We start from the raw sequence: 57,671 nt of genomic DNA on the forward strand, positions 1-57,671 counted from the left end.
ATACCGCCTAAGCCCATCAATGTATTAGTGATAGGTGCATTTAGCGATTCAACTAAGCGAGTTAATTGCTCTGAGGTGTTAGATAAAATAATACCGCCGCCTGAGTATATAACCAGTTTTTTAGCTTCTAAAATAGCACTAACCGCTTTGCGAATTTGTTTAGAGTGGCCTTTTGTATTTGGGCTGTAGGTTCTAAGCTCTGTTGTTTTAGGAAAGTTGTACTCAAACTTAATTGCTGGGTTAAGCATATCTTTTGGTAGCTCAACAACAACGGGGCCTGGGCGGCCAGTACTGGCAATGTAAAACGCTTTTGCCAAAATAGCCGGAATTTCTTCAGCGCTTCTGCAGTTAAAGCTATGCTTTACAACCGGGCGAGAACAACCAACAATGTCAGTTTCTTGGAATGCATCATCACCAATTAAGCTAGTAGGTACTTGCCCCGATAATACTACCATTGGAATTGAGTCCATATAAGCGGTAGCAATACCTGTAATACAGTTAGTTGCGCCAGGGCCTGAGGTAGCAAGTACAACACCAACTTCGCCAGTGGCACGGGCATAACCGTCAGCCATATGGGTTGCGGCTTGTTCGTGACGTACTAAAATATGTTCAATGTCTTCTTGTTGAAAAAGTGCATCGTATAAATCTAAAACCGAGCCACCAGGGTAGCCAAAAATATACTTAACCTTTAACTCTTTTAATGCCCGAACAACTAGTTCAGAACCATTATACTCTTGTTTGCTCATCCTCATTCCTCTGTGCGCTGTTTATGCATAAAAAAACCCCCGCGTAGTGCGAGGGTTTTTAAAAAGCAATTTCACTTTTTAATACATCCCCGCTGGGCTTATCACTAAGACCACTACGAGTACGATTAAAAGGTGAAGTTGTTTTTTCATAATTGTCACTTTATAAAAAGCAAAATGCTGCTTTAGATTAAAAATTCTATATGGGGTTATTTTTAAGGGTTTTACGTGCTTATGTCAACCTTGAAAGAGCTGTTTTGGATTAAAATTTCAAATTAATTTATTTTAATACTAAAAAATTGCACGCTATTTGTAGTTATATAAAAAATATGAAGAAATTATGCTAATTTTACCGAGTAATCATAATGGGTAAATAGGTGATTTGAGCACTGTGCTCCATGCATATATTAGGTATGATAGAGCAATAATTTATCTGGGGAAGATACAGTGAAAAAAATAATAGGGCTTGGCTTATTCCTTTGCAGCCTAAATCTTAACGCAGCAAATACCAGTGCGCATGACCCAGGTATTATTAACAAACAAAGAATAGAGTACTGGTTAAATAAACGCGCTGATACTCAACAGACCACTAACAAGCCAACGGTTGAAAGCTACTTAGCGAATACTGCGCGGCTTAGCCCTTTACTGCTAAAACCTGTTTCGGCCATGAAAGATCGCTTCACAGCTAAGCAAGCCAATAAGCAGCTGCAATATGCCAGTACGGCTAGCCCTAGCAACGCGCTGAATGAGGTTAAAGTACTGGCTATTTTAATTGATTTTCCTGATTTAAAACACGACGACAATCATCTAGTTGATGATGATACCGACATGTATTACGAAAATTATACAAAGGAGCATTACCAACAGTTACTTTTTAATAAGGGTGGGTTTGTTGGCCCAAATAATGAAACGCTTAGCAGCGTACACGATTATTACTACGACGCATCGGGTGCTAGCCTAACTTTTAATGGGCAAGTTTACGGGTGGGTTAGGGCAGATAATAATGCAAAAACCTATGGTGAACGCGTAGGCAACACACGCGATATAAATGCCCCCGCACTGATAAAAGAAGCGGTAGAAAAAGCCACAGCGCAATTTGATATTGATTTAACGCAATATGATTTAACAGATTTAGATGATATTGACGGCGATGGCATAATCAACGAGCCAAATGGCATTATCGATCATGTTATGGTTTTTCATTCAAGTATTGGTGAAGAATCTGGTGGAGGCTATTTAGGCGTTGATGCAATATGGTCTCACCGCTACTACGTATTTGATGAAAACAGTGAACCTGTCAGTATTGCCGGTAGTAGCGTTAAGTTATCGGGTTATACAATAAATCCAATCGATGCCAGCATAGGTGTGGTTGCGCATGAATTTGGTCATGACTTAGGACTAGCAGATGAATACGACTTACAATCAAATACGGTGGGTGAGCCTGTATCGTCTTGGTCAATAATGTCTACGGGTAGCTGGGCTGGTGGGCCTAGGGGCTCACAGCCGGTTATGTTTAGTGCGCAGGCGCTTGAGTATTTACAAAACAGATACCAAGGCAATTGGGTGAACCAGCTTAATTTAACCATGGAGGAAGTGAACAGCCAGCCTCTGCAGTCGCTTGTTTATACTAGCTCACTTTCTCAGCAGCAAAGCCAAATTAAAGTGAGCCTTGCGCAGCAGCTCGAAAAATTTAAAACCCCGGTAGAAGGTGATTTTCAATTTTACTCTGGTACGGGTAATAATCTAACACAGACACTTTCTCAAACTGTGACTTTACCTGAGGCGGCTACATCACTGACTCTTAGCTTTTTAGCTTACTACAGTATTGAGCGTGATTATGACCTTGTGCAAGTAAAGGTAAATCAAACCCCTTTAGTTGGTAATTATACAACCGAGATCAACCCCTATTATGGCGATATAGGCCCGTATATAAGTGGTGATTCGTTTTTACATGCAGATGCGCAGCAACCTAATGGCTTTTTAAAGCATGAGTTTGATTTAACACAATATGCAGGACAAACCATTACATTAAGTATTGAGTATGTTACCGATACAAACACACATTATTATGGCTTTGTAGCCGATGATTTAAAAATAACACACAACAATACTGTGGTTTGGCAAAATAACGCAGAGCAGCCAAGTACTACCTTAGCGTTAAATGGTTTTAGCCGCGTGAGTAGTTATATTTATGCTAAAGCAGCCCACTACTATCTGCAGCTACGCGCATACAGAGGGATGGATGCTGGCTTACAAACAGAGCAATATTCACCAGGTGTTTTATTGTGGTATAGCAATAGTGCTTATGATAACAACAACACGACTGATCACCCTGGGAGCGGTTTTAATTTAGTGGTTGATGCAGATCAAAAGCCAATTTATCGCGGTACAAGTGGCAGCACATTGGCAGATACACCTATACAAGTGCGCGACGCTGCATTTAGTTTATATCAGCAAAGTGCCGGTTTAGGCGATCAAGACTTAGCGGCAATTAGTAAGTTTAATGACCATTTTGATTACAGCTTCATGCAGCAGGCTGAATCAGGTGTGGTGTTAACACCCCAAGGATTTAACTTTGAGATAGTTAGCCAACATCCTGAAAGTGAAACTGCAGAGCTTTTACTCAGCTATGATGCGCTACAGCAAATAATCACTACAATAAACGAGGCAACTATTAGCTTTAATGTAGCAGGTTTAAAGTTAACCCCAACAGACACTTTTTTATGGGACTTTGGCGATGGGCAATCGAGCACTGAGCTAAGCCCTACTCATACCTATGCCGATTACGGCACCTATAGCGTTACATTTTCGGCAACGGGTGAGACGGCTACGCAAACACAATCTAAACAAATTACCATTACAAAGCCGCTAGAAATTGAAAATTTAGCGTATCAGTTAAACGGTGCAACGTTATCTGCTCAAGCAATCGTAAGTGGCGGGGAACCACCTTACACTATGAGTTGGCTTATAGATGGTGAGCTTGTATCGCAAACTGAAAACCTAGATTACCAATTTAGCTACTCTGGCGATTACACCCTGGCATTGATGGTAACCGATACGCAAGAGGTAAGTGTTAGCCAACAACAAGCTTTGAGTGTTAACGCACCGCTGCAATTAAGTACGCGCTATACGGCAAATAATTTAGCGGTACAATTTAATAGTTCACCATTGGGTGGATCTGGTAGTTATACGTATAGCTGGGATTATGGTGATAGTAGCCCACTAGGTACAACGCAAAACCCAAGTCATCATTATCAAGGTGCAGGGAGTTATACAGTAAAACTTACACTCACAGACAGTCAAACTAATGACGTTATAAATAGTGATCTAACAGTCTTGGTACAAGCAGCGCAAAGTGAATCTTCATCAAGTGGTGGGGCAATAGGTTATTTAATCGCGCTATTAGTGATAGGTGGTTTTTATAGGCGTATTAGCAAAAATGTTTAATTATTTTTGCAGTAAAACGATTCGATTTAAATGTCTAATAACTTAACACCAGTGGTATAAAAGGTGATGCTTGCGCAATTAAAAAATCATTTATAATTAAAAATTTAGTTATGCCAAGTGATGTAATTAGCAAAGGTAAAAATACAAAAAAGCCAGCAAGATGCTGGCTTTTTAGGCTTAAAACAAGATTAACCTTGTTAAATTATAAACGGTCGATTACTGATTGAGTGAAATCAGTTGTACCGTGGCTGCCGCCTAAGTCACGTGTTGTGCGATCGCCAGATTTAATTACATCAGCTACTGCGCTGCGAATGCGCTCAGCCGTGTCGCCCATATTTAGGTGCTCAAGCATTTGGATAGACGCTAAAATTACAGAAGTCGGGTTTGCTAGGTTTTTGCCAGCAATATCTGGTGCACTACCGTGTACTGCTTCAAAAATAGCTGCATCTTCACCAATGTTTGCACCTGGTGCCATACCTAAACCGCCAACTAAGCCAGCACAAAGGTCAGATAAAATGTCGCCAAATAAGTTAGTTGTTACTACAACGTCAAACTCTTCTGGTGTCATTACTAGCTTCATACATGTTGCGTCAACAATCATTTCAGTAGATTCAATTTGCGGGTAACGCTCAGCAACTTCACGTGCAACTTTTAAAAATAAGCCAGAAGTTGATTTTAAGATATTTGCTTTATGTACTGCGGTTACTTTTTTACGGCCTTCACGCACTGCTAACTCGTAAGCAAACGTGATGATTTTCTCAGCGCCTTCGCGAGTAATTACAGATTTAGCTTCTGCTTCGTTACCGTCTTCGCTTACTACTTGGCCTAAACCAGAGTACATACCTTGGGTATTTTCACGAATAGTAATGATATCGATATCATCGTAACGTGCTTTAGTACCAACAAATGATTTAACAGGGCGTACGTTTGCGTATAAACCAAACTGCTTACGTAATGTTACGTTAATAGACGTAAAACCTTCACCTACTGGAGTCGTTAATGGACCTTTAAGCGTGATTTTGTTTTTAGCGATGGTATCAATTGTTTCTTGAGGAAGTAGCTCGCCAGTTTTTTCTAGTGCAGCAAGGCCTGCATCAACAAATTCATAATCAAAATCGCAACCTGCGGCTTTTAATATTTCAAGTGCTGAGTCGATAATGCTCGGACCGATGCCGTCGCCTTTGATCACTGTGATGGTTTGTTTGGCCATTGACTTTTCCTTTAAAAGAATAAAAAACGCACATAAATTATTACTGATAATAGTAACTGCTTGTTAGGTCATTTATGTGACGTATGTGGATAAATTTTGAGGGCGCATTTATACCAACTTATCGCCCATTTTGCCAGTTTATACTATAAATACAGGGTATAACCTGTGTTTATAGTCAGCATAAGTGACTTAAATGCTGTTATATAGCGATAAGCCTTGCAGTTGCGCAAAAAAATCATCCTCAGATTTAAAGCCTTGTGCTTTTAGCTGCGCATTTAAAGTGTGTTGTTGCCAAGGCGTTAAAGGTAAAGCGGGTTTAAAAATAGTTTGCGCCACGACCTTTAAACTAATCCATAATGTGTGCTGCTCGTTAAGCTCTTTTTTGGGTTGTTGTTCAGCATCGAGCAGTGGTTTGGTCCATGGATTATCACTTAGTAATTGAGTTAATTCTGTATTTAAATGCTCATTATCAAGCGTTTCAACCCCAAAAAAGGCGGCTAATGGGGCACTGTAGGTTTGGTTAGGCGCGCTATTAATACTTACTTTTGCACAGATCTGTGCACTGCAATGGGTTAATAAGTAATGCACATAGCCATAGATGGGCAAGGCTATATGTTCAAATTGCTGAGTTGGGTTATTACTTACCATTAAAGCTAAAATACGAATAAAGCTATTAAGTTTATTGAGTACTATATGTTTGTGCGGATGATGTGATGTATCCACTAATTGCTCAAATATTACTCGCTGAATAATTGCCGGTGCATTGTCGTAGCCAACCATTGATAAGCTATGGCGTAAATCTTTGGCGGCTTGATGCTGATTGTTATAAGGCCTGACTGCTTGGCAAAGCTTATGTGTTATTTCGCTAAACGGAGCCAGTAACTTATTTAAACCTTTAAAACTATATTCATGCGCTACTTTTATATGGCTCACTAATGCGATTAATTCGGCCTTTGAACTTATCTGCTCCGAGGCTTTACGGACTAGGTGCTCATTGTTCCAGGCTAAAAATAATACCCGTTTATCAGTACATAGCCATTGCAGTGGTTGATCTTTAAGTGAGGTTTTAACCTTGTACCACGCCAGTTTTTTCTCATTATTGGCATTAATAAGTATATGCTTGTTAGCTTCATCACTTGCGAGATAAACCATTGCTTGGTCGCTATAAACAATTTTACTGCCTGGCAGGTGCGGACCTATGTGCGCTATTAAATCCTTAATTAACCTTTGCGCAAATGGGTTAGCTGTTTTGACATACAATTCACCCAAAGCTTTGTAAAAATTCAATGGGTTCTTTTTTGATGTATAGGTAATGTTCATCGCTATAATATTACTTAATGCACACAAGGTTATGGCATTGTCGTATAGCATTATGTCGCTAGTGCTTAGTAAGGCTTGCTTATACTTATTTAATTTAGCCAACATACGCACGCTATTTTGAGTAGGGTGCTGTGCACTGAGCAACACTTTTGCTGCTAGCTGGTGGCGAAAACGCCATATTTTTTTATCACTGAGTGTTAGCATTTGCTGCTGCGCAATTTTATTATGCTGCGCTACAACGCAGCAATGCTCTACTAATGCAACTCCAATATAAAGCTCGGTTAGTTCGTCATCATACTGCTGGCTAGCACACAGTGCGGTGCTAATAACACATTGGTTAATAACTAGGTTTGTAGCAAAGTCGTAGTGGCTTGTGTACAAGCTTAAACGCGCTTGTAAAGCGTGCGGGTGTTGCTGATACAAAACGCGATAGTGCTGGGCTGTTTGTACAACAAGCGGATAAAGATGTTGCCACTGCGTTTTGTCATTATAAATTGTCAGTATTTGCTGTGTATTATGCAGTAACCGCACTAACTGTTTTGAAATAGGCTCATCCATTGGCTATCACCTGATCTTTTCCTGATAAGTTGTATAGGCGCTGGGGCCCCATAAAAATAACTCACCATTTTTAAATAATAACCCGGTGCATTCATCCATCGTGGTTATGCCATCTGAAGTTTGGTGCTGAGTACGGTAAAAAACAATCTGCCATACTTGGTCTTTATTACGTTTGGCATAGGTTAAATCGGGGCTTCCTAAATAATCGAGTACACTGTTTAATGTAACTGCCTCATCAATTGACAGCTTTTTGATGTAACGTTCGTTAAAGGCCTCACGGTCTTGCCATATCATTGCTTGTGGGTCATCTTTATAAAAGGTGATCACTAAAGTCGCAATGAGTGCATACAAGCCTAACCCTAATATTAAGTATCTTATAAACTTTTTAATCATGTTTAACTCACGCTCGCAACAATAAAGTGAGTATATGTGGTGCGCTTAAACAGTGCTATCAACATGCGACTAATGCAACCTCAGCTGCTTTAAACTAAAACCTAGCTGTATATCTGTACGTAAAGTGACTAATTGTTTAGAAATAACATACATGTCTTTTTGCTCAACTAGCTTTTTTTGAATACTGCTTGATAGGGCATCATCTTCTATGGCGCTATCAATGCTTTGGTAGGTATTTACAATAAGCTGAGCCGATTTAGTCCCTATTCCTTTAACGCCGGGCACATCATTAGTTTTATCGCCCGCTAAGGCCCAAAAATCAATAAGTTTACTTTGCTCAATACCAAAACGCTGCTCAATGCTGTCGCTATCTAGATAGCATTTTTTAAAATAATCGTACACACAAATATAGTCGTTCAAAAAAGGTAAAAAACCCTTATCGGTAGAAACAATGGTATTGTTTATCTTATTTTTCGCAGCTTTGTCGGCTAGGGTGGCTATAATATCGTCGGCTTCATCGTTGAGCGGTTCAAATACAACAATACCGGTTTGCTCTATTGCTTCTTTAAAGTTATGAAGTGCGCTTTTAAGCGTGTTGGGCATAGGTGCCCTTGAGTGTTTATATTGCTTATAAAAGTGGTAGCGCCAGCTTTTGTCACCATCAAAAACAGCTATAGCGTGAGTGGCATTTGTTGACTGCAATAGTTTGTTGCAAGCATGTGCTACGCGCGCGCAACTGGCCTTTAGCATCTGCTCTTCACTATGGTGTGTTTGGTTAGCGTCAACTGCGTAAATGCGCCTAATTAAATTAAGCGCATCAATTAAAAGTAAATGGGGTTTCAAATAGTCAAACTCATGCTTTTATTTCATAACAAGGGATATACTTACTACCGGGCAACTTCATCCGACCTTGGTCTACAAATGCTTGTAATAGTTTATCCATATCTTTCATTAAATCAGGCTCACCACTTAACACATAGGGTCCATGCGCTTTTATAGCGCGTAGGCCTTCATCTTTAACATTGCCTGCAACAATACCCGAAAATGCTCTACGTAGGTTAGCCGCTAATTGCTGCTTAGGCTGCTCTAGGTGCAAATCTAAACTTGCCATGTTTTCGTGCGTAGGTGCAAAAGGTTGCTGAAAGTCGTTATCGATTTTAAGCGTCCAGTTAAAGTAGTAGGCATCTCCTTGGCTTTTACGGTAATTACGTACATTTGCCATAGCTGATTTTAATTTTTGCCCTACTAAGGCAGGATCATCAATGATTACTTCAAATTTATCAAGGGCTTCTTTGCCTAATGTCAGCTCTACAAACTTACATAACTCGCTAAAGTACGCTGCGCTTTCTTTAGGGCCGGTTAAAATAACAGGCAAACACTGTTTTTCATTATCTGGGTGCAGCAAAATACCTAATAAATAAAGTAATTCTTCTGCGGTACCGGCACCACCTGGAAATATAATAATTGCATGCGCCGTCCTAATAAATGCTTCAAGGCGCTTTTCAATGTCGGGCAAAATTACCAGCTCATTTACAATAGGGTTTGGCGGCTCTGCAGCAATGATACTAGGCTCGGTTAAACCCAAATAACGGTTTTCGCTAATACGTTGTTTAGCATGGCCAATAGTGGCACCTTTCATCGGGCCTTTCATTGCCCCTGGGCCGCAGCCAGTACATATATTTAAACCACGTAAACCAAGCTCGTAACCAACTTGTTTTGTATATTTGTATTCTATTTCGTTAATTGAGTGTCCACCCCAGCACACAATCATGTTTGGTTCGCTGTTAACGCGCAATGCACCTGCGTTTCTAAGCATATCAAACACCATGTGGGTAATGGCTTTTTGTTCTTTAAGATCTTTTTCGTATTTTTGGCAAATAAATAAAATATCACGAATAACAGAGAAGATATGCTCGTGAATACCGGTAATTATTTCGCCATCAACAAAGGCGGTTTCGGGAGGGTTTTCTAACTCAATTTTAATGCCGCGCTCGCGACTGACTAACCGAATATCAAAGTCTTGGTATTTGTCGTAAATTTCATTACTTGCGTCTGTGTGGCTGCCTACGTTAAGGACGGCTAAGGCACAGTTTCTAAAAAGTCGATAACGTTCACTGGCTGAAGATTGCTCTAATAAATCAACTTCCAATTGTGACAGTAAATCTAAAACCCCAGTCGGGTTTAACTGTATTAACATCGGCATTCTCCTTGCTGCTTAAAATGTAAAAACTACATGTCATCTACTTTAGCACTCAAACTAATTGAGAATTATGACATTATTTACTCATACAAAGGCGATCCCGACCTGTTTTCTTTGCTTCATAGAGGGCGTCATCTGCTCTGTCGAATGCTTTGAGCGGTGTATCGCCTTTTTTAAATTGTGTAGCGCCCAACGAAATGGTGATTTCTATTTCTTTTTCTCTAAATTTAAAAGGAATATTTTTAATCACTTTTCTCAGCTTTTCAAGCGGTTGCGCAGCATGCGACAACGAAAGCCCAGGCATAAGTAAAACAAATTCTTCTCCACCGTAGCGGGCTATAAAGTCAGACTGCCGCACAGATTTTTGTAGTGCTTTTGCAATAACTTGTAAAGTTATATCGCCTGCAGTATGACCAAATCTATCATTAATTGACTTAAAGTGATCAACATCAATAACCACTAGGGTAACATCCGAGGCTTGTACATTAAATAAGTGTAGCTCGTGATTGTAACGCTCATCAAAGGCGGCTCTGTTAGGCAATTTTGTAAGGCTGTCGAGTAAACTTTTAAAGCGTTGCTCATTTAGGCGTTTTTTATATTTGGTTAGTTTGCCTTCTAAACTGCCAATGCGATCATTGATTTCATCAAAGCTTGTAATTAACGTTTCACGATCTTTTCTTTCTAGCTGCTCTTTAGCTATAAAATCTTTACTTAAAGATTTGAGCTCATTATCAACTAACTCTTTTAAAGATGAAATAGACGTAGCAGATTGAGTTTGTTCATTTAAAAGCTTAATTTTTCCTTTAATTCGCTTGTTTAATGAGTCAAATTCATTACCCATTGATTTTGAATGTTGGCTAGTAGATACAATTGATGAGTGCAACTCTTCTAATGTTTGGTTAAGCGATACTAAAAAACTTTGTGCCGATTGGCGCTCTTTACTGATATTTTTGACCACCACGCTTATTATATTTAATGCAGCTTGCAGCAGGGCTTCTAAATTATCGTTTTCGGTAATTGCATTTTTTATTTGTTTAATTTGTTCAGTCGATTCATCCTCTAATACTAGCTCATTAGCAAGTTCTAACAACTTTTTAGCCATACGAGGAGAGGCATTGGAGCTTGCTTTAACGGTACTTGAAAGCTTGCTATGCAAAGCATGATGATAAAAGTTAATAAGCTGATTTAATATCGGAATGTAGTCGTGTGTAGACTGTACATTATTAATTTCGTGGTCAAGTAAATGCCTTAAGGTGCGGCGGGTATCGTCTGGTAAGCCTTTGGTTTTTTGTAAAAGCTTACCGGCTGTTTGTACGCTCGAAAACAGTTCTCGCTGATGGGCTGTTTGTAATGCCTCTTGGTTTTGTAGTAACAATAAAATATCGTCAATTAAAGGTGATAATATTTCAAACCCGACCCCTTTATTTAGCGAACTTCTAAATTTGGCGAGTTTATTATCAAGCTCAATATCAAGCCCTTTAGAGCTTAAAGACAATTTTGCAGTTAGATTTGATAAAGTATCAACTTGGAGCTTACGCGCATTTTCAATGGCTATCCTGGCTTCAATTGCTTGCTTTAACTTTTTATCTACAGCGTTAGAGTTTTCAGACACCTAAGCATACCGCCATCGTGTTAATTACATTACCTTCAGTTTACAACAAAATCATATTAAGTGTAGTTATCTAATTAAAAAACTAAGCATTTTTACTCAGAGTCTGCACGTAAACTGGGCTATTAGGTTGTTTATCGTTTTTAATTCACTTTTAATTTATGCCTTGTTAGGCTTATTTCAACTAATAAGTAACCTAGAGCCATTATGAAAAAGCGTTTTGTCTTGTCAATTTTAGCTGCCTTTTGCGCAGCCCCTGCATTAGCCGATGTAAATTATTCTTTAAGTATTACTGAGCCACAACATCATTTAGGTAATGTGAGTGTGGAGTTTCCAAAGTCTGCACAATCGCATATCGATGTTAAATTGCCTGCATGGCGCACTGGGCGCTACGAAATATTAAATTTAGCCAATGGGGTACGTTACTTTGCGGCCAGAGACGATAATGGCAAAGCATTAAAATGGGAAAAAATTAACCACAGTACATGGCGAGTGCACTTAGCAGAGCCAACACAAGTGAATATTGATTACCAAGTATATGCAAACGAGTTAGGTAAACGAGCACGCCACATAGACGATAGCCATGCCTTTATTGATGCATCTGGCTTTTTTATGTTTAGTGAGTCATTTCGCCAAGAACCGGTTACCGTAGATTTAAAGGTGCCTAAAGCGTGGCGCTCTGTATCTGGCATGGAAAATGCGAGCAATAAACACAGTTTTAAAGCCGCAGATTACGATGTATTGGTAGACTCACCAATAGAAACAGGAATTAATAAACTTCATAAATTTGAAGTAGATGGCCGCCAATACGAGTTAGTTATATGGGGCGAAGGCAACTACGATGAGCAGCTAATGCTGACTGATTTAAAAAAATTAGTGACCACAGGTAATGTTATTTGGGATAGTTACCCGTATGAGCGTTATGTATTTATGGTGCATGCAACGTCGGGTGCCGGCGGGGCAACTGAGCATTTAAATTCAACCATTATTCAGCGCCCACGCGATCGTTTTGGTAGCCGCGAAGACTACTTAGGCTTTATAAGTACTGCCGCGCATGAGTTTATTCATACGTGGAATGTAAAAGCGTATCGTCCTCAAGGTTTAGTCCCTTACGACTACACAGATATGAACTACTCAAAATTACTGTGGATTGCCGAAGGTTCTACAAGTTATTTTGAAGATCATTTATTAGTGCGCTCAGGCATAGAAACCACCGATGAGTTTTTTAAAGTGATGAGCAAAACAATTAATCGCCACTTACAAACACCAGGTCGAGAAGTACAAAGTGCCAGTGAAACAAGCTTTGATAAATGGATCAATCAAGGCGGCGACCACGCGCGTAATTACAGCACCAATATATATTTAGAAGGCTCGTTGCTTTCTATGTTGCTAGATATTCATTTATTAGAAACAACCCAAGCAAAAGTTAACTACCGCCAAGTACACAATGCGTTATATAACAAACATGCGCTACCACAAGGTTTTACTGAGCAAGATGTACTTACAATATTAAAAGAGCTAACAGGCGAAGACTACACAACATGGTGGCACAATAACGTAAGCACCCCAGCAAATATAGATTTTGATGCTTTATTAGCTAAAGTAGGCTTAAAGCTTACCCGCCCCGAGAGCGCTAAGCCATTAGCAAGTATTGATGCCAGTGCAAAAAATAGCGGTGAGTTATTAACACTCACCCACGTTCGCAGAGGTGGAGCAGCATGGCAGGCGGGTCTAACAACAGACGATAAAATTGTGGCAGTTAACAAGCAGCATGTTGGAAAAGATTTAAAATCGAGCTTAGAAGTATTTAAAGCGGGTGAAAAAGTCACTATCGATTTTATTCGTCGGGATGAGCTTCAATCAACTAGCCTCGTTTTATCGCAAGATTATGATAAACCTAAAAAGGTGGTTGCTGATAAACATGCAACTTTATCTCAACGCGCCTTATTTAAAGCATGGATGGGGGTAGAGCACCCTATTAATGTTCAAGCTGATTAACCCTATTAGCGTTTAATTAAAGGGGCTTTGGCTCCTTTTTTTATATCTTATGCAAAGGTATATCACTTAAAAACCAATCTAAAAGTGCTAATTTTAAGAGTACGTCCTATTATTGTGTTAATAACGACTCTAGGTTGCGTATAAATGAAGTCATTAAAAACCATTCAAACGCTTTCACACCAATTTGTGCTTAACGATCCGCTTCATCAATTATTTGATGCGATACATAGTATTTCAGTGCAAGGATATGATGAGCAACGCCGCGTTATTTATTGGAATAAAGGCAGTGAGCTGCTTTATGGGTATACAAAAGAGCACGCAACAGGAAAAAAACTAGAAGACTTAATTATTCCACCCCCAATGCGAGATGCGGTTATAAATGCTCATAGTGAGTGGCTCATAAACGATACCGAAATTCCAGCGGCTGAGCTTACATTACAGCATCAAAATGGCAGCAATGTTACTGTGTTTTCAAGCCATGTGATGTTTACAAATCAGCATGGGGTAAAACAAATGTACTGCATTGACATAGACCTGAGTGATGTAAAACAAGCACAAGCGCAAGCTATGGATAAACAACAAATGCTAGAAAAGGTATTTGAAGCCATTCCCGATCTGTACTTTTTACTCAAACCGGATGGCACCATAGTTGATTACCATGCTAATGATTTAAGCAATTTACATTTACAGCCTGAGCAATTTTTAAATAAATCAATGTTTAGTGTATTGCCCTATGCTGTAGCAAAAATCTTTAAAGATAATATTCAAGCGCTGTTAATTCACAAAGCTAATGTATGCTTTGAATACGAACTGTTAGTACCCAAAGGTGTGTTGTATTTCGAAGCGCGAGTGAGTTATTTACATCATTCAGACCAAGTAATGGTAATAATTCGCGATATAACAGAGCAGCATGAGACAAATAAACTAATACGCAAACAAGCCTATTACGACAGCTTAACGCTACTTCCTAATCGTTTTAATTCTTTAAAACGCCTCACTCAGTTGATTAACACTGCGACCGAAAAAAATACCTTAGCCGCTGTTATTTTTATCGACTTAGATGACTTTAAAAAAGTAAACGACACACTAGGGCATGAAATTGGCGACTCATTACTTATCAGCGCTGCGGATAAACTTAGCCAAATAGTTAATGAAAACGCGACTGTAGGCAGGTTAGGGGGAGATGAGTTCATTATTTTACAGCCAGAGCTACACAGTAAAAAACAGCTAGATGAAATTGTCACACGCTTACTTAAAAGCTTTAGAACCCCCTTTGAAATAGATGGCCGCGAACTGCTACTAACGCTTAGTATTGGCGTTGCATTATATCCAGATAATGGCCTAACAGCCTCCGATTTATTACGCCATGCAGACACAGCCATGTATCAAGCAAAAGCACTTGGCAGAAATACCTACGCTTGTTTTACCAACGAGATGAATACAGCTATAAATAGGCGTTTAGCAATTGAAGAGCAGATGCATGTTGCTCTTGAAAAAAACGAATTTGAATTGTATTTCCAACCTAAATGCGATGCTAAAACACTCAAAATAATTGGGGCCGAGGCGCTATTACGCTGGGACAATAATGTGCTTGGCAAGGTTATGCCCGATGAATTTATTCCGTTAGCAGAGCAAACAGGTTTAATTATTCCTATTGGCAAGTTTGTTATTGAGCAAGCATTAGTATTTTTAAAACGGTGGCAGGCAAGCTCTCAACAAAACTACAGCATGGCAATTAATTTATCACCGAGCCAATTTAGAGATTCCGAGTTATTAAATTTTATAGCAAGCACATTAGAAAAAACTGGAATAAATGCTAAACATGTTGAGCTTGAAATAACCGAAGGCGTATTGATGAGTATACAAACAAATATTACAGAATCACTGCATGCACTGAATAAACTCGGTATTAAGCTGTCTATGGATGACTTTGGTACAGGGTACTCTTCGCTTAGTTATTTAAGGCAGTACCCGTTTGAGGTATTGAAAATAGATCGCAGCTTTATTTGTGGTATTACCGAAAACCAAGAGGACTACAGCTTAGTTAAAGCAACAATTGCAATGTCGCATAGCTTAGGCTTAAGTGTGGTAGCAGAAGGCGTAGAAACATCGGCACAACAAAAATTATTAGCCGAGCTAAATTGCGATTTGATACAAGGCTACTACTTTAGTAAACCGTTGCCCGCTGAAGATTTACTTAAACTTTAACGCTAGTAAACAACATTGGTAAAAATAGCTATTACATATCTTTTTTAACTTTCCTATCTTATGTATTAGGAGTTAGTTGTACTAAGTGATGGTGTAAGGTTGCTATGTTCATGATTAACTGTGACAAGTCGAGTAGTCCTAATAAAGGCCTTAGTATAAACCTTATTTAAAATACAGCTTTTAATTTGCTGTATTTTGCGCCGCAAAAATGCCTTTTTAACGCTTGTTTTAGTTGTGCAGCTGGCAATATCACTTTTGATGTTAGCGTCTTGCTTAATTGGGTATGGCATAAGTGAAAAACCATTAACCTGTGTTTCCCATATATGTTGTAAGTCGCAATCTACAGGGCGACCAAATTGGGCTGTGGCTTTAAGTAGTTGTTTTGCACCTTCATAACTTATTGCTGTAGCGCAGCAGCCGGTCATTAGTTTTTTATGTATGACTAACTGCTGGTGGTTATTTAGATTTTGCTGATAGGCGATAGGGCGAGTGCGGTTTTCATAGGCGGCAAGTTTAATAAGTTGCCAGGGCTGCTGTAGCTGCTCAATATTTTTTATCGCGTCATGAATGCTTTCATCAATATAAAAATCATCTTCAAGCACAATCGCGTAATCTAGATTGTCATCAACTATTTTTTGCCATGCTTTACGATGGCTTAAATAGCAACCAATTTGACCATTGCTAAGTGGGTAATGGTATTTTTGTTTGTTTAGTTGCGGGCTGTAATGGAGGTATTTTTGTTCAACAGTTAAGTTATTGCCATCAATAGCGTCTATACGCTTAAACGTTAAGTTAACTGCAGATAGCCGCTCTGTGGTTTGTATTAAACGCGTGGTTGAGCGTGCCAAATTAATTACAAATATTGCTGCCATACCTAATGCCTCTTACATTTTTTTCTTATAGTAAGAGGGCTGTATTACATGGCAGTGGCAAATTTATGGCTTTTTTAAGTCAGCTCTTGGCTGCGCTAAAATAGCGTTTTTTTCATCTTGAGAGAGAATGATCCAATCAAATATTTCTTCATTAGTTCGCCCGCACCCAGTGCAATAACCGCTGCGGCGCTCGCAAATTCCTAAACAGTCTGTTTTTAGTTTTGAGGCATTAGATGTACGCTTTTGCATTTAATTTCCTAGCGGTGGAGCTATTTCAAATCGGGTAATATAGCGCGTGATACCTAAAGAGGTAAATAAGGTGATAGCTGGGTGGGCTTCATCCAATACAAAGTTACTACTCATTGAGGTTGCTGACTCTTTCGTGTTTTCGTACCAGCCTTGTGACGCTAAACATTGACGTATTTTATCGGCTGTTTGTGTATGAAGGCTTGTGGCACGGTCTTGTTTGTTTTCACTGGTACATTGGTAGCTAAACTGTTGCTTATTATATTGAGTAATAGTGCAGGTTTTGCCTATAAAATGGCTATTGGCATGCCACTGGTTTATAAAATCATTCTCTACTTTATTTGCTTTTACTGCACTAAAGCCATTAGCGTGCGCATTAAGTAATGCGTTTAGTGGGCTACATGTGTTTTGTGTTTTTACTATTTTAGGCGCAGGGGCCTTTTGACTTACACAGCCTGTTAGTACCAATAAGGATAAGGCTGTGATAATTGATTTATTCATAAGCAACGCTAAAAGAGTTTGATAAGCTGCACCATACGCAACCTATGTAAAAAAATAAATACCATAACGTAAAAAGGCCCATAAATATGAGCCTCTTTTAATTTACTTTAGCTAGTGTTATTTATGGCGACCTTGCAGGCATTTAACTACATCTTCTAGGCTTAAGCCTTGGCGTTGTAGCAATACAGTAAGGTGGTAAATTAAATCGGCTGATTCATTAGTAAGCTCATCGTTATCGTGTTTCATTGCGGCAAGGGCAACTTCTACGCCTTCTTCACCTACTTTTTGACAGCTACGGCTTAAGTCTTTAGCAAATAATGAAGCGGTGTAGCTTTTTGCTGGGTCGTCGTTTTTACGCTCAACAATGACATCTTCTAATTGTGCTAAAAAGCTTAAACTTGGTTTAGCATCATCGCCAAAGCAGCTTTGTGTGCCTAAGTGGCAGGTTGGGCCCTCTGGATTAGCCAGTACTAAAATTGAGTCGTAGTCACAATCGGTATGAACCGATACCACATTTAAGTAGTTTTCTGATGACTCACCTTTAGTCCATAAACGCGATTTAGAGCGCGAATAAAAGGTCACTTTGTTGCTTTCAAGCGTTACCTTTAGCGCTTCGCTGTTCATAAAGCCTTGCATTAAAATAACACCAGAGCGGGCATCTTGAACAATAGCAGGGATCATTTCGCTTTTAGCAAAATCAACTTGGGTTTGGTTTTGTTGTGTTAATTGCATAATCTTGCTGCCACTTGGTTATCGTTTAAAAATTGTTTTAGTTCGCTAATGTTAATCACATTTTTATGAAAAACACTGGCTGCTAGTGCGCCATCTACTTCGCTTTGTTTAAATACGTCTACAAAGTCTTGCATGCTGCCTGCACCGCCAGAGGCGATAAGCGGGATATTACATAATGCGCGCATTTTACTTAGCTGCTCGTTGTCGTAACCATTACGTACGCCGTCTTGGTTCATACAGTTTAAAACAATTTCGCCTGCGCCTAAGTCTTGAACGCGTTTAACCCACTCCTCGGTTTTATAACGTGTACGGCTTGAGGCATTAGGATCGCCGGTCAATTGATACACTAAGTATTCGCCGGTCACTTCATCGTAAAAACTATCAATACCAACAACAACACATTGCTTACCAAATTCATCGTGTAGCTCTTTTATAAGCTCAGGGCGTGCAATAGCAGGGCTGTTAATACTTATTTTGTCTGCGCCACGCTCTAAAACGCGTGCTGCATCGGCTACCGATTTAATACCACCAGCCACACAAAATGGAATATCAATGTGGCGGGCAATGCTCTCTACCCAATTTACATCAAGTAGGCGTTTTTCAACACTTGCGCTGATCTCATAAAAAACCAGTTCATCGGCACCAGCATCGCTGTAGGCTTTAGCCATTGTTAAAATGTCGCCAACAATTTCATGGCCTTTAAATTTAACGCCTTTTACTACTTGGCCGTCTTTAACATCTAAACACGGAATTATGCGTTTTGATAACATGCCAACGCCTCCTCAACGCTAAATGCGCCATCAAGTAGTGACTTACCTAAAATAACACCGCCTACGCCAAGCTCTTTAAGTTTTTTAATGTCATCAAGTGAACTTACGCCACCAGAGGCTTGAACTTTAATAGTGCTGTTGTGACGAGTTAAATCTTCGTAAAGCTCAAACGATGGACCTGTCATGGTGCCATCTTTACTGATGTCCGTACATAAAAAGTCAATAACGCCTAAGCTTACATAAAAATCAACAAGCTCAAGTAAACCAAACTCTGACTCGCTCAACCAACCGTGCGTAGCAGGTGCCCAACCGGTGGCTGTTTTATTAACATCAAGGGCAATAACAAAGTGCTCTGCGCCAAATTGTTCAATCCAGGCTTTTACTTGCTCGCGTTTTTCTACTGCCATTGAGCCAATAACAACTTGGTTAGCACCGGCTTTTAGCCAATCACTTACATCTTGCTCTGAGCGAATACCACCGCCCACTTGGTACGGCACATTAAGCGCTTTAGTTGCGGCTTGAATATGTTGCCACTGCTTTTTACTCGGATCGCGTGCGCCCTCTAAATCTACAAGGTGCAGTTTACCTGCGCCGCTGTCGGCGTATTCTTTTAAACGTGCGCTAAGCTCAAAAGGGTAAAACTGAGCGGTGTCGTATTTACCTTGGTATAAGCGAACAATTTGATTTTGTAATACGTCTAATGCTGGAATAATCACAAATAATCTCTTTATTGTTGGTTAATGGGCAGTTTATAACTGCCAATCAACAAAATTTTGTAATAAACGGGTGCCTACTTTTGCACTGCGCTCTGGGTGAAACTGCATGCCAGCGTAGTTGTCTTTTGCAACTATAGCTGAAAAGGTTTGGCCGTACTGGCCGCTTACAAGTGTTGCATCGTTTACAGTGTGCGCAAAGCTATGTACAAAGTACACTTGCTCGTCTTGTGTTAACCCTTTAGTAAGTGCATGCTCTTTATTAATGCTTACGTTATTCCAACCCATATGCGGCGACGTTAAATTGCCAACATCAAGGGCTTTTACTTGCCCTGGTATTTTACCTAAGCATTGTACGTTACCTTCTTCGGTGCTTTCGCACAGTAACTGCATACCTAAACAAATTCCCATAAGTGGGCGCTGGTATTCGTTTATAGCTTGTTGCCAGCCGTTATCTACTAGGCGTTTCATGGCAACAGATGCATGGCCAACGCCTGGTAATATTGCACGTTCAAAGCCTTTTAATTGCTCTGGCGAGGTAATGACTGTTGGCGTTTGCCCTAAGCGTTCAAACGCAAAGCGTACTGAATTTATATTGGCGCAACCTGTATTAATTATGGCAATCATAAACATCCCTTAGAGCTGGCTGTTTGTTGGCTCGTGTCCTGTGCTACTGCCATACGAAGGGCGCGTGAAAACGCTTTAAATAAACCTTCTACTTGGTGATGACAGTTACCGTCGCTTACCGATAAAATAAGGCTAATAGCGGCATTATCGCTTAAGCTTTTGAAAAAGTGCTCAACCATTTGCACATCTAAATCGCCGGCTTTTTCGCGGCTAAAATTAGCGTTTAATACAAATGATGCACGGCCCGATAAATCAATTTGTGCTTCAGCTTTACATTCATCCATTGGCAGTGCAAAACCATAGCGCGCTATTTGCGATTTAGTGCCAAGCGCTTGTTTAAGCGCAACACCTAGGGCAATACCAATGTCTTCAACAAGGTGGTGCTCGTCTATGTGTAAATCGCCTTTCGCTTTAATGTTTAAACCAATGTTGGCGTGGGTGCGAATTTGATCAAGCATATGATCAAAAAAGCCAAGGCCAGTATCTATGCTGCCATTTTTAGTTTGGTCTAGGTTTATGGCTACATCAATCTGTGTTTCTTTGGTGTTACGCGTAACACGGCCTTCACGGTTAGCTGTGGTGAGCTTGGTAACAATGGCAGGCCAGCTGCCATCGTACAAAATGCCTTCACAACATAAATTTTGTGCAAGGCCAATATCTGTTTGGCGATCGCCAATTACATATGAACGTGCTAAATCAACTTTGCCAGAGCGCATAAGCTCAGTTAATAAACCTGTTTTAGGTTTACGGCAATCACAGTTTTGCTCGTCAAAGTGTGGACAAATTAATACTTCATCAAAGCTAATGCCTTGACTTTGCATTATGTCCATCATTTTATCTTGTGCTATATCAAAGTCAGCAGTCGGGAAGCTGTCTGTGCCTAAGCCATCTTGATTCGATACCATCACTAAACGGTAACCGGCGGCTTGTAATTGTAATAAAGCCGGGATAACACCTGGTAAAAAGGCAAGCTTTTCTAGGCTGTCTACCTGTTTGTCGGTAATAGGCTCTTCAATTATGGTGCCGTCGCGGTCAATAAATAAATAGGGGTTACTCATGATACTTCGTTTCCTGCTAATGATGCTGTGGTAGCCAGCGTTTGTAAGCCATCTAACCAAATCTTAACTTGTTCGAGCTCTTGTTCACTACCAATTGAAATTCGTAGCCAATCGTCTTCACCGTATAGGGTAAACGCGCGCATTACTAAGCCTTGATCAAGTGCTACTTTAAAGTCGTTTTTGTTGGCTAATTTTAAGGTAACAAAGTTACCTTCACCAGTGAGAATTTTTAATGCAGCAGGGGAGGCGTTTAACCACTGTACAAGTTTAGCTTTTAAGCTATTTAAAATAGTCACTTGGCGGCGCATTGATGTAATTGCATCAGGTGCAATTGCTTGCGCAGCAATACTTGCCACCACACCCGATACCGGATACGGCGCAATCACTTTACGAATTGGTGCAAGTACACTTTCTTGTGCAAGCGTAAAACCCGTTCTAAGGCCTGCAAGTGCAAACGCTTTAGATAATGTGCGCAGTACCACTACATTATTAAATTCGTTTATAAGTGCTGTGGCGCTTTGCTCTGGGCAAAATTCAATATAGGCTTCATCAACAATGACTAGTGCTTTACCCGCAAGCGCTGTTGCAATTGCTTTTACTTTATTAAGCGGTGTTAGGCTACCTGTTGGGTTATTTGGATTACAAATAAACACCAGTTTCGAGTTGCCCACAGCCTTTACTATTTCATCTACAGTACCATCAAGTAATAGCGCTTGCGTTAGGCCATTAATTGCAACGTTATGAGTATCAGCCGTAACTTTGTACATACCGTAGGTTGGTAAAAATAACGCAATGCTGTCTTTTGCTGGTTCACAATAAGTGCGTACTAAAAGCTCAATGCCTTCATCGGCGCCGCGCGTCATTAATACGTTTTCGCTTTCAAGCTCTGTATACGCTGCGTAGCGGTCAATCACCAGTTGCGGTTGGGGATCTGGGTAGCGATTTAAATCTTCAATACTCAGTTCAAGGTTTTTAGCATACGGGCTTTCGTTGGCGTTTAACCACGTTGTACCGGTTAGCTTTTCACTTTTAGCAGAGCTATAGGCAGCAAGTGCTGCAATATTTTGTGGTAATAAGCTTGTCGCTTGTGCGCTCTTATTGCTCATTTTTAATTGCCTCTAAACGAATTGAAACCGCATTTGCGTGTGCATCAAGGCCTTCTGCATCTGCTAGTGGTAAAATAGCTTTTGAAAGCTGCGTTAAGCCACTTTTACTAATAGTTTGCACTGTGTATGTGCGGAAAAAATCAAGCAAATTTAAACTTGAATAGGTTGCACTGTAACCATAGGTAGGTAACACGTGGTTAGTACCCGATGCATAATCGCCCGCTGACTCTGGCGTGTAGTCGCCAACAAATACCGAGCCTGCATTTTTAATTTTATCTAAATAAGGTGTTGAATCTGCTAATTGCAAAATTAAGTGTTCAGGGCCGTATTGCGCTGATACGTCAAAAGCTTGCTCAACAGAGTCCACTAAAATAAGTGATGAATTAGCCAGTGCTTGTTCGGCGGTATCTTTGCGGCTTAAGTTAGCAAGCTGGCGGGTAAGCGCCTGCTGCGTTTGCTCAATGATACTTTCGCTGTTACACAGTAAAATAACTTGCGAGTCTGCGCCGTGCTCAGCTTGCGAGAGTAAATCTGCTGCTATAAATTCTGGATTTGCACGCTCATCTGCAATTACTAATACTTCAGACGGGCCTGCTGGCATATCGATTGCCATACCAGGAATTGTTTGCGCAACAAGCTGTTTTGCCATCGTTACAAAGCTATTACCTGGGCCAAAAATTTTGTTCACTTTAGGCACTGATTCAGTGCCGTAGGCCATTGCGGCTATAGCACCTGCGCCACCACTTTCAATTAAAGTTGTAATGCCACATAACTTAGCTGCATATAATATCGCAGGGTTAATGCTTTCATCACCTTGCACAGGGGTTGCAAGTACGACGGTTTTAGCACCACTTAATTGTGCAAGTACACCTTGCATAATAACCGATGATGGCAGTGGAGCACTGCCACCAGGTACATAAATACCCACAGCTTCGATGGCCTGATATTTCAGTTCACATTCAACGCCAGGTTGGGTTGATAACTTAATATCCTTAGGCAATTGCGCTTCGTGAAAACGTTTAACGTTTGCATAAGCGGTGTCAATTGCGTATTTAAGCTCTGCGCTTAGTGCTTGCTCTGATGCGTTTATTTCATCAAGCGGTACACGTAAACGAGGGTTAGCTCTATTATCAAACTTTTTAGCCATATCAAGTAAGGCTTTATCACCTTGCTCTTTAACATCGCTCATAATTGTTTGGCATATTGCTTCAACCTTTGCGCTGGCAGAAACCGCAGGGCGCATTAGCGCCGCTGCTTGTACTTGTGAAGATTCCTCATTCCAACGAAGCATGGTACTTACTCCATCATTTTTTCAATTGGCATTACTAAAATAGAGTTAGCGCCTAGGGCTTTAAGCTGCTCCATTGTTTCCCAAAATAATGTTTCGCTGCTTACCATGTGAAGCGCTACGTACTCTTCGTTACCAGCAAGTGCAAGTAGAGTAGGTTGGCCTGAGCCTGGTAAAATTTCGCAAATTTCATCAAGTTTAGTTTTTGGCGCGTGAAGCATAATGTATTTGCTTTCTTTTGCTTGTTTAACACCACGAAGGCGCGGCATAAGCTTATTGATTAGCGCTAGTTTGTCTTCATCTTGCAGGTCTTTATTTTGAATTAAACACGCGTTTGATTCTAAAATGGTATCACCTTGAATTAAGCCGTTTGCTTCAAGTGTTGCACCGGTAGAAACTAAATCACAAATTGCATCAGAAAGACCGGCACGTGGGGCAACTTCTACTGACCCTGTAAGCATTACAGTACTTGCATTAATGCCTTCGCGCTTTAACCACTGCGTTAAAATTTCTGGGTAGGTTGTAGCAATTCGTTTACCTTCAAACCAGCTCTTATCACGTGGGCCAAGCTCTTGTGGCCATGCAAGTGCAAGACGGCAGTAACCAAAATCTAGTTTAGCTAGTTTGCTAACTTCGCTTGGTACACCTTGACGCTCACGTTCTGCTTGTACTTCTACTAGTACGTTTTCGCCTACGATACCTAAATCACATACACCGTCCATTACTAAGCCCGGAATATCGTCATCGCGCACACGTAGTACGTCAATTGGCATATTAGTTGAGTGTGCAATTAAGCGTTGCTCACGTAGGTTTAATTTAACACCTAGTTGTTTTAGTAAATCTTGACAATCTTTAGACAGGCGACCGCCTTTTTGGATGGCGATACGTAGACGATTTGTGTTACTCATTATTCATTTTCCTTTAATTTAAAAACTAAAAACCCCGAGGGGAACCTCAGGGCGAAAATGAATCAATGTGTTTTGAATCGCCAGAGGTTCCTTTTAGGAATAACCTCTCAGCGAAAGACCTGACAGGTTATTCCGGTGAATGGTGGTGATGATGTACTGTTGTCAGGTTTAAGCGCATTTTTATATCCTATTTTGCTTAGCGCTATTTAGTGAGCGTTAAGCTTTAATCTGTTTCAATAAATTTCGCATTCATAAAAACATAAACCGCCTTGCTAAGGCAAGTTTTTTTTTACCTAATTAAAGCATATCTTATAACGGTCGATAATATTGAGAGCAAAACCTCACTTTTTGCTATTTTAATGTTTAAAATGTAGACAAAGTAGGCTTTATTGGTCGTTTTATCTAATTTGGTAAATTAACGTTAAGGAGGATTGTATGGATATAATGATCCCTTTTTTAGGGAAAATTTCACGACTCGAACTCGAGCCAAAAGGGGCCTTTCACATTGCAGGTGTGCAAAATACGCCGCAAACACAAAAAATTAAGCTTGAAAATGAAAAAAAGCAAACGCTAAATAAAAAACGATTAGAAGCAGCTCAAAGTAACCAAAGCGCAAACACCGCTAATGAAAAAGCCATCACCGTAGATGATGAAGGTAACAAGCATTTAGATACGTGGGCTTAATACCAATTTGCGATAATACTTAATCATTCTTACGCCACTTTGCAGGCGTTAGCCCTGTGCTTTTTTTAAATAAACGAGAAAAAAAACTACTGTTTTCATAGCCCACATCCACCGATATTTCGTTCACGGTTTTATCTGTTGCTAATAATTGCTTTTTGGCTTTATCTATTCTGACTTCTTGTACATATTTGTTAATTGATATTCCTGTTGCTTGCGAAAATCGTCTTTTTAAATTGCGTTCACTAAAATTAAATTGTTTTGCTAACTCACTTATAGTGATTAAACCGCTTGAATGGTTATTAATCCAATCTTGTATCTCGTTAATCTTCTCATCTCTATGATTATTAAATTGAGGCAAAATAAGATTTAACTTATTAGAATCAGAAATAAGTAAATGGGTAGCACACTGCTGAGAAAAACGGTCGCCTTTATCTTTAGCAACAATTCCTAAAAGTACGCTGATACCCGCCTCAAAGGAGCCTGTTGTATAGATGTTTCCGGTTTTTAAATACGATTTATGGCTAATAAATTGGCAATCAGGAAATAACTTACTGAACGGCTTAACCAAGCTCCAGTGAGTCGCAATCACCGTTTTGTTCAATTGACCTGTGGCTGCTAAAAAGTAAGAGCCAGTACTTAAACTAAGAATAGACGTACTACTGTGTATTTTTGGTTTTAGCCAATTAATAATTAAGTCAGTGCCAAGTGGCATATTTTTTAATTTTGAGCCCTCTATTGGCGGAATAATAACTAAATCATACGCTTTATCAGAAAGCGAATTATCGGCAATAACAAGTGAATTACTTGAACTAGTTATTGCACTACCGTCGGTCGTTATTATTTCTACTTCATAACTTTGGGGTAATGAGTAATGCGATTCGAGCAAGGAAACAATAGTAAAAAAGTCTTTTGCTAAAAACACGCTCACAGCCCAGCAGTCTTCATAGGCAATAATTGCTATATTTTTCATAATTTCATTTGGCCCGATCGAACTGTTAAAAGTACCTGTGCAGACATATTATTTTAATATTTGTAAAAGTAACATGGGATCATACTTTAAAGACTCATGTATTTAAAAGTTATTGTTTTTAAGTGCTTTTTACTATTTTAAATTATAGCTAAACTACGTGGGATAATAATAAACACATTTTTTTAGGGGGCAGGTTTGCAGCAGTACTTACAAAATGATGCTTTTTTTAATCAAAATCATTACGAAATAAATAGCTGGTTACAAAAGGTAAAAGGAGAAAACGATCGCACCAAGGCAATTTCAATTTATTACCTTGTAAGAGATCAGATTAAATATGATCCCTTTACTCTTTTAGATGGAGCAAAGTCACTCAGTAGCGATTATTGCTTAGATAACAAAGCAGCGTATTGCATCCCTAAGGCATCGCTACAAATAACATTAAGCCGAGCATGTAATATCCCTGCACGGTTAGGCTTAGCTGATGTTCGTAACCATTTAAGCACCCCTAAATTAGATGAGTTACTAAAGAATGAGGTGTTTACGATGCATGCTTACGTAGAGCAGTTTATTGAAGGGAATTGGGTAAAATCAACCCCAGCCTTTAATAAGGAGTTATGTGACTTAGTTAACATAAAGCCGTTAGAGTTTGATGGGGTTAATCACTCTTTATTTCATCAATTTACTACTGATGGTAAAAAGCATATGGAATACTTAAAAGATCACGGTCAATATGCTGCTATGCCAACAGCGTTTATTAATAAAAATTGTCAGCTTTATTACCCACATTTAGAGCTCAACTTTGCCGTGAATTAATAAAAATTTTTACACTAATAGCCATTACTCTGTGGTTAATTTTTTAAAAACCTAGGTTGGTGTTGTTCTGCTTTAAAAGAGTTTGGTGAAATGAAAGTAAATAATAATAAGCAAAATACAGTTAACCCGCAGTGACATTACTGCGGGTATCATCAATAAAACTATTGGGTCTGATCAGCTGATTTAATACTGCTTTGTATAAGAGGAGATATAGTCAACCCTTGAACTATTATTGAAAATATAACCACAACATAAGTCACAATAACAATTAAGTCATGTAGGTCACTGCCTGATATAAAAACTTCATCGCGCGGAATTGCCGCAGCCATAGCAAGCGCTAAACCACCACGTAAACCACCCCAAGTTAAAATTTTCACGCTGTGTTTATCGTAATTTCTAAAGCGTTTAAATATGACAAAAGGCGCGCCAACACTAATAAAGCGTGCTACTAAAATAGCAGGGATCATCACTAGCCCTAAGCCAATTTCAGCTAAGGTTACTGGCATAGTAACAATCAGCATACCTATGATTAAAAACAATAACGCATTTAAAAAGCTGTCGGTAGCGTGCCAAAAGTCTTTAATATAGCGTGTGTTTTCGGGGCCTGTACGTTCTGTGGCTTTTGCGCGAGTAATATTGCCCAAAATAATTCCGCTGGTAACCATGGCTAATGCGCCCGATATTTCCCAAATATTTGCAGCTGCAAAGCCCGCTGTAGGAATTGTTAAAGTAATTAATAAACGAATATTTACATCTTTACAGTTAATAATTAAAAAGTGACCCACTAACGCCATAACTAAACCAAACACAATGCCGCCAATAGCATCAACAAAAAAGAGCTCTGCTATGTCACTTGGGTTTGCATCTGTTCCAAAAAACGCGACAGAAAAAAGTGTTGTAAAAATAACTAAACCAATACCATCGTTAAATAAAGACTCACCTTCTACTTGAACTGAAATACCTTCAGGGGCGCGTAATTGTTTAATAATAGCGAGCACAGCAATAGGATCGGTAGGGCTTATTAATGCACCAAAAAGTAAACAATAAATAAATGGTACAGGCCAGCCGAGCACGGTAAATATATAAAAGCTTAGATAGCCGACTAAAAAAGTAGACATCACAGTAGAAAACAGCACCAGTGCGGTTATTTCCCATCGCTGTTTGCGCAGTGCAAGTAGGTTTATTTCCAGCGCGCCTGCAAACAGTAAAAAGCCCAACATACCTTTTAAAAGTAACTCATTAAAATTGATACTTGCGACAACTTGGGTGATTTCTAGTGCTGTTTTATCGCCTAATAATTTAACCGAAATAATCAATAACAAGGATATAACAACTGAGCCTGTTGTAATGGCGATAGTTGTTTGCATTTTGAGAACATACTGGTTTGCAAAGGCAATAAAAATTGCAATGGCAGAGAGAAAACAAATGAGATACCAAGCATTCATTGGCTAACCTTAAATTATTTTAAAGAACGAAAAAAGAGAATTAAACGCGGCGTATATTACTCCTGTGACTAGGCTGTGTCACAGTATTTATGGGGCTTTTAGTACTTAATTTATGTCTTTAGAAGACAGTTAGTTAATGCAAATTTGCTGGTGTTACTGGTTGTAATAAAGAGATTAATACAAGGTGACTGGGCAATCTTTATTTTTAAATATCAAATTAAACTTTATTCAATTTTAGCCTTACCTTAAATATGCGTGTCCTTTAATTCCAATGGGCTTGCCCTTATAGCCAGGCTTACGTAAAATCGCGCTATTATTTTTTGTAAAGTGACTGGTATTATCAAACAGCTGTTTAGTGCAACCGGGCCGTTAGCGTTATCTCTAGATGGATACACGCCTCGCCAACCTCAAATTGATATGGCCGTTGCCGTTAACGATGCATTAAAAAATAGCACGCAGTTAGTGGTTGAGGCGGGGACTGGTACAGGTAAAACGTTTGCCTATTTAGCGCCTGCCCTTAAATCTAAGGGTAAAACAATTATTTCAACAGGCTCTAAGGCCTTGCAGGAGCAGTTATACCACCGTGATTTACCTCAGCTAGTAAAAGCACTTAATGCATCTAAAAAAACCGCATTGTTAAAAGGGCGTGCTAATTACCTGTGTACTTACAGATTGAACCAGCATGTAGCCCATGTACCTACAGATGACCCCGATGTAATGCATCAGCTTGCCATGGTTGCAAAATTTGCCAGTGAAACACAGTCGGGGGATTTAGCTGATTGTATTGGTATTGAAGAAGATGCCAAAGTACTGCCCTATGTAAACTCAACTGCTGATAACTGCTTAGGCAAAGAGTGTCCAGACTTTCAATCATGTTATATACGCAAAGCGCGGTTAAATGCTGCCGAAGCGGATGTAGTGGTTATAAATCATCATTTATTTTTTGCCGATATGGCAGTAAAAGATTCCGGTTTTGCCGAACTTATGCCCACTGCCGACGCTTATATTTTTGACGAAGCGCACCAATTGAGTGAAATTGCCAGTGACTACTTTGGTGAAAGCATAAGCACCAAAAAGCTGGTGGATTTAATTAACGATTTACGCGCTATTTACCGTGCAGAAATTCCCGATATGCTACAGCTTGGAAAAAGCCTTAATAAGCTTGAAACCAGTGTAGCCGACTTACGTTTACAATTTGGGGTTGATGGTAGCCGAGGTGATTGGCGCGAAAAGCTCAGTGATAAATTAATTTGCGCAGCGCTACATCGGGTGATCAGCGATTTAGACTTTGTCTACCAAGTATTAAAGCTATGCCTAGAGCGTAGTGATAAAATAGAGCACCCGTTTGAGCGTACATTAGCGTTTAAAGGTCAGTTAGAGCGTGTTTTTGATACCGCACAAACGGGCTTTAGCTATTGGTACGAAACCACAAGGCGTTATTTAACGGTTAATATTACACCGCTTAATGTTTCTGCTAAATTTGCCCAAATGATGAAAGATACCGGTGCAGGGTTTGTATTTACCTCAGCTACACTATCGGTTGACAATAAGCTGGATCACTTTAACGCAAGTTTAGGCATTACCCCAGTGCAAAGCATGATGGTGGATAGCCCCTTTGATTATCCTAATCAGGCATTATTGTGCTTACCGCGCTATTTACCTGAATCGCATGCCGAGAACATGCCACATGCAATTATAAAATTAACCCTAGAACTGATCAAATCAGCTAAAGGGCGTTGCTTTGTGTTGTTTACCAGCTACCGAATGATGCATTTAGTGGCTGAGGGATTAACCACACAAATGGACTACCCAGTTTATATGCAAGGGCAAATGTCTAAGCGTATAATACTCGAAAAATTTACCCGCCATGGTAATGCGGTATTGTTAGGTACTGCTTCGTTTTGGGAAGGTGTTGATGTACGTGGTAGTACGCTAAGCTGTGTTATTATCGACAAGTTACCTTTTGCAGCACCGGATGACCCATTGCTGCAAGCCAAAATGCAAGATTGCCAAATGCAAGGCAAAGACCCGTTTGCACATATTCAGTTGCCACAGGCTGTCATTGCGCTCAAACAAGGTGTAGGACGTTTAATACGAGATAACAAAGATAAAGGCGTGCTGGTTATTTGCGACAACCGATTAGTAACGCGCCAATATGGCCAAGTATTTTTAAAAAGCTTACCGCCGATGCGCCGCACGCGAAGCTTAGAAGATGCAAACACATTTTTAAAACACATTAACTAGAGTACTAAAATGATTAAAAGTAATATTCTTGCCCTAGACGCCTCAACAGAAGCGTTATCTATAGTTTTACATTTTGAGGGCCAAACATTTCATCATTTTGAAGAATGCCCACAGCAACATAGTCAAAAAATACTCCCTTTAGTTGATGAGCTTCTTAATAAAGCACAGTGTAAATTAAAAGACTTAGACGTTATTGGCTTTGGCCAAGGCCCTGGTAGTTTTACAGGTGTGCGTATTAGTGTAGCTATAGCACAAGGTTTAGCGTATTCGGCAAATTTACCGCTAGTGGGTGTATCAACGTTAGCTATTATGGCGCAGCAAGCTTTTGAACAAAATGGCAGTACTTGCGTATATCCAGCTATTGATGCGCGTATGGGCGAAATATACTTTGCCAATTACCAGCTAAATAACACTAAAATGGAACTAGTGAATCAAGAATGTGTAATTAAACCTGAGCTGTTAACTGCTGATTTTATATCTGTAAATAATGAGCAGGCTGTGGCAGTAGGCACAGGCTTTAAAACTTACCCAGACGCACTTAATAATTTTAGTAATATACAAATAAATACTGAAATTACATTACCAGATGCACGTTACATGCTTAACCACGTTGATGATGCCTTTTTAAATGGTAATGTTGTTAAAGCAAGCGATGCGCAACCTAAATATGTGCGTGATACAGTAACATGGAAAAAGCTACCGGGTCGCGAGTAAGTAAGGATGTTGCAAATTGGCTGTTTTTAAATCATAATTTTAATATGTTAAATTTTGAGGGCTGTCTATGACTTTGCCAATTGGTTCAGGTTTTTTTACTGGGGATATTCCTGGTAGAGTAAACTCGGCTAAAGCAATCACACTTAAGCCTCAAGCTTTAGTTCAAAATAACACCAGCCAAAAAACTAACACAGATTATGTAAAAACCAGCGAGGAAGGCTTAAACCTCGCTAATCAGTACTTTACACAAAACACAAAGAGTACGCAGTACAGCCAAACTATATACGATCAGCCAAGCCCAACAGTGAGTAAAGCGATTTCAACATATACTGAATTTGCAAATTTAGAACGCCGGGCTGAAGTACAAGATTTAATAGGCGTTGATATATACGCTTAGCCCAAGTAATAGTAAAAAATAAAAAGCCCGAACACAGGTTCGGGCTTTTTACGTTAGCTAACGGCTATTGTTTAATAAAGCCAATTAGTTTATCGGCAATATCTGTATTATTTTGTGCACCGTTAAAGTGCTCACTGCCTTTACCGTAGGCAAACACTTGTACATCTACAGCGGTGTGTCCGCCTGTTGTCCAACCAGTAAAGCTTGCATCACTAATAATACTTTTAATAGCTAAATTAAGCGCTGTTTCGCCCATTTTTTTCGCTTGCTCAAGTTTTACCTTATTAGCTGGTGTATATTCAATACCTGTGCTGGCGCGCCAAATAGGCTCTAGGTTATCGGCAGCGAGTAATTGCTTTGTCAGCTCACCGGCTGTTGCTTTAACGCCTTTAATAACCTCTGTATCCCATTTATATTGGCCATGCGCACCTAAGGTTAATCCGCCAGTTGAGTGATCTGCGGTAACCACTAATAAAGTATCTGGGTTTTTATCAATATAGGCTTTTGCTTTTTCAATCGATTGTGCAAAGTCATCCATTTCGGCCATGGCACAGGCTACGTCGTTAGCATGCCCACACCAATCAATTTGGCTGCCTTCAATCATTACAAAAAAACCGTCTTTATTTTGGCCGTCAAGTAAATCAAATGCTTTAGCTGTTAGTTGCGTTAAGTGGTTTGAATTAGCATCAAGCGCAAAAGGTAGGCCAATTGGGGCGTATAAACCAAGTGCCGGTAATTGCGTAATTTGACCAAGGTTTTTTATATCATCGTTATATTGATATCCAGCTGCTTTAAACTCATCAACTAGGTTACGGTCTTCTCTAATAAAATACTGTGTACCGCCACCTAGCATTAAATCAACAGGTAGTTTACCAGCAATTTTGTTATCTATGTACTCATTAGCAATCGCATCGTAATTCCGACGTGATTCGTTATGTGTAGCAAAACTTGCAGGCGTAGCATGGTTTATTTGCGATGTAGCCACTAATGCCGTTGTCATACCACGTTCTTTTGCTATTTCTAACATGGTTTTGACGGGTTTTTTGTCTGCATCGACTGCAATAGCACCATTATAACTTTTATGGCCGCTACTCAATGCGGTTGCACCTGCAGCACTGTCGGTAACATAAGTGTGATCATCAGGATAAGTACGCGCCATACCTGTTAAAATAGTATCAAATACGGTTGTTTCAATCTGCTTGGTGGTTGGGTCATCTTTAAAATAACGATAAGCGGTTGTATAGGCAGGACCCATCCCATCACCAATCATATAAATTACATTTTTAGGTGCATCATCTGCATAAGCACTAGTTGATGCACATAAAAGTGCTAATAAGCTAAGTTGGTTTTTCATTTTTATCCCTATGAATGTGCTATTTAAATAGCACCGCAATTGTATATGGTTAAGGCGTGTTGAATTTGCAGCATAAATACTAAACATGCGCTGCCAAAAAATTATTCTTTAGGTGATTAAGTTTTTTGCCAAGTTTTTACTCAGCTCACAAGGTTACAAACTTCGTATCACGATTTAACAGCCCGTAGATTGAACACGTTTCAATCTACAAAGTTCAATACGCCCTTGTATAATAATGAAATGGAGTAAGAATAAAAAGCAAAGTAAGTAAACTCATTGAGCTAATTGTCACTAAAACAATACAACCATTTTTTTAGCTTATGTTAATTATAGTGTATGAATATAGTGGTATACATTACGCACCTAAAGAGTATTTGCTCACATTGTGTTATTTTTATTTTAATTAATGAAACATTAGTTAATTTAAGTTATTGAAATTATTCTTATAATTTACATTGAAAAGTTAACCTTACAATTTAAGTGGTCTTTATAAATATAAAAAATATAAAAACTTTTGGTATTAGAGGTCTGACAACTAGTATGTTATAAATAATGTCGCACGTTTAAAAGAGGTGTCTGTTGCAGCCATTTGAAATAAAAACAAGAAATATAACATTCCGTGGCTTACAAAAAGGCACTGGCGATGAGCTAGTTATAGCCTTACATGGATGGCTAGATAACTGTAATAGTTTTGCGCCTATGCTGGATAAGGCCAATCCTGAGCATACTTGGTATTGTGTTGACTTTGCTGGGCATGGGTTATCTGATTGGCGTGCACATGACGCTCAATATTATTTTGTTGATTATATTGACGATGTGTACCAACTTATAAAGAGCTTAGGGGCAAAAAAGGTACATTTAGTTGGCCATTCAATGGGCGCAATGGTGGCTGGTTTATTTGCTAGTTGCTTTAGTGAGTATGTACATTCTGTTACCTTTATTGAAGGGATCGGCTGTGTTACAACCCCCAGTAATGAGGTATGTGAGCAATTAAAAGGGGCGGTACTTAATAGAGAGCGTGCCTACAATAAAAAAAAGCGCGTTTATAAATCGCAATCAGCTATTATCGAAGCGCGTGCAAATAAAACAGATTTAAAAAACGAACTGATCACTTTGTTGATGAGTCGTAATATTAAGCAAACTGAACTAGGGTATGAGTTAACAACAGACCCTAAGCTTAAAAATCACTCAGGTTTTAGGTTTGATGAAGCGCAATGTATTGGTGCAATAAAACAATTAATTGCACCAAGCCAATTAATTTTAGGTAACCAAGGTTATTCGTTTGTAAAACAAAACTTGGAGAAGTATATTAGTTATTACAACAACTTAAAGGTAATTAATGTAGATGGCGGGCATCATTGCCATATGCAAAGCAGTGGGTTATGTTTTGAGCATATTCAAGCCTTTATGCTGCAAAATGGTGCATGTTAATTGTAAATTAGCGCCAAATGTGGGATTATTCCTGTATTAGAGTATTTGCTCAATTGTTAAAGCGCCTTACTTAGATTAAGGTTAATAAAAATATAATTATAAACAGGGGCTAAGAGTGGAAAAAATCTGGCTTAAGCGCTACCCAGAAGGTATGCCTGAAACAATCGATCCTGAGCATTACAACTCGTTACTCGAAGTGTTCGAAAAAAGTTTTACCGATTATAAAGATTTACCTGCATTTACGAATATGGGTAAAACATTATCGTATAATGAAATAGATTCAGCTACACAACGTGTTGCTTCGTATATTCAAAATGATTTAGGTCTTAAAAAAGGTGACAAAGTTGCCGTAATGATGCCTAACTTATTACAAACGCCTATCGCTATTTTGGGTATCTTGCGGGCGGGCTGTGTAGTGGTTAACGTAAATCCACTTTACACAGTACGAGAGCTTGAGCATCAATTAAAAGACTCTGACGCGTCGGCTATTTTTATATTGGCTAATTTTGCAGATACACTTGAAAAAGCACTTGCAAAAACCGATGTAAAACACATTGTTGTTACCCAAGTGGGCGACATGGTGGGTGGTTTTAAAAAGCATATCGTTAATTTTGTAGTTAAATACGTAAAAAAAATGGTACCTAGCTACAACCTGCCAAATACAATTAAGTTTTCGGATGTGCTAGCAGGTGACCCTGCAAAGTATGCACGTCCAGAAATGCAATTATCTGACTTAGCTTTCTTACAGTACACAGGTGGCACTACCGGTGTGTCTAAAGGTGCAATGCTTAGCCATGGTAATATGGTTGGTAACCTTGAGCAGGTGTCGGGTTGTTTAGATAAGGTTTTAGACCGAGGTACTGAAGTAGTTGTTACTGCTTTACCGCTTTATCATATATTTGCGTTAACAGCTAACTGCTTAACGTTTATGAAGTACGGTGGTTTGAATGTATTAATTACAAACCCACGTGACATGCCAGCATTTGTAAAAGAGCTTAATCAGCATAAATTTACTGCTATTACCGGTGTAAACACTTTGTTTAACGGGCTACTTAATACACCAGGGTTTGCAGAGCTTGATTTTAGTCATTTAAAAATGTCATTAGGTGGCGGCATGGCCGTGCAACGCCCTGTAGCTGAAAAATGGCAAACAGTGACTAGCTCTAAATTGATGGAAGGTTACGGATTAACTGAGTGTGCGCCACTTGTAACTGTAAGCCCTTACGATTTAGAAGCTTACAATGGCTCTATTGGTTTACCTGCTCCAAACACCGAAATAAAGCTAATGCTTGAAAACGGTGAAGAAGCGGCAAAAGGTGAACCCGGCGAACTTTGGGTTAAAGGCCCACAAGTTATGCAAGGTTACTATAATCGTCCAGATGCAACCGCAGAATGTTTACAAGATGGCTGGTTTGCTACCGGCGATATTGCCACGTATGACGATGAAGGTTTCTTCTATATTGTTGACCGCAAAAAAGACATGATCATTGTATCGGGCTTTAATGTGTTCCCAAATGAAATAGAAGAAGTGGTTGCCATGCACGATGGCGTACTAGAAGTTGCGGCTATTGGTGTTCCGCACGATGTAAGTGGTGAACAAGTTAAAGTTTTTGTTGTTAAAAAAGACCCTTCTTTAACTGAAAAAGATATAATAAATCACTGTCGTGATAATTTAACTAATTATAAGGTGCCTAAACTCGTTGAGTTTAAGGATGAGTTACCTAAAACAAATGTAGGTAAAATTCTCAGAAGAGCCCTAAAAGATTAGTAAACTATAAAAAAGCCGGCATTAGCCGGCTTTTTTATTGTAGGAGATTAAGTGCAATACCAATTGATCGAAACACAAAATCAACTCAATACCTTTGTTGAGCAAATAAAAAACAAGCCTATTTTAGCCATAGACACAGAGTTTATGCGCCGCCGTACTTTGTACCCTGAAGTTGCACTTATTCAAGTATATGATGGCGAGCATCTCGCTCTAATAGACCCGCTTGCCGAACTTTCGTTATTTGAATTTTGGCAAATATTAAAAAATCCTGCAGTACTAAAAGTGTTGCATTCGCCTTCAGAAGATATTGAAGTATTTCAAAAATATGCAGGCTTCGTACCTGCTCCCTTGTTTGATACACAATTTGCTCTTCAGCTTTTAGGCGAAGGCAACTGTGTGGGCTTTGCGCTAATGGTAAAAGAGCTATTAGGCATAGAGATAGACAAAAGTGAATCGCGAACTAATTGGTTACAGCGCCCATTAACTAAAAAGCAGCTCGATTACGCAGCCGCTGATACGTTCCATTTACTGCCTTGTTTTGAACTAATAATTGAGCGTATCAATAAAGCTGAGTTATTTGATATTGTAATAAATGAGAGCGAGTTAATTGCAAATAAACGCGCCTTTCAAACCCCAGATGAGCTGCTTTACAAAGATATAAAAAACGCATGGCAATTAAAACCGCACGAGCTAGCAGTATTAAAAGAATTAGCTGTATGGCGTCGTAACAAAGCTATTCGTAAAAATTTAGCCCTTAACTTTGTGCTTAAAGAGCACAACATGACGGAAATTGCTAAACGTGGGCCTTCAAGCTTAAATACGCTGAGACAAATTCCGGGTGTTGAGTCGATGGAAGTAAATCGCTCTGGGGTCGAAATACTAAAGTGTATTGAAAAGGCCAAAGCTCTTGCAGTTGATGAGCATCCGCCTGTGCTCAAACGTTTAATTGATTTTCCGGCTTATAAAAAAGTAGCTAAAGATATTAAACAAAAAATCACGAAAGTGGCAAAAGAGCAGGGTATTCCAGAGGATGTAATGGCCTCTAAAAAGCAAATTAATCAGCTTATTAGTTGGAATTGGAAACTTACCGATGAGCAAAAGGTAAATCATATTAAACCTGATTTACTTAATTCTTGGCGCTACGGTTTTGTTAAAGACGCACTTAAAGAGTGGGATAATTAAACCTAAGTATACCAATACGCAATAATATTTGATCATTTTCAAGGGCTAACGTGTCGCTATCTACACATTTATCCATCCTCAAAATAGATCACTTATTTATGCGAATTGGTATTATTTAGTTAGCAGGCTATGTTAAAAATCGGGCGCTACGCTAAACGTTAAACGCTTATGTGTAATGGGGTGATTTAGCGCCAAATACTCAGCATGTAGGTGTAATCGGTTAGCCTTTTTACCGTAATGTGTGTCGCCAATAATAGGCATGTTCAGCCCTAAGTGGTGAGCGCAGTGTACCCTTAACTGGTGAGTGCGCCCTGTTTTAGGGTAGAGCTGTAGGCGTGTAATATTGTTTTTACGTTCAAGCACTTGCCATGTAGTAAGTGCAGGTTTGCCGTTTTTATAACACACGAGTTGGCGTGGTTTATCGTCAAAATCAAGCCGCAATGGCAGCTCTATCTTGCCACTGTCTTCGGGCACAATACCATCAACCAGCGCAATGTAACGTTTATCAATGGTGCGGGCAATAAATTGCTTTTGTAAAGCTTTGTGGGCGCGTTTGTTGAGCGCCACCACTAATAAGCCTGATGTAGACATATCGAGCCTGTGTACAATTAACGGGCCTGTTGCGTGCGGAAATTGCGTTTGAATACGTAAATATACAGAATCTTCAATATTGACACCTGGTACAGATAAAAACTCGCTAGGCTTATTTACAATAACAATATCATCATCTTGGTAGACTATGGGCAGCGTTTTACCTTGAGCAGGGTTAACGAGTAGCGGGTTATCTTCTATGCTTAGGCCTTTTAACATGTGCGATAAAATAGGTTGGCACTTACTGTAGCAAGAAGGATAATAGTTTTTATGTTGACGTATTGCCGACTTAGGTGCGCTTCCCCACCAAAACTCAGCCATAGCCACTGGCTTTAAATTATTAAGATAAGCGTATTGTAATAGCTTGGGTGCCGCGCAATCTCCCGCACCGGATGGCGGTGTATGCTCAGGCAATGCTGCAAATATGGCGTTGAGATCTTTAACTTCATGCTCTGCATTTAAAAATTGGTACTGTGCAAACACGTGTTTTTGTAAGTTTTTAGATAAAATCTTACGGCGTTTTTTTAACTGTTTTATTTCGTCCTGTAGGGTATTAAGCGCCTGCTGTTGCAGAGTTATTTTATCATGCCAGTGATCTTTTATGCTTTGATAGTGTTTTTTATCTTCTATGCTTTGTTTTGCCAGTTCATTCAAGCTTGCTTGCTGCTCAGGCGTTATTGTTAGATTGTTATCAATTGCAAGTTCACTGCGCGCCTTTCTACGTGCTTTTCTATTTGCTTGCATTACGCTTTGTTGAGCCTGTAACTGTTGATCAAACGCGTATTTATCAGCACTTAATGACGCTGTTAATTTATTCAATGTGCTTGCATTTTCTAGGGCATGTATTTGCGCATTTATTTCGTTAATAATTTTACTTTCTTTTAAATAACTCACCTCTTCCAATGCCATTTTAGATACATTAGGCACGCATTTTATATCGGTATTTAAATTTTCAAGTTGGCCAGAATACGCCGCTAAAAAGCCAAGCTGTTGTTGCTGGTTTTGTACAACCAGTACACCAAACATTTTGCCATCATTCGCTGCTATTTTGTTGCTGTCATTTTCGTTATACGGTAAATGTGTTTCAAGTTGCTGCTGTAATTGCGTTGCAGCTAAAACAGATAGCGGATGAGGTTGGTAGTAAAACGGAAACGTAAATTTATCTGGAAGGGGGATACTATTTATTGGTTTTGAAAATAATGTAAAGCAGGGCGGGGAATTAAGCATGGCAAAAGTAAGTACAAAAAAACATTACACGCATACTAACATACTTGCCGCTTATAAGAGACTAAAAGCAACCATTGGGCTTAACTCGATTATTTTACTACACTCAATGACCTAATACCCAACTGCGCTAATACTTAATCAATCTGTGGGCTAATTGGGTCGCTAACTACGTAAAAATCGCATTTTGAACAACTAAATAGCGAATTTTTTGCCTAGCTAGTAACACGTTTTTCCAGCCTTAAAATAGATCACTTGATTAATCTAATGGGTATAAAAGCAAAAAGCGGCATCTAAAATGCCGCTTTTAATTGTGCTACTTTTTTTCTTCGTCAGGTAATGTCACGTTGAGCTCAAGTACCGCTAAATCATCTTCGTTTTGATCAAACTGTACCTGCACTGCATCCGTGTTTACATTCACGTATTTACGGATCACATCTAATATGTCTTGTTTTAATTGTGGTAAGTAATCCGGTGTTCCACGTTGCGAACGCTCGTGCGCGACAATGATCTGCAATCGCTCTTTTGCTAATGACGCGCTATTTTTCTTTTCTGAGCGGAAGTAGTCAAGTAAAGACACATTAACCTCCAAAAATCCGTTTAAATAAGCCTTTTTTCTCAACATCTAAGAAGCGAAAATCGACTGTTTCACCGAGTAAGCGATTGATTGCATCAGCGTACGCTTGCCCTGCATCTGAATCACCATCAAGTATTACTGGTTGTCCTGAGTTAGAGGCACTTAACACCGCTTGCGACTCAGGAATAACACCGAGTAAAGGAATAGATAGAATATCTTTAACATCTTCTACCGATAACATTTCACCTTTTTCAACTCGCTCAGGGTTGTAGCGTGTTAATAAAAGGTGTTCTTTAATATTTTCTAGGCCTTCTTCAGCACGTTTAGACTTGCTGTGTAAAATACCTAAAATTCTGTCAGAATCTCTAACTGAAGACACTTCTGGGTTGGTAGTAACGATTGCTTCATCAGCAAAGTACATAGCCATCATAGCGCCAGCTTCAATGCCTGCAGGTGAATCACAGACAATGTAGTCAAAGTCTTCTTTAAGTTCGTTTAATACGCGTTCAACGCCTTCACGAGTCAGGGCATCTTTATCGCGTGTTTGTGATGCGGGTAGTAAAAATAATTTTTCAACGCGTTTATCTTTAATAAGCGCTTGATTTAGGTTGGCTTCGCCATTTATTACGTTTACAAAATCGTATACTACACGGCGCTCACACCCCATAATTAAATCTAGATTCCGTAAACCAATATCAAAATCGATAATAACTGTTTTATAGCCTTTTAAAGCTAAACCAGTGCCTATTGCAGCACTTGATGTTGTTTTACCAACACCGCCTTTACCTGACGTTACGACAATAACTTTTGCCATGAGATTTATCCTTTAACCAAAGCTGAAATTTCTAGTGATTCGTTTTTTTGTTGTATTTGTACTGCATTGCCCCAGTGCTCACCTTGTAATGAGTCGCTGATCCAGTAGTTGCCATCAATTGAAACCAATTCGGCTTCAAGCTTTTGACAAAAAATGCAGGCATCTTTAATCCCTTTTGCACCTGCAATAGCACGTCCGCGTAAGGTGCCATAAATATGCACATTACCATCGGCTATTACTTCTGCACCATGGCTTACTGCACCGAGTACAATTAAGTCTCTGTCTTTTGCATAAACTTGTTGCCCTGAGCGCACCGTGCCATTTATTACTTGTGCGGGTAGATACACGTTTTTTTCAACAATAGAGGTGTTAGGTGCCTCTTGTTTAACCGGGGCTGTTTTAGCATCTTGCGAGTAATTTAGTACTGATAGACCAGCGGCTTTAGCTTGGGTGTGTTGCTCATCTGAGCCGTTACATACACCTACAGCATTAAAGCTCATACGCTCAATGAGAGACTTTAAATGGTCAAAATCAAGTGAGCTGTTTTTAATTTCTTCTAAATTAACAACAATAGGCGCTCCTTCAAAAAAACGAGGAGCTTGGGCTATTTTTACATACAACTGTTCTGCTAGAAGGGCGATATCAGTGCTGTAAAGATGCAATACTGATAGTGTGAAAAGGTTCCCTTTTAGCTCAAAAATTTGTTCCGACATACACGCTCAATTGATTTGTCTGATTAGAAATTAATTTTAGATAAACGTAGGCTGAATAAGGCCTTTAATGAAATTTCTAATCTAATTTTTCTAACTTATTATTACTCTCATGTTATAGTGTGCGGCAATGTTAAGCAAGATTAAATAGGGCCATTATGCTCACTGCGGTATATAAAAGTAAGAAAAAAGCGGATACCTTCTTATTTGTTGAAAAAAGAGATGATTTTAGTAAAGTGCCTGAACCTTTACTGGCAATGTTTGGTCAACCTATTTATGTAATGATCATTAACTTAGCAAAGCGAGATCATTTAGGTGGCGCCGACCTTGAAACTGTAAAAGAAGCTTTAGCCGATCCCGATAAAGGCTACTATTTACAGATTCCACCGCCAGAAGAAAACTTACTTAGCCAATTACGAAAAGAAAACGGAGTTGATAGTGATTAAAAAGTTAGCCGTAATTTTATGCTCAGTGTGTTTAAGTGGCTCTGTAGTTGCTAAAACGCAGGCCGAATTTCAAACTTATTTAAGTGACTTAAAGCAAGAGGCCATTGCTAAAGGGTACGATAGCAAATTAATTGACGATGCATTTGCGACTGCCTCATACAAAGAAAAAGTTGTATCGGCTGATAAAAATCAGCCAGAGGTTAAAGAAACCCTCGAAACCTACTTACCAAAACGTGTACCACAGTGGAAAATTGACCGTGCACGTAAGCTTTATGCAGAAAATAAAGATGTACTAGAGCAAGTGGCTAAAGAGTTTGGCGTACAAGCACGCTTTATAGTGGCATTATGGGGCCTTGAAAGTAACTTTGGTACAATACAAGGTGGCCATAACGTTATTTCATCTTTGGTAACACTTGCTTTTGATGGTCGTCGCGAGGCACTTTATAAACGCCAGCTTTGGGCAGCATTAGATATTTTAAAATCAGGCCATATAAGCCTTGATAAATTTAAAGGCTCTTGGGCAGGCGCAATGGGGCAAACGCAATTTATGCCTACTTCATTTAATGCCTACGCGGTTGATTACAACAACGATGGCCGTAAAGATATTTGGACCACAAAAGAAGATGCATTTGCATCGATTGCTAATTATTTAAAACAAGAAGGCTGGAATGACTCACTCACTTGGGGTCGCCAAGTTAAGTTACCTGAAAATTTTGACAGCAAATACGTGCTAAAACGTGGCACTAAAACACGTAAGCAATGGTTAGAATACTGGAGTGATTCTGAGCGCTCATTAGCTGATTGGCAAGCACTGGGTGTACGCAAAGCTGATGGCTCAGATTTACCAAATGTAGATGTACGCGCCGCACTAGTTATGCCTGATGATATTAATGGTCGCATGTATTTAGCGTATGATAACTACAAAGTGTTTATGCACTGGAACCGCTCATATTACTTTGCCACCAGCGTGGGCTATTTATCAGATAGAATCGGTTATCCGAAAATATAATTTGCACGCTGTTGTGTAATAAAAAAGCCGCTATGCGGCTTTTTTTATTTGTTTAATCATGTTCTTTTTTAAATATTTTATCTTTTAAATCAATAACCTTTCCAATTCCTGAGCCTAGTTTCATTAGCTTATTCAGCTGCTCAGGGCTTAAGCGTTGTAACTCTGAAGACCACTTAGTAACCGTTTCGAGTAAATTATGGATTTCGCCCATTTGCTTTTGTGCATAGCGCTCTTCTTCATTGTTTGCTTCGTCTAACAAGTTGTCGCGCAACAAACTAAGGGTAGGGTCTATTTCACGCTTTTTACGCTCTTCAAATACGCGATTAGCCATATCCCAAATTTCACCTGCAGGAGCGTAATATTCTTTACGATCGCCAGGAATATGATGCACTTTAATTAATTGCCATGATTGCAGCTCTTTAATACCCATGCTCACATTACCGCGTGAGATACTTAGCGCATCGGCAATCTCATTAGCGGTCATGGGTTCTTTGGTGATGATCAGTAAGCCGCACATTTGGCCAATCGTACGATTGAAACCCCAACGGCTGCCCATTTCACCACAGTGCATCACAAAGGCTAAGTTTTTTTCAGATAGACTCATAGCTTTTTAAGTTTCAGTAAATTCAGAAAGTAATGCTAGCACGCTTATAAATTATAGCAACGCTTAGGAAGGTATCTTTTTTGTAGAGTAAAAACGAATAAAAAGTTTAATTTACTCCTACTAGGTAGGAGTAAATTAATTGCTTACGCGGGATTAAAGTGTGTAGCTAAAGCTAAGTTTAGCGTTGCGCTCTTCGCCTGGCATACCACCTAAAAACATGGCTTTAGAGTAGTATTTTTTATTAAACAAATTGTTTAAATTAAGCTGCATATGCCATTTATCAGTTGTGTACGAAACTGCCGCATCGTAAACCGTGTAGCTAGGTACATAGCCATCAGGGATACTAAACGAACTTGAGTTAGTGCTGCGGTTATCTACAAATGTAATACCACCACTGATATTAACAGCTTCTGGTAGGTTAAACATATCTGCGTAGTAGGTAACCCACGTACTTGCAGTTACATACGGCACCCCTTTTTGGCGCGTATCGTAGCTGCTGCTATTTGGATTAGATTTATCGCGAGCATCTTGATATACACCGTTTACATTTACTTTCCATTGCTCATTTAAATGTGCATTTAAATCAAGCTCTACACCTTTAGTTTGTTCTTCGCCATCGTAGTAGCTTTCTACTACATCTGGGCCTGACACACCGGCTTCATAAAGTGGGTTAGCGTATTCTAAATTAGTACGCGCGCTTTCAAATATTACAAGTGATGCTAACAATTGATCATCAAATGCTTTAAATCTAAAGCCTAAATCGTTACTGATAGATTCAGAGTCTTCACGGTCTGCTTCGTTGCCTGCTACTGAGCCAAGTACACTGTATGCAGTGCGCCCTTTAGCATGGTTAATAAATACCGAAAAGTCTTCAGTTGGTTGATACGTAGCGCCTAAATTATATGTTAAGCCGCTATCTGAAGTGTTCGCTTCAGGCGTTGGCTCTGCACGGCTTGAGCTATAGCGCTCATCTACACCAAAATGCTCATACGTTTGCTTAATACGGTTATAAGCAACACCTACACGTGTAGTTAGCTGCTCAGTTATATAACCTACATGTTGAATACCTAAACCCCAAGCTTGTACTTTTTTGTTGTAGTCACTGGTTTTAAGTGGGTCGTAGTCATCAAAGTTACCTGTTGGCCAATTAGGCGAGCGCATATCGTAAATATACGGTAAAGTACCTTGGTAAAGCACCTCGCCTTCGCTGTCGTAAATAACTTTGTCTGCATCATAAATAGAGTATTGCTTAAAGCGAATATCTCTGTCTTCGTAGTTTGCATTAACGAGTAGTTCGTTATCAATGTCACCAAGCATAAAGTCGTAGCGTAAATCTAAGAAATACTGCCATGATTTTTCATCAGCCTCTACCTGGCGATATTCTTGGCGGCGAGCTGCAAATGGGTATAATTCGCCGTCTTCTACTAACGGGGCACGTGGGTCATTATTAATAATGCCATCACGTGTTGAATACACGTAGTTAAACGCACCCGTTTGACGCGCAAAGCTTGATGTGTAATTACGGTATTGTAATTGTTGATTTAAAAATAAATCATCGGTAATGAAGTAATTATGCGTTAGCTTAAAGCGAAGTTCTTCACCTTCATTGTCATCGGCCATTGGAGAAATGATACCGTTAGTACCAAAATCGTAAGGTGTTAGTCCGTCGGTTGATGAAAGTGACTGTGCTAATTGAGTTTGTTGAGCCGCAGTTAACTGCACCCCATTGCCTGATGGATCATTGGCTAAATCTGCGCCGGTTACTTCGCCCGCAGTTAACCCATTGGCTGTTTCTGCGTTATAAATTCGAATAGGGTGACCGATAGAATCTACTGCAATTGAATCTTTAATATAGGCAGCTGAGATCATTATGTCTTGCTTGTCGCTCACTATATATTTAAGTGAGGTATAAATTTCGTCGCGGTCTTCTTTCAAATCACGAAACCCATCGCTTGAGGCTGTTTTAGCCATTACACGGTAAGCTAGGTCGTCGGTAATTGCATTGGTGCTATCAAAGGCAAGTGAATAGCTATCCCACTGACCAAGCTCTGCAGAAACTTTATGTTTTTCTTCAAACTCTGGTTTTTTTTCAATTAGGTTAATTACACCGCCTGCACTACCAATGCCGTATAAACCCGTAGCAGGGCCCTTAAGTACTTCAACTGATTCAACATTTGTAAGTGAACGGGTAGGGTTAAATGTATTACCTAGTCCAGCACCGCCATACATACCATCGTATGTATAGTTAGCATCAAGACCACGAATAACTAAATTATCACCTATACCATAGTTATTACCGGCTTGAGTTAAACCACTTACGTTACGTACAAGTTCTTGTAGGCTATCTACACCTTGTGATTCTATAAGTTCGCGGTCGATAATAACAACAGGTGCCGGAGTTTCCATTAACGACATGTCTGATTTAGTTGCAAGTCCTGAGCTCATTACAACTTGATTTTGCTTTTCATAAACGCTTATACGTTCTATGTCTTTTTCAGCCGTTGTTGCAGCAAGGGCTAAAGGAGCGTTTAAACACGCTAAAGTTAAAAGTGAATAGTTGAACTTTTTCATATTGATAATTATTCGCATTTCTTAAAGTGCGCGAATAATAATAGTTATTATTCGTTAAGTGAATAAAAATTTCTAAAAAAGTGAAAATAGTTGGTATTTAGGTCGGTTATTGTTCTAAAAAGTAAATTAAAGGTTAAAATTGACGCAAAAAAATAAAAAAGCATGAAAGTATAAGCCTTCATGCTTTTGTGAAAGTAGTCACTAGTGACTACTTTTTATAAACAACGCCTGCTTTCATGACAAAAGGTACGTGCTCGAGCGTAGCGATATTTTCAAGTGGATTGCCCTTAACAGCAATAATATCTGCTGCAAAGCCAGATTTTAGCTGGCCCAAGTTATTCTCCATTTTTAATAGCTTAGCACTGTTAATAGTTGCAGAGCGTATTGCCTGTAGTTCGCTCATACCAAATTTAACCATACGGCTAAATTGTTTAGCGTTATCGCCATGAGGGTAAATAGCAGCATCGGTACCAAATACCATATTTACACCTGCTTTTACTGCACGTTTAAAGCTATCACGCTGCTTTTTAGACACTTGGCGTTCTTTATTGAGATTTTCTTCGTCTACCCCATTTTGTTCGCCAAAACTCAGAGTGTATTCTGTATTATAAATGTCCATTGATAGCCATGTGCCGTGTTTTTTAGCAAGTGCGATAGCTTCATCGTCTAAAAAGCTGGCGTGTTCAATACTATCAACGCCGGCTTTTATGGCTGTTTTAATACCACTTGTACCATGTGCGTGAGCGGATACAGGTAAATCTCGCATATGGGCTTCATCAACAATGGCTTTCATTTCTTCAAATGAATATTGCTGTACACCTACTTTTGTCCCTTTAGAAAACACGCCGCCTGTGGCGCAAAACTTAATGGCATTAGCACCATATTTTATGTTTTCACGCACTTTTACACGTGCAGCCCATGGGCCATCGGCTACCCCTGTAGAGGTGTATTTTAGCTCTGGTGGTAAACGGTTATTATCACAATGTCCACCTGTAATACCAAGTGAAGGGCCTGCTGCCCAAATTCGTGGGCCTACAATGTCACCGGCGTTAATACCGTCACGCACTGCAATCACACTATAACCCTCGGCCCCTACATTTCTGAGGGTAGTAAAGCCAGCAAGCAATGTTTTTTTAGCAAAGTACGCGGCCTTAATAGCCATACGCGGTACCGACTGACTTAAACGCTCACTTCGCGATACGGTTGGGTCACTCGTTAAATGTACGTGCATATCCATAAGGCCCGGCATTAAAGTCAGCTCGGGTAAATCAATATGCTGATCGTTTTTGGTCATGTTCGGCTTTTTGTTTTGTGCAACATCAGTGATCACACCGTTATCAATAGTGATCAGCGGCGATTGAATAACCTCACCTGTCTGTACATCTACCATTGCTTTAGCAGTTAAATAAGTGAGGGCTTGGGCATTAAAACTTCCTAAACACATAAGTGCGACGGAGGCGCTGAGTAGCTTTTTTTTCATCGTGTTTTTCTTCTGGTGGCGATTTAATTTATTGAAATGTAACAACCTAATATAAAAGTGTAAATATAATTGGATAATCGCCACTTATCGTAATTTCTTTATTAACGCCGGTTAAATGCGCATAATCGGCTGACGATACTAAAAAGGATTATCATGAAATCAATTAAATTAGCCTTAGTTGCCAGTGGCGTTATGTTTGCTTTAAGTGGCTGTATGAATATACAAACCAGTAATAACACTGGCAGTGGTGCACAGCTAAACACCTCAAACGCACCCGCAGCTATTGTTTCAGAGCTCTCTAATGAGCAGCAATTAGATGTACTTGTAGCACAGTATTACAACGAGTTACTCAGCTTTAAACCTATTAATGCAACCTACAGTGGTCGCAGTGAATTTAATGATAAGTTTACCCCAGAGCTTTCATCTGAAAACCGGGCAAAAAAAGCAGCATTTTATAAAAAATATCAACAGCGCCTTACCTTTATTGACAAATCGCAATTAACAGGACAGGCACTTTTAAGCTACGAAATATTAGAGCGTGATTTGGCACTTAATTTACAAGGCATGAAATTTCCATCTTACATGTTGCCAATAAACCAAATGGCAGGCTCGCATAATACCTTTGCAGGTTTTGGCTCAGGGCAAAGTGCGCAACCATTTAATACAGTCGAAGATTATAGTAATTTTGTAAAGCGCAGTGAAGGCTTTGTAGCATGGCTTGCAAGTGTTCAACGCTCAATGGGGGAAGGTTTAAAGCAAGGTATTTCTTTACCAAAACCTTTAGCTAAAAAACTACAGCCGCAATTTGCAGCACATGTTGTTAAACGTGCTGAGGACTCGTTATTTTGGGGGCCAGTTAAAAACCTTCCTGAGTCATTTACAGCGCAACAAAAGCAGCAAATTACAGCGCAGTACCGCTCACTTATTATGACGCAATTGGTTCCTGCTTATAAAAGCATGAGTGATTTTTTAGCCAATGAGTATATTCCTAACAGCCGCACAACAGTTGGCTATAGTGACTTACCAAATGGTCAGGCTTGGTATGAATATCAAATTAAAAAAAATACCACGTTAAGCTTATCTGCAGATGAAATTCACGCCATTGGTTTAAGCGAAGTCGCGCGTATTTTAGATGAAATGAAAAAAGTAAAACAGGATGTTGGATTTAATGGTTCGTTGGCAGAATTTTTTCATCATTTACGTGATTCAGACGAGTTTTATTACACTACACCGCAAGAGCTGATAGCAGCGTATGAAAACGTGAAACAAAAAATAGATGCACGTGTCCCCATGCTATTTGATATTGCCCCTAAAGCGCCATACGTAGTAAAAGCTGTTGAAGCTTACAGAGCCCAATCTGCAGCGGGGGCGTCTTATGCAGCACCTGCACCTGATGGCTCTCGCCCAGGGATTTTTTACATAAACACGTTTAATTTAAAAGCACAGCCAAAGTTTTTACTCGAAACACTCTCAATCCACGAGGCAGCTCCAGGCCATCACTTTCAAATTGCTTTACAGCAAGAAATAGATGGCCTACCAGATTTTAGAAAATTTGGTGGCTACACTGTATTTGCAGAGGGCTGGGCATTGTATGCAGAAAGCCTTGGTAAAGAGCTTGGCTTATTCACCGACCCTTATATGTGGTACGGGCGTTTAGCCGATGAACAACTCAGAGCAATGCGCTTAGTGCTTGATACTGGCTTTCATGCAAAAGGTTGGACTCGACAGCAAGGTATCGATTACATGCTGGCAAATTCGTCAATGGCTAAAAGTGATGTAATAGCAGAAGTTGAGCGTTATATTGCATGGCCTGGTCAAGCTCTTTCTTACAAGCTGGGGGAGTTTAAAATTAAGCAACTGCGTGATTATGCTAAAAAAGAGCTTGGCGATAAGTTTGATATTAAAGCGTTTCATACGCAAATATTGATTGATGGCGCACTGCCTATGCCAATTTTAGAGGAAAAAATAAAGCGCTGGGTTGCCACGCTTCAGTAATAAAATACGCCAAGCCCGTATTAATAAAGGCACGGGCTTTGCGCGTATAGCTGCAATACGTTAGAATGCGCGCTCTTTAGGGGCGCGAGTAAATTATGTTTGATCAAGAGTTAGCAAGTACACAGTTTTGGCTTAAGAAAAGCTTAGCCAATATGAGCCAAAACGAATGGGAAGCGATTTGTGATGGGTGCGGAAAATGCTGTTTAAATACCTTTATTGATAGCGAAGACGAAGACGAATTTACCGCCACCGATCAGTTACGTGAAGGCGAAGAACTTATTTTCACAAATATTGTTTGCCAATATCTTGATAACAACACCTGTGGTTGTAGCGAATACGAAAACCGCCAGACGCTTGTCCCATCATGCGTAAAGCTTACCAAAGCCAACCTTAAAGATATCTTTTTTATGCCGCAAAGCTGTAGCTACCGCCGTCTTCACGAGGGGCGTGGTTTAGCGTCGTGGCACCCGCTTTTAAATAATGGCGAAAAAGCAAAAATGCACGAGCTAGGTATATCTGTTAAAGATAAAACAGTTAAAGATTGTGACGTAAAGCTTGATGACTTTGATTTATACATTGCTGAGTGGCCAACACAGGATTGCGATTAATGAGCAAGTTTAGCGCTGTAATTGGTTTAATTAATCCTAAAAGCCCTACAAACGTAGGTGGCGTTTTACGTGCCGCTGGTTGCTACGATGCAAAGCAAGTATTTTTTACCGGTAGCCGTTATTTAAACGCTAAAAAGTTTCACACCGATACTAAAAATGTCGTTGAACGAATCCCTCTTAGTAGTGCTGATAATCTTCAAAATGTAAAACCAGAAGGTGCTACCGTAGTGGTTATTGAATTAATTGAAGGTGCAACGCCTTTGCCTGAGTTTAAGCACCCAGAAAATGCATTTTATGTATTTGGTCCTGAAGACGGCTCTATTCCAAAAGACGTTTTAAAATGGTGTGATGAAGTCGTGTATGTGCCAACAATAGGGTGTATGAACCTTGCAGCTACTTGTAATGTAGTATTGTACGACCGTTTAGCCAAGCTAGGTGGAGTAGAGAGTAGCGATGCAACTATTATTAATTCCCGCGATACCAATAATAAAATGAAATGGGATAAAGCATAAGCGAGCAAAGCTAAAATGATCGCTAAAATTTATTTTACTTTACGTACTTAGTTCTACACTTTAGGGACATACCCCAAACAAAGTGTAATTATGCGCGTACTTTTAATTTTTATACTCTTTTCATCTTATTGTTTTGCGCAAGTGCCCATCACTTACATACAAAATGATACTCGTCGCACTGTAATAGGTGAGCGCTATAAATCGGGGTATTTGTTTAATGCCCCTAACAGTGTTCAAACCATCCATGTTGTAACATTAGACTGGCCTCCGTATATCGGTAATAAACTATGTAATAAAGGCTGGGTATATCAATTTAGCGTAGCCGTTTTAAATAGTGTTGACTACAGTGTGTATATTGAGTTTGTTCCTTGGGCACGGGCTGTACGCGCGGTAGAATTGGGCAAAGCTGATATATTAATGCCAGAATATTATATTGAAGATACCGCACCTTCTGATTATGTAGCAGGGCAAACACGTCGTAAATTGTTAGGGCTCTCAAATTCGTTTGAAGGCGGCAATATAGGTTTTTTAAAACGAAAAGGCGAGCCAGATAGGTTTAATGGAAATTTAAAATCGCTTAAAGGCTCACGTATTGGGGTAGTAAGAGGGTATCAAAATACCCCTGAATTTGATGCCATGATGGATAACAACGAATTTATCATTATTGATGCTGTTGACGATTTACAGCTTGTAAACTTGCTTGTTGCAAAGCGTGTAGATTTAATCATAGGCGACCTCGATGTGCTTATTTACTCAGTAAAATATGCCTCTTTAGCCAATAGTGAAAAACAGGCACTTCTTAGTGCTATCGAACCAGAAAGCAAGGTAATTCAATATAACCCTCTATATTTTGCTATTAGTAAAAGCACTCCTAATTGGCTTACTGTTTTAGAAAATATTAATACGGGATTGTATAAGTTTAAAAATAGTGGCGAAACGCAAAGACTCAAAAATACATTATTAAATGAATGCGATAAATTGTAACGTTCCAAAAATTTAGTGCTTTTAACGTGTCACAAACGTGTAAAATCATTTTCAACTTGTTAATGGAGTGAAAATGACGTGAGTGAAATAAATACCAATCAATCATTTGCGGTCAAAGAGCAACAAAATAAAAATTACCTGTTACCGCTGACTGCAATGACCACACTGTTTTTTTTATGGGGTTTTATTACCGTTTTAAACGATGTACTAATTCCCCGTTTAAAGGGCGTTTTTGACCTAACTTATTTTGAAGCAATGCTGGTGCAGTTTTGCTTTTTTGGCGCCTATTTTATTGTCTCTATTCCTGCTGGAATTTTGGTTAAACAATTAGGCTATAAAAAAGGCATACTAACCGGTCTAGTGGTTGCTTCAATTGGCTGTATGTTGTTCTACCCTGCAGTAGTGGTGCATGAATACTGGTTGTTTTTGGGTGCTTTATTTGTATTGGCTGCTGGTGTAACTGTTTTGCAAGTGTCTGCAAACCCATATGTGGCTGCTTTAGGCCCAGAAAAAACCGCATCATCAAGACTAAATTTAGCGCAAGCGCTTAATGCCTTAGGTACTACTGTAGGCCCTTATGTTGGGGGTATACTGTTTTTTGGCACAGCGGGAACACTCGCGGTCAGTGCTGCAAGCGCTGAATCTGTTAAAGTGCCATATTTAATGTTGGCAGTGGCCTTACTGGTTATTGCTATTGTATTTGCCTTTATTAAACTTCCAGAAATAGAAGGCCATAAAGAAGAAAATAACCCAGTTAATGAAACTCGCTCTTTAACACAAGCTCCTCATCTAACAATGGGTGTTTTGGCTATTTTTTGTTATGTGGGTGGTGAAGTGGCTATAGGCAGTTTTTTAGTTAACTTTTTTGGTGAAGCACATATAGCTGGACTTGAAGAGCACGCTGCGGCAGCACTGATCAGCTATTATTGGGGCGGAGCAATGGTTGGCCGCTTTATTGGCTCAGCTTTACTGCAAAAAATAGCGCCATCTAAAGCGTTGGCATTTAATGCTTGTATGGTAATTGCTTTATTACTTGTGACTATTTTTACCCAAGGTAATGTAGCCCTATACGCGGTACTGACCATTGGCTTATTTAACTCAATTATGTTCCCAACTATTTTCTCTGTTGCTATAGAGCGCTTAGGCTCATTAACAAGTAAGGGCTCTGGCTGGTTGTGTTTGGCAATTGTAGGGGGTGCCTTGGTGCCTTTATTACAAGGTTATATTGCTGATGTTGTTAATATTCAGCAAAGCTTTTTTGTTCCGCTAGTGTGTTATGTCTTTATTGCTTGGTATGGCTTGAACGTGGTTCGTTTAGCTAAAAAGTGGTAAATACTCTTTGCTTAAAGAGCGGCTGAATACGTATTCAGTCGCTTTTTTATTACAAACAACTAGGAACGTTCCAAATTATTTTCCCTTATCTATAAATTATTTGTGTTACAAATATATATAGTAAATAGCTGGTTCTTTATTCTTATTTTATGGCCATAACCTGGCTATATATCTCAATAGCGACGACATACCTTTAAAATTTTGCTAAAAATATAATTAATAACAAAAAATAAAAAAGGGCAGTCATGCTTAACTCACTTAAATTTACCTCAAAAGTGACTATTGCAGCATCTATGGTACTGGTAATTGTACTGGGTTTATTTGCTATTAATAATTACATCGCCATGCGTAACCAAACGCAACAGCAGCTCGATTTAGTCCTTAAGCAAAATTCAGAATCTACCTCACAAAACATTGCGAGCTGGCTCAATGCTAAACTAGCCATAGTTAAGTCGATTGCGCAAACTCACCAAAACAGTGACCAAAAGCAATTAACGCTCACTCAGCTCAATACTGCCAAATACGCAGGCGGCTTTAAAAACACTTACATTGGTAAACCAAGTGGCTTATTTATACTTAACGATCAAAGCATTGTATTACCACCAGAGTTTAATGCCACCTCACGACCTTGGTATAAGTTAGTTGAAAATAAAAGCTATTCTGCTTTTACAACCCCTTATATTGATGTAACCACTAACGAGCTGACTATTTCTGCAGTCGTGCCCATTCAAAGCAATGGACGTTTTAGTGGCGTAGCGGGAGCAGATATAGACATGCATACAGTGACTGAAATAGTTAACGATATTGATTTCTTAGGATTAGGGTATGCCTTTTTAGTAGATAATAATGGCCAAGTACTAAGCCATCCTAATAGCGAACTTAATTTAAAAACCACATCTGAATTATTTGGCCAATCTACTGCGCTTAATAGCGAATTTACACAATATGATATAGCGGGTGAGCCGCAGTTGATATCGTTTACTAAAATACGTGGCATAGACAATGTTGACTGGTATTTAGGTGTTGTTATTAATAAAAACCAAGCCTATGCAGAGGTGTCTCGCTTTGGTATTAACGCGCTTATTTATATGTTCGTGGGAATTGTGGCCATTATTGTGTTTATGCAGTTTTTACTGCGTTATTTGATGCAACCTATGGCGCGCCTAAATGATGCATTAGAAGATATTGCAAAAGGCGAAGGCGATTTAACCAAACGTTTAAAGGTTGAAAACAATGATGAATTTGGCCAAATTAGTCACTCGTTTAACATTTTTATTGAAAAAATTCAGCACTCTATTGAACACGTTAAATTAACGACTGAACAACTCGATAGCGTAATAGCCAGTGTGGTGTCGCAAACACATTCTTCACTAGCCATGCACCATGACCAAACTAAGCGTACTGACAGTGTAGCTATGGCGGTTAATAATTTTTCGCAATCGGCTATGGCTATTGCAAATAACGCCAGTGACGCCTCTGTAATTGCTAAAAATGCAGATGAACATTCAACACAAAACCAGCAAACTTTATCGCACAGTGTTAATAGTATTCATCAGTTATCAGCCAATATGGAACAAGCGCAACATACGATTAATAGCCTTAACGCGCATACAATTAGTATTGGGCAAGTGCTTGAGGTGATTAAAGGTGTGAGCGAGAAAACCAACTTACTTGCATTAAATGCGGCAATTGAAGCTGCAAGAGCCGGTGAAGCAGGGCGCGGTTTTGCTGTTGTTGCTGATGAGGTGCGTCAATTAGCACATCGTACTCAGCAATCAACCCAAGAGATTGAAGATACCGTAGAACAACTACAAAGGGGCTCAAACCAAGCGGTAGAACTGATGAAAACAAGCATTCAAGACAGTGAAAAAAGTGTAGAGCACGCTGAAGGTGTGAGCGTATTAATGGGCCAAATAATAGAGTCGATAAAACAAATTAGCACAGCTAATCATAGTGTTGCTAATGCCACTGTTGAGCAAAACGAGCTTGTTAAAGTACTTGATTCAGATATTACAAGCATGAGCGAGCTATCGGTACAAAGCCAAGAAAATTTAAAAAACACCCTTAATGAATGTACTAAACTTAAACAACAATTTAGTGATTTAGAGCAAATGATTCAAAAGTTTAGAGTTTAAAGTATGCCCAAAAAATCATCAGCAGGACAAAGTTGGTTAAGCCTTATTAACATAGATAAGGTGTATAGTTCGGATAAACAGCGCCAAGCATTTTCACTATTCACCATGATAGCCATTGCTATTATTGTTATCTCCATGTTAGTGGTTTTTAACTACAAGGTGTATTCGCCTATTCTTACAACATCGTTAATAGCGGTTAATATTACCCTCATTAGCGGCACCTTTTATTTTATAAAAACTGCCAAACTAGAAATAGTTGCACTTATAAGTATGTGTATAGTGTTTATTATGTGTGTGGCCCTTACGTATACCGGAGGAAAAGAAAATACCGCGCTTTATTGGCTTATGTTTTACCCTGTGGTGTGTTTTGCCTCTTTAGGTGTAAAGCATGGCTGCAGGTTTGGCTTAGGATTATTACTGTGCTGCAGTGTTATTTTATACGGGCCTGATTTTGGGCAAGTTAACTATGGCAATGTTGAAAAGTCTCGGTTTTTAGCCTCTTTTACACTGGTGTTTATTTTTTCGTTTATAGGTGAGTATTTTAGGCATAAAAGCCATCTGGCAATTGCCGATATAACCCTTGCGCAAACGCAAGATGCCTACACAGATCAGTTAACAGGTGGTGCTAACAGGCGCTTTATTACTGCTCATTTTTTAAAATTAGCCGCTAAAAAACCCGAAAGCTACCTGCCGTTTTCTATTTTATTACTTGATTTAGATTTTTTTAAACGACTAAATGATACGTACGGTCACGATTTTGGCGATACAGTGTTGATTGAATTTACCAAACTACTTGATTCACAATTTCCAAACTCCGCAGTTAAAGCCCGTTATGGCGGCGAAGAGTTTGTTGTTATTTTACCTAAAGAAACAGCGCCAGTGGCTACAAAATTAGCCGATGATTTTAGACAATGTGTCGCAAAACAAGCTATTTTAACCACTAATAATAAACAGGTATCTATTACCTGTAGTATTGGTGTGGCACAGGTTGATAATGTGGAGTATTACAGCCGTGCACTTAAACAAGCAGACGAATACCTGTACCTAGCTAAAGAGCAGGGGCGAAACAAAGTTGTATCAAATCACACAGGAACACTATGACTCAAACTAAACTTATATATGTACACGACCCTATGTGTAGTTGGTGCTGGGGGTATAAACCGACGTGGTTAAAACTAAAAGCCGCATTAGCTTCGCAGCTAACTATAGAATACAAAGTAGGGGGGCTTGCTCCAGATAGCCAACAGCCCATGCCAGAAAATATGCGCGCCATGCTTGAAGGCACATGGCATAAAATTAGTGCGATGTTGGGGACACAGTTTAATTTTGATTTTTGGCAGATTTGTCAGCCAAGGCGTTCTACTTACCCAGCCTGTCGAGCAGCAATTATTGCCAGAGCGCATAATAAAGAACCACAAATGATAGAGGCAATTCAACATGCTTATTATCTACATGCTCAAAACCCATCTGATGAAAGTACCCTCATTAACTTAGCTGAAAAAATAGGCCTAGATAAACAACAGTTTACCGAGGAACTTTGCTCAGAGGCTTTGAATCAAAAATTACATGCGGAGTTAGCATTTAGTGCAAGCTTACCAATACAAGGCTTTCCTTCGTTAGTATTAATAACTGATAATAAAGCCATTGCAATTAAAATAAATTACACCGACCACCAGCAAACATTAAACACAATTAACGCTTTATTAGCTTAACAACTAGGGCGTGTATTTGCTGCTAAAATATACGCTTTTGTACAAAAACAACGATATAAGACGTAAATGTTACACCTGTAACAAAATAGACTTTTTTGCGCAACATGCCTGTCATTATTCCTCTATACAATTTCACTCATTGAAAATCTTTAGCCTAAAACAAGTCAGTTTAGGCTAAAACAACAAACTAGCAAATCCGCTAATTAACGAGTAAAGGTGTATGCGATGAAAGGCGTTAAACCATTGATCTTAGCTGGTATTGTAGCAGCAAGTGCTGCAGTACATGCCAATGATTTAGAAAAGGTTATCGATAAAAGCAGTGAAATTAATAAATCAGCTGCGCAATCACAAACAAAAATAGACAAGATTGCTGATTCAATGCAAGGACGTCTTCAACAGTTTAAAACCCTTAATAAAGAAATTGATGGTTTAACTGTTTATAACGCGCAATTAACTAAACAGTTAAATAACCAAATTGAAGAAATGGAGTCACTAAACCTTTCAATGGATCAGGTCTCTATTATTGAGCGTCAAATCACACCACTAATGCTGCGCATGATTGAAGGGCTTGAGCAATTTGTAGCACTTGATGTGCCATTTTTGCAAGAAGAGCGCACTAAGCGTATTAGTTCTTTAAATGCCATGATGGACCGTGCAGATATTAACTCAAGCGAAAAATTCCGCCGCGTATTAGAAGCATACCAAGTAGAAGTTGATTACGGACGCACTATTGAAGCCTACACCTCACTACTAACAGTAGACGGTAAAGAGCGTGAAGTAGACTTTTTACGCATTGGCCGCTTAGAGCTTATTTATTTAACACGTGATGGCAAGCAAGCCGGTAGCTGGGATGAACAA

General features: G+C 39.3%; 50 protein-coding genes (2 of these 50 only partly in view). 22 read left to right on the forward strand and 28 right to left on the reverse strand.

The features are described 5' to 3' along the window. Positions 1-746 carry the beginning of an acetolactate synthase 3 large subunit gene (locus tag QUE46_RS18980; RefSeq protein WP_286248073.1) on the reverse strand. 979 nt of this gene lie to the left of the window's left edge, so the window shows 746 of its 1,725 coding nt (coding positions 1-746); it begins with the start codon at positions 744-746; its stop codon lies off the left edge, out of view. Between the two features lie 444 nt (positions 747-1,190). Here QUE46_RS18980 and QUE46_RS18985 point away from each other — a divergent pair, with 444 nt between their 5' ends. Then, entirely contained in the window at positions 1,191-4,190 is a 3,000-nt protein-coding gene (locus tag QUE46_RS18985) for an immune inhibitor A domain-containing protein (RefSeq protein ID WP_286248075.1), read from the forward strand. A gap of 202 nt (positions 4,191-4,392) precedes the next feature. On the opposite strand, the gene QUE46_RS18990 is transcribed toward QUE46_RS18985, so the two are convergent. The 6 genes from QUE46_RS18990 to QUE46_RS19015 all read right to left on the reverse strand — a co-directional run bounded on the left by QUE46_RS18990 (position 4,393) and on the right by QUE46_RS19015 (position 11,483). Next, positions 4,393-5,400 (reverse strand): isocitrate dehydrogenase, encoded by a 1,008-nt coding sequence (locus tag QUE46_RS18990; protein WP_055013662.1) that lies wholly within the window; start codon positions 5,398-5,400, stop codon positions 4,393-4,395. 189 nt (positions 5,401-5,589) lie between these two features. After that, entirely contained in the window at positions 5,590-7,278 is a 1,689-nt protein-coding gene (locus tag QUE46_RS18995) for a hypothetical protein (protein ID WP_286248080.1), read from the reverse strand. 6 nt (positions 7,279-7,284) lie between these two features. Next, positions 7,285-7,671, reverse strand: coding sequence for a DUF3192 domain-containing protein (locus tag QUE46_RS19000; protein WP_055013660.1), 387 nt, complete (start codon positions 7,669-7,671; stop codon positions 7,285-7,287). A 69-nt stretch (positions 7,672-7,740) separates the two neighbouring features. Continuing rightward, positions 7,741-8,514 (reverse strand): flap endonuclease Xni, encoded by a 774-nt coding sequence (gene xni, locus QUE46_RS19005; protein WP_286248084.1) that lies wholly within the window; start codon positions 8,512-8,514, stop codon positions 7,741-7,743. 10 nt (positions 8,515-8,524) lie between these two features. After that, on the reverse strand, positions 8,525-9,868 hold the full coding sequence (gene ppnN, locus QUE46_RS19010) for a nucleotide 5'-monophosphate nucleosidase PpnN (RefSeq protein ID WP_286248086.1): 1,344 nt from the start codon (positions 9,866-9,868) through the stop codon (positions 8,525-8,527). Positions 9,869-9,947: 79 nt separating this feature from the next. Continuing rightward, a complete protein-coding gene (locus QUE46_RS19015; protein WP_286248087.1) occupies positions 9,948-11,483 on the reverse strand; it encodes a GGDEF domain-containing protein in 1,536 nt (511 codons plus the stop codon). A 204-nt stretch (positions 11,484-11,687) separates the two neighbouring features. On the opposite strand from QUE46_RS19015, the gene QUE46_RS19020 reads away from it, so the two are divergent. Both QUE46_RS19020 and QUE46_RS19025 read left to right on the forward strand, forming a co-directional pair. Next, positions 11,688-13,478: a M61 family metallopeptidase gene (locus QUE46_RS19020; protein WP_286248089.1), complete on the forward strand. Its 1,791-nt coding sequence runs from the start codon at positions 11,688-11,690 to the stop codon at positions 13,476-13,478. A 144-nt stretch (positions 13,479-13,622) separates the two neighbouring features. Next, positions 13,623-15,686 (forward strand): bifunctional diguanylate cyclase/phosphodiesterase, encoded by a 2,064-nt coding sequence (locus QUE46_RS19025; RefSeq protein ID WP_286248091.1) that lies wholly within the window; start codon positions 13,623-13,625, stop codon positions 15,684-15,686. A 65-nt stretch (positions 15,687-15,751) separates the two neighbouring features. Here the strand turns inward: QUE46_RS19025 and QUE46_RS19030 are convergent, their stop codons facing one another. From QUE46_RS19030 to hisG, 11 genes are all read right to left on the reverse strand, one after another. Then, entirely contained in the window at positions 15,752-16,558 is an 807-nt protein-coding gene (locus tag QUE46_RS19030; RefSeq protein WP_286248093.1) for a glycosyltransferase family 25 protein, read from the reverse strand. 63 nt (positions 16,559-16,621) lie between these two features. After that, entirely contained in the window at positions 16,622-16,807 is a 186-nt protein-coding gene (locus QUE46_RS19035; protein ID WP_089349745.1) for a DUF1289 domain-containing protein, read from the reverse strand. Then, positions 16,808-17,305 carry a lipoprotein gene (locus tag QUE46_RS19040; RefSeq protein ID WP_286248099.1) on the reverse strand — a complete coding sequence of 166 codons (498 nt, stop codon included), beginning with the start codon at positions 17,303-17,305 and terminating at the stop codon, positions 16,808-16,810. A 117-nt stretch (positions 17,306-17,422) separates the two neighbouring features. Then, positions 17,423-18,037, reverse strand: a complete 615-nt coding sequence (gene hisIE / locus QUE46_RS19045; protein WP_286248103.1) for a bifunctional phosphoribosyl-AMP cyclohydrolase/phosphoribosyl-ATP diphosphatase HisIE — start codon at positions 18,035-18,037, stop codon at positions 17,423-17,425. Further along, positions 18,028-18,807: an imidazole glycerol phosphate synthase subunit HisF gene (hisF, locus tag QUE46_RS19050; RefSeq protein ID WP_286248104.1), complete on the reverse strand. Its 780-nt coding sequence runs from the start codon at positions 18,805-18,807 to the stop codon at positions 18,028-18,030. Before hisF ends, hisIE begins: the two co-directional genes overlap by 10 nt. After that, positions 18,789-19,523: a 1-(5-phosphoribosyl)-5-[(5-phosphoribosylamino)methylideneamino] imidazole-4-carboxamide isomerase gene (locus tag QUE46_RS19055; protein WP_286248106.1), complete on the reverse strand. Its 735-nt coding sequence runs from the start codon at positions 19,521-19,523 to the stop codon at positions 18,789-18,791. The genes hisF and QUE46_RS19055 overlap by 19 nt, the downstream gene beginning before the upstream one ends. 33 nt (positions 19,524-19,556) lie before the next feature. Continuing rightward, on the reverse strand, positions 19,557-20,147 hold the full coding sequence (gene hisH, locus QUE46_RS19060) for an imidazole glycerol phosphate synthase subunit HisH (RefSeq protein ID WP_286248108.1): 591 nt from the start codon (positions 20,145-20,147) through the stop codon (positions 19,557-19,559). Beyond that, a complete protein-coding gene (hisB, locus tag QUE46_RS19065; protein ID WP_211015610.1) occupies positions 20,144-21,205 on the reverse strand; it encodes a bifunctional histidinol-phosphatase/imidazoleglycerol-phosphate dehydratase HisB in 1,062 nt (353 codons plus the stop codon). The genes hisH and hisB overlap by 4 nt, the downstream gene beginning before the upstream one ends. Continuing rightward, positions 21,202-22,311 carry a histidinol-phosphate transaminase gene (gene hisC / locus QUE46_RS19070; RefSeq protein WP_286248116.1) on the reverse strand — a complete coding sequence of 370 codons (1,110 nt, stop codon included), beginning with the start codon at positions 22,309-22,311 and terminating at the stop codon, positions 21,202-21,204. Before hisC ends, hisB begins: the two co-directional genes overlap by 4 nt. After that, positions 22,301-23,602, reverse strand: coding sequence for a histidinol dehydrogenase (gene hisD, locus QUE46_RS19075; protein ID WP_286248118.1), 1,302 nt, complete (start codon positions 23,600-23,602; stop codon positions 22,301-22,303). The genes hisC and hisD overlap by 11 nt, the downstream gene beginning before the upstream one ends. 5 nt (positions 23,603-23,607) lie before the next feature. Further along, a complete protein-coding gene (gene hisG / locus QUE46_RS19080; protein ID WP_004586378.1) occupies positions 23,608-24,507 on the reverse strand; it encodes an ATP phosphoribosyltransferase in 900 nt (299 codons plus the stop codon). Between the two features lie 435 nt (positions 24,508-24,942). Between hisG and QUE46_RS19085 the strand changes: the two genes are divergently transcribed. After that, on the forward strand, positions 24,943-25,191 hold the full coding sequence (locus tag QUE46_RS19085; RefSeq protein WP_286248124.1) for a hypothetical protein: 249 nt from the start codon (positions 24,943-24,945) through the stop codon (positions 25,189-25,191). Positions 25,192-25,210: 19 nt separating this feature from the next. On the opposite strand, the gene QUE46_RS19090 is transcribed toward QUE46_RS19085, so the two are convergent. Then, positions 25,211-26,161: a GlxA family transcriptional regulator gene (locus QUE46_RS19090; RefSeq protein ID WP_286248126.1), complete on the reverse strand. Its 951-nt coding sequence runs from the start codon at positions 26,159-26,161 to the stop codon at positions 25,211-25,213. Positions 26,162-26,356: 195 nt separating this feature from the next. Between QUE46_RS19090 and QUE46_RS19095 the strand changes: the two genes are divergently transcribed. After that, positions 26,357-26,974, forward strand: a complete 618-nt coding sequence (locus QUE46_RS19095; protein ID WP_286248127.1) for a transglutaminase-like domain-containing protein — start codon at positions 26,357-26,359, stop codon at positions 26,972-26,974. A 161-nt stretch (positions 26,975-27,135) separates the two neighbouring features. Here QUE46_RS19095 and QUE46_RS19100 read toward each other — a convergent pair whose 3' ends face one another. Continuing rightward, positions 27,136-28,419: a sodium:proton antiporter gene (locus QUE46_RS19100; protein WP_286248129.1), complete on the reverse strand. Its 1,284-nt coding sequence runs from the start codon at positions 28,417-28,419 to the stop codon at positions 27,136-27,138. 327 nt (positions 28,420-28,746) lie between these two features. On the opposite strand from QUE46_RS19100, the gene QUE46_RS19105 reads away from it, so the two are divergent. From QUE46_RS19105 to QUE46_RS19115, 3 genes are all read left to right on the forward strand, one after another. Further along, on the forward strand, positions 28,747-30,663 hold the full coding sequence (locus QUE46_RS19105) for an ATP-dependent DNA helicase (RefSeq protein ID WP_286248131.1): 1,917 nt from the start codon (positions 28,747-28,749) through the stop codon (positions 30,661-30,663). Positions 30,664-30,672: 9 nt separating this feature from the next. After that, positions 30,673-31,377 (forward strand): tRNA (adenosine(37)-N6)-threonylcarbamoyltransferase complex dimerization subunit type 1 TsaB, encoded by a 705-nt coding sequence (gene tsaB, locus QUE46_RS19110; protein ID WP_286248132.1) that lies wholly within the window; start codon positions 30,673-30,675, stop codon positions 31,375-31,377. 67 nt (positions 31,378-31,444) lie between these two features. Beyond that, a complete protein-coding gene (locus QUE46_RS19115; protein WP_286248134.1) occupies positions 31,445-31,774 on the forward strand; it encodes a hypothetical protein in 330 nt (109 codons plus the stop codon). A gap of 64 nt (positions 31,775-31,838) precedes the next feature. Here QUE46_RS19115 and QUE46_RS19120 read toward each other — a convergent pair whose 3' ends face one another. Continuing rightward, complete coding sequence (locus tag QUE46_RS19120) at positions 31,839-33,128, reverse strand: alkaline phosphatase (RefSeq protein ID WP_286248136.1); 1,290 nt, start codon at positions 33,126-33,128, stop codon at positions 31,839-31,841. A 579-nt stretch (positions 33,129-33,707) separates the two neighbouring features. Here QUE46_RS19120 and QUE46_RS19125 point away from each other — a divergent pair. From QUE46_RS19125 to rnd, 3 genes are all read left to right on the forward strand, one after another. Further along, a complete protein-coding gene (locus QUE46_RS19125; RefSeq protein ID WP_286248138.1) occupies positions 33,708-34,559 on the forward strand; it encodes an alpha/beta hydrolase in 852 nt (283 codons plus the stop codon). A 115-nt stretch (positions 34,560-34,674) separates the two neighbouring features. After that, positions 34,675-36,327 (forward strand): long-chain-fatty-acid--CoA ligase FadD, encoded by a 1,653-nt coding sequence (fadD, locus tag QUE46_RS19130; RefSeq protein WP_286248141.1) that lies wholly within the window; start codon positions 34,675-34,677, stop codon positions 36,325-36,327. A 51-nt stretch (positions 36,328-36,378) separates the two neighbouring features. Further along, positions 36,379-37,509 (forward strand): ribonuclease D, encoded by a 1,131-nt coding sequence (gene rnd, locus QUE46_RS19135; protein ID WP_286248143.1) that lies wholly within the window; start codon positions 36,379-36,381, stop codon positions 37,507-37,509. 132 nt (positions 37,510-37,641) lie between these two features. Here the strand turns inward: rnd and QUE46_RS19140 are convergent, their stop codons facing one another. The 4 genes from QUE46_RS19140 to minC form a co-directional block, all read right to left on the reverse strand. Next, a complete protein-coding gene (locus QUE46_RS19140) occupies positions 37,642-39,327 on the reverse strand; it encodes an RluA family pseudouridine synthase (protein ID WP_286248145.1) in 1,686 nt (561 codons plus the stop codon). A 313-nt stretch (positions 39,328-39,640) separates the two neighbouring features. After that, positions 39,641-39,904, reverse strand: a complete 264-nt coding sequence (minE, locus tag QUE46_RS19145; protein WP_004586362.1) for a cell division topological specificity factor MinE — start codon at positions 39,902-39,904, stop codon at positions 39,641-39,643. 1 nt (position 39,905) lies between these two features. Continuing rightward, the gene (gene minD / locus QUE46_RS19150; RefSeq protein ID WP_024031716.1) at positions 39,906-40,715 is read right to left on the reverse strand and encodes a septum site-determining protein MinD; all 810 of its coding nucleotides are present in this window, start codon (positions 40,713-40,715) and stop codon (positions 39,906-39,908) included. A 5-nt stretch (positions 40,716-40,720) separates the two neighbouring features. Then, positions 40,721-41,428 carry a septum site-determining protein MinC gene (minC, locus tag QUE46_RS19155; RefSeq protein WP_286248154.1) on the reverse strand — a complete coding sequence of 236 codons (708 nt, stop codon included), beginning with the start codon at positions 41,426-41,428 and terminating at the stop codon, positions 40,721-40,723. 155 nt (positions 41,429-41,583) lie between these two features. On the opposite strand from minC, the gene QUE46_RS19160 reads away from it, so the two are divergent. Together QUE46_RS19160 and QUE46_RS19165 are read left to right on the forward strand one after the other, a co-directional pair. After that, positions 41,584-41,871 (forward strand): YcgL domain-containing protein, encoded by a 288-nt coding sequence (locus tag QUE46_RS19160; RefSeq protein ID WP_089349769.1) that lies wholly within the window; start codon positions 41,584-41,586, stop codon positions 41,869-41,871. After that, positions 41,864-42,880: a lytic transglycosylase domain-containing protein gene (locus tag QUE46_RS19165; protein ID WP_286248158.1), complete on the forward strand. Its 1,017-nt coding sequence runs from the start codon at positions 41,864-41,866 to the stop codon at positions 42,878-42,880. The genes QUE46_RS19160 and QUE46_RS19165 overlap by 8 nt, the downstream gene beginning before the upstream one ends. Positions 42,881-42,932: 52 nt before the next feature. Here QUE46_RS19165 and QUE46_RS19170 read toward each other — a convergent pair whose 3' ends face one another. The 3 genes from QUE46_RS19170 to QUE46_RS19180 form a co-directional block, all read right to left on the reverse strand. Next, complete coding sequence (locus QUE46_RS19170) at positions 42,933-43,484, reverse strand: GbsR/MarR family transcriptional regulator (protein ID WP_004586357.1); 552 nt, start codon at positions 43,482-43,484, stop codon at positions 42,933-42,935. Positions 43,485-43,637: 153 nt separating this feature from the next. After that, positions 43,638-46,055 (reverse strand): TonB-dependent siderophore receptor, encoded by a 2,418-nt coding sequence (locus QUE46_RS19175; protein ID WP_286248163.1) that lies wholly within the window; start codon positions 46,053-46,055, stop codon positions 43,638-43,640. Positions 46,056-46,263: 208 nt separating this feature from the next. Further along, entirely contained in the window at positions 46,264-47,535 is a 1,272-nt protein-coding gene (locus QUE46_RS19180) for an amidohydrolase family protein (protein ID WP_286248165.1), read from the reverse strand. Between the two features lie 153 nt (positions 47,536-47,688). On the opposite strand from QUE46_RS19180, the gene QUE46_RS19185 reads away from it, so the two are divergent. The 9 genes from QUE46_RS19185 to QUE46_RS19225 form a co-directional block, all read left to right on the forward strand. Continuing rightward, positions 47,689-49,530, forward strand: a complete 1,842-nt coding sequence (locus tag QUE46_RS19185) for a DUF885 family protein (protein WP_286248167.1) — start codon at positions 47,689-47,691, stop codon at positions 49,528-49,530. A gap of 95 nt (positions 49,531-49,625) precedes the next feature. Beyond that, complete coding sequence (locus QUE46_RS19190) at positions 49,626-50,138, forward strand: YcgN family cysteine cluster protein (RefSeq protein WP_286248170.1); 513 nt, start codon at positions 49,626-49,628, stop codon at positions 50,136-50,138. Further along, complete coding sequence (locus tag QUE46_RS19195; protein ID WP_286248172.1) at positions 50,138-50,650, forward strand: RNA methyltransferase; 513 nt, start codon at positions 50,138-50,140, stop codon at positions 50,648-50,650. Before QUE46_RS19190 ends, QUE46_RS19195 begins: the two co-directional genes overlap by 1 nt. Positions 50,651-50,740: 90 nt before the next feature. Continuing rightward, the gene (locus QUE46_RS19200; RefSeq protein ID WP_286248174.1) at positions 50,741-51,634 is read left to right on the forward strand and encodes an ABC transporter substrate-binding protein; all 894 of its coding nucleotides are present in this window, start codon (positions 50,741-50,743) and stop codon (positions 51,632-51,634) included. Positions 51,635-51,712: 78 nt separating this feature from the next. Beyond that, complete coding sequence (gene fucP, locus QUE46_RS19205; protein ID WP_286248176.1) at positions 51,713-52,966, forward strand: L-fucose:H+ symporter permease; 1,254 nt, start codon at positions 51,713-51,715, stop codon at positions 52,964-52,966. A gap of 245 nt (positions 52,967-53,211) precedes the next feature. Next, positions 53,212-55,101, forward strand: a complete 1,890-nt coding sequence (locus tag QUE46_RS19210) for a methyl-accepting chemotaxis protein (RefSeq protein ID WP_286248178.1) — start codon at positions 53,212-53,214, stop codon at positions 55,099-55,101. Positions 55,102-55,104: 3 nt separating this feature from the next. Continuing rightward, positions 55,105-56,202: a GGDEF domain-containing protein gene (locus QUE46_RS19215; RefSeq protein ID WP_286248180.1), complete on the forward strand. Its 1,098-nt coding sequence runs from the start codon at positions 55,105-55,107 to the stop codon at positions 56,200-56,202. Next, entirely contained in the window at positions 56,199-56,813 is a 615-nt protein-coding gene (locus QUE46_RS19220) for a DsbA family protein (RefSeq protein WP_286248182.1), read from the forward strand. Before QUE46_RS19215 ends, QUE46_RS19220 begins: the two co-directional genes overlap by 4 nt. Before the next feature lie 225 nt (positions 56,814-57,038). After that, positions 57,039-57,671, forward strand: partial view of a DUF3450 domain-containing protein gene (locus QUE46_RS19225; protein ID WP_286248185.1) — the 5' portion only. The gene runs 120 nt beyond the window's last position; 633 of the gene's 753 nt are visible here — the first part of the coding sequence; its start codon is at positions 57,039-57,041; its stop codon lies off the right edge, out of view.

It is taken from the genome of Pseudoalteromonas sp. MM1 (assembly GCF_030296835.1).
In the GTDB taxonomy this organism is placed as follows: domain Bacteria; phylum Pseudomonadota; class Gammaproteobacteria; order Enterobacterales; family Alteromonadaceae; genus Pseudoalteromonas.

Coding starts and splice junctions, on each gene's coding strand:
- QUE46_RS18990 (WP_055013662.1), bottom strand. CDS start 5,400: ATGGCCAAACAAACCATCACAGTGATCAAAGGCGACGGCATCGGTCCG.
- QUE46_RS18995 (WP_286248080.1), bottom strand. CDS start 7,278: ATGGATGAGCCTATTTCAAAACAGTTAGTGCGGTTACTGCATAATACA.
- QUE46_RS19000 (WP_055013660.1), bottom strand. CDS start 7,671: ATGATTAAAAAGTTTATAAGATACTTAATATTAGGGTTAGGCTTGTAT.
- ppnN (WP_286248086.1), bottom strand. CDS start 9,868: ATGTTAATACAGTTAAACCCGACTGGGGTTTTAGATTTACTGTCACAA.
- QUE46_RS19020 (WP_286248089.1), top strand. CDS start 11,688: ATGAAAAAGCGTTTTGTCTTGTCAATTTTAGCTGCCTTTTGCGCAGCC.
- QUE46_RS19025 (WP_286248091.1), top strand. CDS start 13,623: ATGAAGTCATTAAAAACCATTCAAACGCTTTCACACCAATTTGTGCTT.
- QUE46_RS19030 (WP_286248093.1), bottom strand. CDS start 16,558: ATGGCAGCAATATTTGTAATTAATTTGGCACGCTCAACCACGCGTTTA.
- QUE46_RS19035 (WP_089349745.1), bottom strand. CDS start 16,807: ATGCAAAAGCGTACATCTAATGCCTCAAAACTAAAAACAGACTGTTTA.
- QUE46_RS19040 (WP_286248099.1), bottom strand. CDS start 17,305: ATGAATAAATCAATTATCACAGCCTTATCCTTATTGGTACTAACAGGC.
- hisIE (WP_286248103.1), bottom strand. CDS start 18,037: ATGCAATTAACACAACAAAACCAAACCCAAGTTGATTTTGCTAAAAGC.
- hisF (WP_286248104.1), bottom strand. CDS start 18,807: ATGTTATCAAAACGCATAATTCCGTGTTTAGATGTTAAAGACGGCCAA.
- hisH (WP_286248108.1), bottom strand. CDS start 20,147: ATGATTGCCATAATTAATACAGGTTGCGCCAATATAAATTCAGTACGC.
- hisB (WP_211015610.1), bottom strand. CDS start 21,205: ATGAGTAACCCCTATTTATTTATTGACCGCGACGGCACCATAATTGAA.
- hisC (WP_286248116.1), bottom strand. CDS start 22,311: ATGAGCAATAAGAGCGCACAAGCGACAAGCTTATTACCACAAAATATT.
- hisD (WP_286248118.1), bottom strand. CDS start 23,602: ATGCTTCGTTGGAATGAGGAATCTTCACAAGTACAAGCAGCGGCGCTA.
- hisG (WP_004586378.1), bottom strand. CDS start 24,507: ATGAGTAACACAAATCGTCTACGTATCGCCATCCAAAAAGGCGGTCGC.
- QUE46_RS19085 (WP_286248124.1), top strand. CDS start 24,943: ATGGATATAATGATCCCTTTTTTAGGGAAAATTTCACGACTCGAACTC.
- QUE46_RS19090 (WP_286248126.1), bottom strand. CDS start 26,161: ATGAAAAATATAGCAATTATTGCCTATGAAGACTGCTGGGCTGTGAGC.
- QUE46_RS19100 (WP_286248129.1), bottom strand. CDS start 28,419: ATGAATGCTTGGTATCTCATTTGTTTTCTCTCTGCCATTGCAATTTTT.
- tsaB (WP_286248132.1), top strand. CDS start 30,673: ATGATTAAAAGTAATATTCTTGCCCTAGACGCCTCAACAGAAGCGTTA.
- QUE46_RS19115 (WP_286248134.1), top strand. CDS start 31,445: ATGACTTTGCCAATTGGTTCAGGTTTTTTTACTGGGGATATTCCTGGT.
- QUE46_RS19120 (WP_286248136.1), bottom strand. CDS start 33,128: ATGAAAAACCAACTTAGCTTATTAGCACTTTTATGTGCATCAACTAGT.
- QUE46_RS19140 (WP_286248145.1), bottom strand. CDS start 39,327: ATGCTTAATTCCCCGCCCTGCTTTACATTATTTTCAAAACCAATAAAT.
- minD (WP_024031716.1), bottom strand. CDS start 40,715: ATGGCAAAAGTTATTGTCGTAACGTCAGGTAAAGGCGGTGTTGGTAAA.
- minC (WP_286248154.1), bottom strand. CDS start 41,428: ATGTCGGAACAAATTTTTGAGCTAAAAGGGAACCTTTTCACACTATCA.
- QUE46_RS19160 (WP_089349769.1), top strand. CDS start 41,584: ATGCTCACTGCGGTATATAAAAGTAAGAAAAAAGCGGATACCTTCTTA.
- QUE46_RS19170 (WP_004586357.1), bottom strand. CDS start 43,484: ATGAGTCTATCTGAAAAAAACTTAGCCTTTGTGATGCACTGTGGTGAA.
- QUE46_RS19175 (WP_286248163.1), bottom strand. CDS start 46,055: ATGAAAAAGTTCAACTATTCACTTTTAACTTTAGCGTGTTTAAACGCT.
- QUE46_RS19180 (WP_286248165.1), bottom strand. CDS start 47,535: ATGAAAAAAAAGCTACTCAGCGCCTCCGTCGCACTTATGTGTTTAGGA.
- QUE46_RS19185 (WP_286248167.1), top strand. CDS start 47,689: ATGAAATCAATTAAATTAGCCTTAGTTGCCAGTGGCGTTATGTTTGCT.
- QUE46_RS19190 (WP_286248170.1), top strand. CDS start 49,626: ATGTTTGATCAAGAGTTAGCAAGTACACAGTTTTGGCTTAAGAAAAGC.
- QUE46_RS19195 (WP_286248172.1), top strand. CDS start 50,138: ATGAGCAAGTTTAGCGCTGTAATTGGTTTAATTAATCCTAAAAGCCCT.
- QUE46_RS19200 (WP_286248174.1), top strand. CDS start 50,741: ATGCGCGTACTTTTAATTTTTATACTCTTTTCATCTTATTGTTTTGCG.
- QUE46_RS19210 (WP_286248178.1), top strand. CDS start 53,212: ATGCTTAACTCACTTAAATTTACCTCAAAAGTGACTATTGCAGCATCT.
- QUE46_RS19215 (WP_286248180.1), top strand. CDS start 55,105: ATGCCCAAAAAATCATCAGCAGGACAAAGTTGGTTAAGCCTTATTAAC.
- QUE46_RS19220 (WP_286248182.1), top strand. CDS start 56,199: ATGACTCAAACTAAACTTATATATGTACACGACCCTATGTGTAGTTGG.